Annotated in this window: 48 protein-coding genes and 1 tRNA gene; 18 read left to right on the forward strand and 31 right to left on the reverse strand. The window is 65.5% G+C overall.

Annotated elements, in window-relative coordinates:
• From GAK28_RS22355 to GAK28_RS22375, 5 genes are all read right to left on the reverse strand, one after another.
• The coding region (locus GAK28_RS22355; RefSeq protein ID WP_291781585.1) for a transposase at positions 1 to 252 on the reverse strand (252 nt) is incomplete at its 3' end.
• Positions 253 to 313: 61 nt separating this feature from the next.
• Complete coding sequence (locus GAK28_RS22360; protein ID WP_291784581.1) at positions 314 to 643, reverse strand: hypothetical protein; 330 nt, start codon at positions 641 to 643, stop codon at positions 314 to 316.
• A complete protein-coding gene (locus GAK28_RS22365; protein WP_291784583.1) occupies positions 640 to 1,800 on the reverse strand; it encodes an SAVED domain-containing protein in 1,161 nt (386 codons plus the stop codon). Before GAK28_RS22365 ends, GAK28_RS22360 begins: the two co-directional genes overlap by 4 nt.
• A 500-nt stretch (positions 1,801 to 2,300) precedes the next feature.
• Positions 2,301 to 3,104, reverse strand: coding sequence for a DUF6538 domain-containing protein (locus tag GAK28_RS22370; protein WP_291784585.1), 804 nt, complete (start codon positions 3,102 to 3,104; stop codon positions 2,301 to 2,303).
• Between the two features lie 106 nt (positions 3,105 to 3,210).
• A tRNA-Gly gene (locus GAK28_RS22375) sits at positions 3,211 to 3,284 on the reverse strand.
• 134 nt (positions 3,285 to 3,418) lie between these two features.
• Between GAK28_RS22375 and GAK28_RS22380 the strand changes: the two genes are divergently transcribed.
• The 6 genes from GAK28_RS22380 (at position 3,419) to GAK28_RS22405 (ending at position 9,754) form a co-directional block, all read left to right on the forward strand.
• Complete coding sequence (locus GAK28_RS22380; protein WP_291784587.1) at positions 3,419 to 4,084, forward strand: hypothetical protein; 666 nt, start codon at positions 3,419 to 3,421, stop codon at positions 4,082 to 4,084.
• 42 nt (positions 4,085 to 4,126) lie between these two features.
• A complete protein-coding gene (gene thiS, locus GAK28_RS22385) occupies positions 4,127 to 4,327 on the forward strand; it encodes a sulfur carrier protein ThiS (RefSeq protein WP_291784589.1) in 201 nt (66 codons plus the stop codon).
• Positions 4,328 to 4,358: 31 nt separating this feature from the next.
• A complete protein-coding gene (locus tag GAK28_RS22390; protein ID WP_291784591.1) occupies positions 4,359 to 5,159 on the forward strand; it encodes a thiazole synthase in 801 nt (266 codons plus the stop codon).
• Between the two features lie 2 nt (positions 5,160 to 5,161).
• The gene (trmB, locus tag GAK28_RS22395) at positions 5,162 to 5,875 is read left to right on the forward strand and encodes a tRNA (guanosine(46)-N7)-methyltransferase TrmB (protein WP_291784593.1); all 714 of its coding nucleotides are present in this window, start codon (positions 5,162 to 5,164) and stop codon (positions 5,873 to 5,875) included.
• A gap of 63 nt (positions 5,876 to 5,938) precedes the next feature.
• Positions 5,939 to 7,657 (forward strand): ubiquinone-dependent pyruvate dehydrogenase, encoded by a 1,719-nt coding sequence (gene poxB, locus GAK28_RS22400; RefSeq protein ID WP_291784670.1) that lies wholly within the window; start codon positions 5,939 to 5,941, stop codon positions 7,655 to 7,657.
• Between the two features lie 279 nt (positions 7,658 to 7,936).
• Positions 7,937 to 9,754, forward strand: a complete 1,818-nt coding sequence (locus GAK28_RS22405) for an SLC13 family permease (protein ID WP_291784672.1) — start codon at positions 7,937 to 7,939, stop codon at positions 9,752 to 9,754.
• Positions 9,755 to 9,797: 43 nt separating this feature from the next.
• On the opposite strand, the gene GAK28_RS22410 is transcribed toward GAK28_RS22405, so the two are convergent.
• The gene (locus tag GAK28_RS22410) at positions 9,798 to 10,139 is read right to left on the reverse strand and encodes a Rieske 2Fe-2S domain-containing protein (protein WP_291784595.1); all 342 of its coding nucleotides are present in this window, start codon (positions 10,137 to 10,139) and stop codon (positions 9,798 to 9,800) included.
• Positions 10,140 to 10,218: 79 nt separating this feature from the next.
• On the opposite strand from GAK28_RS22410, the gene GAK28_RS22415 reads away from it, so the two are divergent.
• From GAK28_RS22415 to yedA, 3 genes are all read left to right on the forward strand, one after another.
• A complete protein-coding gene (locus tag GAK28_RS22415) occupies positions 10,219 to 10,509 on the forward strand; it encodes a hypothetical protein (protein WP_291784597.1) in 291 nt (96 codons plus the stop codon).
• A gap of 67 nt (positions 10,510 to 10,576) precedes the next feature.
• Positions 10,577 to 11,455, forward strand: a complete 879-nt coding sequence (locus tag GAK28_RS22420; protein ID WP_291784599.1) for a methylated-DNA--[protein]-cysteine S-methyltransferase — start codon at positions 10,577 to 10,579, stop codon at positions 11,453 to 11,455.
• Between the two features lie 93 nt (positions 11,456 to 11,548).
• Positions 11,549 to 12,463 carry a drug/metabolite exporter YedA gene (yedA, locus tag GAK28_RS22425; RefSeq protein WP_291784601.1) on the forward strand — a complete coding sequence of 305 codons (915 nt, stop codon included), beginning with the start codon at positions 11,549 to 11,551 and terminating at the stop codon, positions 12,461 to 12,463.
• Between the two features lie 482 nt (positions 12,464 to 12,945).
• On the opposite strand, the gene GAK28_RS22430 is transcribed toward yedA, so the two are convergent.
• The 4 genes from GAK28_RS22430 to GAK28_RS22445 are packed head-to-tail and all read right to left on the reverse strand — an operon-like array spanning position 12,946 to position 17,416.
• Positions 12,946 to 14,259: an ABC transporter permease gene (locus tag GAK28_RS22430; protein ID WP_291784603.1), complete on the reverse strand. Its 1,314-nt coding sequence runs from the start codon at positions 14,257 to 14,259 to the stop codon at positions 12,946 to 12,948.
• Between the two features lie 16 nt (positions 14,260 to 14,275).
• Entirely contained in the window at positions 14,276 to 15,442 is a 1,167-nt protein-coding gene (locus tag GAK28_RS22435; RefSeq protein WP_291784605.1) for an FtsX-like permease family protein, read from the reverse strand.
• Positions 15,443 to 15,458: 16 nt separating this feature from the next.
• Positions 15,459 to 16,145 carry an ABC transporter ATP-binding protein gene (locus tag GAK28_RS22440; protein WP_291784607.1) on the reverse strand — a complete coding sequence of 229 codons (687 nt, stop codon included), beginning with the start codon at positions 16,143 to 16,145 and terminating at the stop codon, positions 15,459 to 15,461.
• Between the two features lie 20 nt (positions 16,146 to 16,165).
• Positions 16,166 to 17,416, reverse strand: a complete 1,251-nt coding sequence (locus tag GAK28_RS22445; protein WP_291784609.1) for an efflux RND transporter periplasmic adaptor subunit — start codon at positions 17,414 to 17,416, stop codon at positions 16,166 to 16,168.
• Between the two features lie 124 nt (positions 17,417 to 17,540).
• Here GAK28_RS22445 and GAK28_RS22450 point away from each other — a divergent pair, with 124 nt between their 5' ends.
• From GAK28_RS22450 to GAK28_RS22460, 3 genes are all read left to right on the forward strand, one after another.
• Positions 17,541 to 18,227 carry a fumarylacetoacetate hydrolase family protein gene (locus GAK28_RS22450; RefSeq protein ID WP_291784611.1) on the forward strand — a complete coding sequence of 229 codons (687 nt, stop codon included), beginning with the start codon at positions 17,541 to 17,543 and terminating at the stop codon, positions 18,225 to 18,227.
• Between the two features lie 74 nt (positions 18,228 to 18,301).
• Entirely contained in the window at positions 18,302 to 18,712 is a 411-nt protein-coding gene (mscL, locus tag GAK28_RS22455; protein ID WP_291784613.1) for a large-conductance mechanosensitive channel protein MscL, read from the forward strand.
• 111 nt (positions 18,713 to 18,823) lie between these two features.
• Positions 18,824 to 20,266: a M20/M25/M40 family metallo-hydrolase gene (locus tag GAK28_RS22460; protein WP_291784616.1), complete on the forward strand. Its 1,443-nt coding sequence runs from the start codon at positions 18,824 to 18,826 to the stop codon at positions 20,264 to 20,266.
• A 100-nt stretch (positions 20,267 to 20,366) separates the two neighbouring features.
• Here the strand turns inward: GAK28_RS22460 and GAK28_RS22465 are convergent, their stop codons facing one another.
• From GAK28_RS22465 to GAK28_RS22475, 3 genes are all read right to left on the reverse strand, one after another.
• Positions 20,367 to 23,471 carry an efflux RND transporter permease subunit gene (locus GAK28_RS22465; protein ID WP_291784618.1) on the reverse strand — a complete coding sequence of 1,035 codons (3,105 nt, stop codon included), beginning with the start codon at positions 23,469 to 23,471 and terminating at the stop codon, positions 20,367 to 20,369.
• 10 nt (positions 23,472 to 23,481) lie between these two features.
• Complete coding sequence (locus GAK28_RS22470) at positions 23,482 to 24,621, reverse strand: efflux RND transporter periplasmic adaptor subunit (RefSeq protein ID WP_291784620.1); 1,140 nt, start codon at positions 24,619 to 24,621, stop codon at positions 23,482 to 23,484.
• 113 nt (positions 24,622 to 24,734) lie between these two features.
• The gene (locus GAK28_RS22475) at positions 24,735 to 25,196 is read right to left on the reverse strand and encodes a MarR family transcriptional regulator (RefSeq protein WP_291784621.1); all 462 of its coding nucleotides are present in this window, start codon (positions 25,194 to 25,196) and stop codon (positions 24,735 to 24,737) included.
• A gap of 80 nt (positions 25,197 to 25,276) precedes the next feature.
• On the opposite strand from GAK28_RS22475, the gene GAK28_RS22480 reads away from it, so the two are divergent.
• On the forward strand, positions 25,277 to 25,801 hold the full coding sequence (locus GAK28_RS22480) for an O-acetyl-ADP-ribose deacetylase (RefSeq protein ID WP_291784623.1): 525 nt from the start codon (positions 25,277 to 25,279) through the stop codon (positions 25,799 to 25,801).
• Here GAK28_RS22480 and GAK28_RS22485 read toward each other — a convergent pair.
• The 12 genes from GAK28_RS22485 to GAK28_RS22540 all read right to left on the reverse strand — a co-directional run bounded on the left by GAK28_RS22485 (position 25,789) and on the right by GAK28_RS22540 (position 38,777).
• Positions 25,789 to 27,474 carry a BatD family protein gene (locus tag GAK28_RS22485; RefSeq protein ID WP_291784625.1) on the reverse strand — a complete coding sequence of 562 codons (1,686 nt, stop codon included), beginning with the start codon at positions 27,472 to 27,474 and terminating at the stop codon, positions 25,789 to 25,791. The two genes, GAK28_RS22480 and GAK28_RS22485, sit on opposite strands and share 13 nt — an antisense overlap.
• Positions 27,475 to 27,476: 2 nt before the next feature.
• On the reverse strand, positions 27,477 to 29,402 hold the full coding sequence (locus GAK28_RS22490; RefSeq protein ID WP_291784628.1) for a tetratricopeptide repeat protein: 1,926 nt from the start codon (positions 29,400 to 29,402) through the stop codon (positions 27,477 to 27,479).
• A complete protein-coding gene (locus GAK28_RS22495; RefSeq protein WP_291784674.1) occupies positions 29,399 to 30,379 on the reverse strand; it encodes a VWA domain-containing protein in 981 nt (326 codons plus the stop codon). The genes GAK28_RS22490 and GAK28_RS22495 overlap by 4 nt, the downstream gene beginning before the upstream one ends.
• Positions 30,372 to 30,872, reverse strand: a complete 501-nt coding sequence (locus GAK28_RS22500) for a DUF4381 domain-containing protein (RefSeq protein ID WP_291784630.1) — start codon at positions 30,870 to 30,872, stop codon at positions 30,372 to 30,374. Before GAK28_RS22500 ends, GAK28_RS22495 begins: the two co-directional genes overlap by 8 nt.
• Positions 30,872 to 31,792 carry a DUF58 domain-containing protein gene (locus GAK28_RS22505; RefSeq protein WP_291784632.1) on the reverse strand — a complete coding sequence of 307 codons (921 nt, stop codon included), beginning with the start codon at positions 31,790 to 31,792 and terminating at the stop codon, positions 30,872 to 30,874. Before GAK28_RS22505 ends, GAK28_RS22500 begins: the two co-directional genes overlap by 1 nt.
• Positions 31,789 to 32,781 (reverse strand): MoxR family ATPase, encoded by a 993-nt coding sequence (locus tag GAK28_RS22510; RefSeq protein WP_291784634.1) that lies wholly within the window; start codon positions 32,779 to 32,781, stop codon positions 31,789 to 31,791. Before GAK28_RS22510 ends, GAK28_RS22505 begins: the two co-directional genes overlap by 4 nt.
• Positions 32,782 to 32,913: 132 nt before the next feature.
• Positions 32,914 to 33,318 (reverse strand): hypothetical protein, encoded by a 405-nt coding sequence (locus tag GAK28_RS22515; RefSeq protein ID WP_291784636.1) that lies wholly within the window; start codon positions 33,316 to 33,318, stop codon positions 32,914 to 32,916.
• A gap of 186 nt (positions 33,319 to 33,504) precedes the next feature.
• On the reverse strand, positions 33,505 to 35,775 hold the full coding sequence (locus tag GAK28_RS22520; protein WP_291784638.1) for a type IV pilus secretin PilQ: 2,271 nt from the start codon (positions 35,773 to 35,775) through the stop codon (positions 33,505 to 33,507).
• Positions 35,776 to 35,795: 20 nt separating this feature from the next.
• Entirely contained in the window at positions 35,796 to 36,320 is a 525-nt protein-coding gene (locus GAK28_RS22525) for a pilus assembly protein PilP (protein WP_291784640.1), read from the reverse strand.
• Positions 36,317 to 36,967, reverse strand: a complete 651-nt coding sequence (pilO, locus tag GAK28_RS22530) for a type 4a pilus biogenesis protein PilO (RefSeq protein ID WP_291784642.1) — start codon at positions 36,965 to 36,967, stop codon at positions 36,317 to 36,319. The genes GAK28_RS22525 and pilO overlap by 4 nt, the downstream gene beginning before the upstream one ends.
• Entirely contained in the window at positions 36,964 to 37,719 is a 756-nt protein-coding gene (locus GAK28_RS22535) for a PilN domain-containing protein (protein WP_291784644.1), read from the reverse strand. The genes pilO and GAK28_RS22535 overlap by 4 nt, the downstream gene beginning before the upstream one ends.
• Entirely contained in the window at positions 37,719 to 38,777 is a 1,059-nt protein-coding gene (locus tag GAK28_RS22540) for a pilus assembly protein PilM (protein ID WP_291784646.1), read from the reverse strand. Before GAK28_RS22540 ends, GAK28_RS22535 begins: the two co-directional genes overlap by 1 nt.
• Before the next feature lie 242 nt (positions 38,778 to 39,019).
• Here GAK28_RS22540 and GAK28_RS22545 point away from each other — a divergent pair, with 242 nt between their 5' ends.
• Together GAK28_RS22545 and GAK28_RS22550 are read left to right on the forward strand one after the other, a co-directional pair.
• Positions 39,020 to 41,596 carry a penicillin-binding protein 1A gene (locus GAK28_RS22545; RefSeq protein ID WP_291784648.1) on the forward strand — a complete coding sequence of 859 codons (2,577 nt, stop codon included), beginning with the start codon at positions 39,020 to 39,022 and terminating at the stop codon, positions 41,594 to 41,596.
• Positions 41,597 to 41,653: 57 nt separating this feature from the next.
• Positions 41,654 to 42,310, forward strand: coding sequence for a hypothetical protein (locus GAK28_RS22550; RefSeq protein WP_291784650.1), 657 nt, complete (start codon positions 41,654 to 41,656; stop codon positions 42,308 to 42,310).
• 235 nt (positions 42,311 to 42,545) lie between these two features.
• Here the strand turns inward: GAK28_RS22550 and GAK28_RS22555 are convergent, their stop codons facing one another.
• The 4 genes from GAK28_RS22555 to glnE form a co-directional block, all read right to left on the reverse strand.
• The gene (locus GAK28_RS22555) at positions 42,546 to 43,841 is read right to left on the reverse strand and encodes a citrate synthase (protein ID WP_291784652.1); all 1,296 of its coding nucleotides are present in this window, start codon (positions 43,839 to 43,841) and stop codon (positions 42,546 to 42,548) included.
• A 265-nt stretch (positions 43,842 to 44,106) separates the two neighbouring features.
• Entirely contained in the window at positions 44,107 to 44,352 is a 246-nt protein-coding gene (locus GAK28_RS22560; RefSeq protein WP_090056306.1) for a type B 50S ribosomal protein L31, read from the reverse strand.
• Between the two features lie 136 nt (positions 44,353 to 44,488).
• Complete coding sequence (locus GAK28_RS22565; RefSeq protein ID WP_291784658.1) at positions 44,489 to 45,424, reverse strand: nucleoside hydrolase; 936 nt, start codon at positions 45,422 to 45,424, stop codon at positions 44,489 to 44,491.
• Positions 45,425 to 45,472: 48 nt separating this feature from the next.
• The gene (gene glnE / locus GAK28_RS22570) at positions 45,473 to 48,361 is read right to left on the reverse strand and encodes a bifunctional [glutamate--ammonia ligase]-adenylyl-L-tyrosine phosphorylase/[glutamate--ammonia-ligase] adenylyltransferase (RefSeq protein WP_291784660.1); all 2,889 of its coding nucleotides are present in this window, start codon (positions 48,359 to 48,361) and stop codon (positions 45,473 to 45,475) included.
• Between the two features lie 219 nt (positions 48,362 to 48,580).
• On the opposite strand from glnE, the gene GAK28_RS22575 reads away from it, so the two are divergent.
• The gene (locus tag GAK28_RS22575) at positions 48,581 to 50,431 is read left to right on the forward strand and encodes an LTA synthase family protein (RefSeq protein ID WP_291784662.1); all 1,851 of its coding nucleotides are present in this window, start codon (positions 48,581 to 48,583) and stop codon (positions 50,429 to 50,431) included.
• 157 nt (positions 50,432 to 50,588) lie between these two features.
• Positions 50,589 to 51,590, forward strand: coding sequence for a hypothetical protein (locus GAK28_RS22580; RefSeq protein ID WP_291784664.1), 1,002 nt, complete (start codon positions 50,589 to 50,591; stop codon positions 51,588 to 51,590).
• 48 nt (positions 51,591 to 51,638) lie between these two features.
• Here GAK28_RS22580 and GAK28_RS22585 read toward each other — a convergent pair whose 3' ends face one another.
• A complete protein-coding gene (locus GAK28_RS22585; RefSeq protein ID WP_291784666.1) occupies positions 51,639 to 52,619 on the reverse strand; it encodes a hypothetical protein in 981 nt (326 codons plus the stop codon).
• Positions 52,620 to 52,987: 368 nt separating this feature from the next.
• On the opposite strand from GAK28_RS22585, the gene GAK28_RS22590 reads away from it, so the two are divergent.
• Positions 52,988 to 53,620 carry a hypothetical protein gene (locus GAK28_RS22590; protein ID WP_291784668.1) on the forward strand — a complete coding sequence of 211 codons (633 nt, stop codon included), beginning with the start codon at positions 52,988 to 52,990 and terminating at the stop codon, positions 53,618 to 53,620.
• 27 nt (positions 53,621 to 53,647) lie between these two features.
• Here GAK28_RS22590 and GAK28_RS22595 read toward each other — a convergent pair.
• Positions 53,648 to 53,909 (reverse strand): IS3 family transposase (locus tag GAK28_RS22595; protein WP_291774508.1); only part of this gene is annotated, 262 nt, incomplete at its 5' end.

The following is a 53,909-nucleotide window of genomic DNA, read 5'->3' on the forward strand; positions in this document are numbered from 1 at the left end:
GAAAGCGTTCTCCTCCTCCAGCCGCGCCACTTCACGTTTGAGCCGTGCATGTTCGGCCAACTCCAAGCGTTGTGCCTGATCGTCCTGGTCGTGCCGCCGCGCCTGGGCGCGCCAACTGTACAGCTGGGCAGGCTGCAACCCCAGATCACGAGCCACCGTGGTTACCCCTTCTGTGGCCGCTCGCAACAGTGCCTGCTGCCTGAACTCCAGGCTGAACTCCTGCCCCTTTCTGCCTGCCTTGCTCTTGGTCATCGTCCACCTCCTATTGCGATAGTTAATCGCTTATAGGGGTGTCCGTGAAACGGGGGCAAGATCACCGCTCGGTTATCGCTTTGAGGACATGGTCGTGGTCTGCGTCATTCGCATGTTCCAGCCAGACCACTGCATCTGCATCTACCGTTCCCAAATCACCCGTTGCTCCCGGCGCCGGCTTGATAGCCGTGCGCAGCCGTATCGACCCTTGCGGAAACACATGCGCTCGCCGAAGAATCGGGTCATCGGCAGCCTGCAATATCCCTTCCAGAGTGCCATAGCGTTCAGAAATAGTGTTGTAAAGGCTTTCTGGCAGCGAAATGGCGTGAGCGGCCTCAAACAACGTGGCCTCCCAACTCTTCAACTGAGTTTCATCGAACCGAAGATTCATGCAGCATATTCCTTAGAAAGGTGATCAAGGGACACATGACGTCGAAAGGCATCGGTTGGGCCATCGCGGTCGTAGATCCAATAACAATGCTGATGATTGGTCGAGAGCACTGCTCCAAACTCGATGGCGAGCGCGGCCGGAATGGCCGGGAGCACATGGATAGGGAGCGGCGAATATGCCTCCAACTCGCTCAATCGCCGTTGTATTTGGTCACGAAAATGGCCGATAAAATCGGCGTTTTGCACATAATCATAAGAAGGTGCAGCAGCAGTGAAGCGTGCGACGCTGGCGTTGGGGAGGACCGCGTGAACGTCGCGCTCTGGGATGAACGCCGAGATGGATATCACGAGGGCGATGGGACGTGTCTCATCCCCATCCCCATTAAAATCAAACGTGAATGGCGAAGCGACGGCACTACCATCCCTCCACACAAGCCCGGTCGTTCGGTCAGAGGAGTATATTTTTCGCCGCCGCCTGTCTCCCAGCATCTTGCCCAGAATGACCAAACTCGGAATGTCAGCGATAGCGGCCACCCCAAGCCAGGGCTCGTCGCCAAGCACACTGCGTGCGGGGCTAAGATCACGGCGAATATTTTTGTCTAATCGGCTTCGCACGGCACGGTAATAACGGTCATCCCTGCCCTCCTGGTCAGGTTCTGGCAGTTCGACAATAAGAGGAGCACCCACAGGCCTGATGCAATCTCGCCACATTGCAGCTTGTAGCTGGCTGGGATCGATCCTCACCTTCGTCTGAAAATGCTGCCCCAGCACGATCATCCCAGTGCCAGGGTTTGAATGCGCACTGTTTGCTGCAAATTTCACCGCATCCAAGAACGCTTCATGCTGGTAAGTCAGATCTTGGGCCGGATACCCTTCCGGCGTCTTGTCAATGTCGACATGACACGACGCGCACAGCAACATCAAATTGCCAGGATCGTTCGTCAACGCTTCCGCTGCGTCAACGGTGTGGCCGTCGGTCGATCGAGGGCCATCAGGACTCGCCGGAAGAATGTGTGCCACCTGCCCCAATTTGGCGGGGGTCAGCGTGATCCGGTCCCGCGTGAGGTCTTTGCTGCACAATTCACAGTGCCCAGCGGCACGGATCCAGACCGCATCCAGTGCCTTTTTTCCAGTGTTCGATCGGTTCGATCCTGCCATGCCTCTCCCCATTTCCATCCGCTGGCGAAAAAGGACCGCATCCCAAGCGATTCCGATGTTGACAGCCCCTTTCTTGGCAAATAAGGACTAATCGCAAGAAATCAAGGGCACAGTTCTCAAATGCACAATACGGGTTACCGGTCGCGTCGTCTGAGACCGTTCCGGGCGGTCACAGGCATTCCAGCGTCGGCGCGCCACGTCCGGGTTTGCAGCCAGGATGCTTTGAGGAGTGCCGAATTGATCGGAAAAGTGAAGCAGCGGGGCAGCCCGCCACCATTCCAGCAGAAGAAGCACATGCACGACCGCGTTGTAGAGGCGGCACGTCAGCCCATTCTCCGCACGGGCGCATCGGCTCGCATCCGGAGAGCTCGTTGCGCGGGGTTGCGGTCCTCGTTCGCTGGAGTTGGGCCAGGAACCAAGACGTCCAGCACGTGGTCCAGCTATAGTCGCCATCGTTTCATTCACGGTCGCCGCCGCCGGGTTCCTGACCTTGAACTGGGTCAGGAAGAGATCGCGGGCTTCGCCCAGCGATCGAAAAGCCTTGGACGAATATCCACGCGGCGCCGACCGACTGCCAGGTCGTGCAATTCCATGACACGGCGGTGGTCCGCTTCAGTGTCCACATGCACATCGAGAGAACCGTCCGCGCGCCAGATGTAGGAATAAGCCGCACCCAAGATCCTTTCCGTTAAACCTTCGGGTGCCTTCAACCCCGCGCGTGCGCCGATCCAGCGGTCAAATGCCTGGATGAAATCCGGATCCAATTCAGCCTTTTCGATCAACGCCGTCACGAAGACGCGCACCGTAGCAACGGATCGGCGCCAAGTTTCCGGGACAATCGGATCCGCCCGGGAGCGCTTGGCTCGGGCCAGTATTTCTTGCGGGGAAGCGTCTTTGAAAAGTGCGCTGCGGCCAGCGTCGCGGGGCCAGTCGAACATCTGCGTCGCGAACCGATCCACATCCTCGCCGCACGGCGCAGCGACAGGCTTGTATTCCACCAGCGCCAAGAACAGCTCCAACGGCCGGCGCGCGGCAGCATGCGTCTTCACGTAAGCGTCTATGCGCTCACTGAGCTGCGCAGAAGGCGGGGTGGGCATCCGTGCTGACCTCTGGCTTTTCATCTCGGCAAGCCGATGAGTCAGAGCATACCCAAGCCGAGCCGCTTCCAGGCGCGCGGCATCGCCGCGCAAGCTGCCCAGCGATCGCACAATGGTCTTGGACCCGACTACTTCTCGCAGCGCCAGGGGCACCCAATAGCGCGCATACAACCCGCTCGGGCGACGCAGCAAAAAGGGCTTCGGCATCAAAACAGCCCCTCAAACAATCCCTTGGAAAGGTCGGTTTGAGGTGGCCTTCGCGTCCCAAAAAATCCTTTGACAGCACGCAGTTGCAGCGGCCTGACAAAAGGATTGGAGCGGGTGAAGGGAATCGAACCCTCGTCAGTAGCTTGGGAAGCTACAGCTCTACCATTGAGCTACACCCGCGTCGGACCCGGATGGTAATACGACATCGCCGGGCGGGGAAAGGTGGCGGCCGGCTGAACCTGTGAGCGGGCCCTCATGCCGGCCTGGGGTGCCCGGCGCATAATCGGGCCGGGGAATCCTTCCGAGGGCCGGTCATGCTGCGGGCAACGTCGTTTTCCATCGTCGCGGGGCTGCTGGTGCTGGGCGTCAACGCCTCGGCTGCCGCCCAGTCGCGCACCGTGTCCACGGCGGACATGCCCAAGCCGGGCGTGAGCTATATCTCGGGGCCGTCGGCGCCGGTGCGGCGGGAGACCGTGAGCACCCTGCCCGAGGTGCCTCATTTCTATGCAGGCAATCCGCCACCCCAGCCTCCGCCGCCGGGGCCTGATCCGCGCGCGGGCGGCAATGTGGCGGACGATGGTTATTACTACGGTGGCGGCTATCCGCCGGGTTACGGCTGGAACGACGACCGTGACGGGCGGGACCGGGGTCGGCACGACCATGGGCGTCCTGGCGATGGGCAGGATCGGCCGCCGCCGCGTGGCAATTCGACCTCATTGGCTGCTGGCAGTGGCGGCCAACGCGGTGCCTCGGGGGCTGGCGTGAACCTCGCTCCCGCCCCTCCTCCGCCTCCCCGGCACGACCACGACCGCTGGAACAACGGCGGCTGGAACGGCGGCACCAACCAGCCGCCGCCGCGGCCGGGTAGCGGCATCTCCAACCAGCGCGGTCCGCAGCCCGGTACGGGCATGGGCACCGGCAACCAGCCGGGTACCGGCGTGCCCCTGCGCCAGGGCGGCTGGCAGGGTTACAGCCACTAGAGGTCGGCCCCGGCCGGCAGGTCGGTCCGCTACAATCGGCGGATGCATATCACCCTCAACGGCGAAGCGCGCGAGTGCGCGTCCGGCACCTCCGTGTCGTCCCTGCTCGAATCTTCCGGCTATGCCGGCAAGCGGGTGGCGGTGGAGGTGAATCTCGACATCGTGCCGCGCAGCGAGCACGGAACCCACGTGCTCGCCGAGGGCGACCGCGTGGAAATCGTCCATGCCATCGGCGGCGGCTGACGCCTCCGCTCCCCCGACGGAAGATCCCCGCATGAACCACTTCTCCCCCGCTGGCGACGATCTGCTTACGATCGGCAGCCGCACCTTCCATTCCCGCCTGATCACCGGCACCGGCAAGTACAAAGATTTCGACGAAACCCGCCGCGCCACCGACGCCGCCGGTGCGCAGATGGTTACCCTGGCCATCCGTCGCGTGAACGTTGGCCAGGATGCCAGCCAGCCGAACCTGCTCGACGCGCTGCCGCCGGATATTTTCACGCTGCTGCCGAACACCGCCGGTTGCTACACCGCCGAAGATGCCTTGCGCACCTGCCGCCTCGCGCGCGAACTGCTCGACGGCCACAACCTGGTGAAGCTGGAAGTGCTCGGCGACGAGCGCACGCTCTACCCCGACGTGGTGCAGACGCTTTCCGCCGCCGAGAAGTTGGTGGCCGACGGTTTCGAGGTAATGGTGTACACCTCCGACGACCCGATCCTCGCCCGTCGCCTGGAAGAGATCGGCTGCGTCGCGATCATGCCGCTGGCCGCACCGATCGGCTCGGGCCTGGGCATCCAGAATCGCTACAACCTGCTCGAGATCATCGAGAATGCGAAGGTGCCGGTCATCATCGATGCCGGCGTGGGCACGGCTTCGGATGCGGCCATCGCCATGGAGCTGGGCTGCGACGGCGTGCTGATGAACACCGCCATCGCGGGCGCGAAGAACCCCGTGCTGATGGCGCACGCGATGAAGCTGGCCATTCAAGCGGGCCGCGCCGCGTTTCATGCCGGTCGCATTCCGCGCAAGCGCTTCGCCTCGGCGTCGAGCCCGGTGGACGGGTTGGTCGGTTGAACATGACGCACGACGAAAGCCAGCCCTTCCAGCGTCGCATTCGTAGCTTCGTGCTGCGCGAGGGCCGCATGACGCCCGCGCAGCAGCGCGCGTTCGACGACCATTGGGCGCGATTCGGGCTCGATTACACGGGCAACGCCCGCGATCTCGACGCCACCTTCGCCCGCCAGGCGCCGCGCGTGCTGGAGATTGGCTTCGGCAACGGCGAGGCACTGGCCTGGGCCTCGGAGCACGATCTTGCGCGCGACTACATCGGCGTGGAGGTGCACGGCCCCGGTGTCGGTCGCTTGATGAACGCACTGGCCGAGCGCGACGCCACCAACGTGCGCATCTACAAGCACGATGCCGTGGAAGTTCTGGAGAACGAGATCACGCCGGGCAGCCTGTCCGAGGTGCGCATCTGGTTCCCCGATCCGTGGCACAAGAAGCGCCACAACAAGCGCCGCCTCGTGCAGCCGGCCTTCGTGGCGCTACTGGCCTCGCGGATGGCGCCGGGTGGCCTGCTCCATCTGGCCACCGACTGGGAGCCCTACGCCGAGCACATGCGCGAGGTGATGGAGGCGGCCGAGGGCTGGCGTAACCGCGTGGGGCCGGGCGAAGCCGTCGAGCGGCCGGACTGGCGCATCGAGACGCACTTCGAGCGTCGCGGCATGCGCCTGGGCCATGGCGTGTGGGACTTTCTCTACGAGTGGCACGGGGCGACGACGGCTTCTTGACCGCCGAATAGGCATAAAGGGGGCTTCGCGCCTACGGAGCCCCCGCCGATGTCCATTTCCACCCTGGCCGACCTGATCGCCGAAACCCTCGAAGAGGCTGGCGTCCGCCGTATCTACGGCGTGGTCGGCGACAGCCTCAACGCGATCACCGAATCGCTGCGCCAGCGCCAGCATATCGACTGGATCCACGTGCGCCACGAAGAGGCCGCGGCCTTCGCGGCCGGCGGCGAAGCGCAGCTTACGGGTCAGCTCGCCGTCTGCGCGGGCAGTTGTGGCCCCGGCAACCTGCATCTCATCAATGGCCTGTTCGACTGCCAGCGCACGCGCACGCCTGTGCTCGCCATCGCGGCGCATATTCCCAGCGCGGAAATCGGCACGGGCTACTTTCAGGAAACCCATCCCACCGAGCTGTTTCGCGAGTGCAGTGTGTATTGCGAGATGATCTCGGATGCCTCGCAGATGCCGCACGTGTTCGAGGCGGCGATCCGCGCGGCCGTGGGCCAGCGCGGCGTGGCCGTGGTGGTGATCCCGGGCGATGTCGCCATGCGCAAGTCGCCGGTGAAGACGGTGACGCCCGCCGCCGGCCTGTTGCCGCCGTCGCCGAAGGTGGTGCCGGCCGAGCGCGAGCTCGACGCCCTCGCCAGCCTGCTCAACGCGGGTAAGCGCATCACCCTGCTCTGCGGTCGCGGTACGGCCGGCGCCCATGCGGACCTGATCGCCCTGGCCGACGCGCTGAAGTCGCCGATCGTGCATGCGCTGGGCGGCAAGGAATTCGTGGAATACGACAATCCCTTCGACGTGGGCATGACCGGCTTGATCGGTTTCAGCTCGGGCTATTACGCGATGGAGGACTGCGACACGCTGCTGATGCTGGGCACGGATTTCCCGTATCGCCAGTTCTATCCGGAAGACGCGCGCATCGCGCAGGTGGATATCCGCCCCGGCAATATCGGCCGGCGCTGTCGGGTGGACCTGGGCGTGGTCGGCGATGTCGGCGAGACCTTGCGCGCCCTCTTGCCGCGTATCGAACCCAAGCGGGTCAGCGGCCATCTTGATCGCTGCCTCGCGCATTACCAGCGCGCCCGTGCCGATCTCGACGAACTGGCGCGGATCGAACCGGGTCGTGAGCTGATCCATCCGCAGCAGGTCACCCGGCTGGTGAGCGAGCTGGCCGAGGACGATGCGATCTTCACCTGCGATGTCGGCACCCCGACGGTGTGGGCGGCACGCTATCTGGCGATGAACGGCAAGCGCCGCCTGCTCGGCTCCTTCGTGCATGGGTCCATGGCCAATGCGCTGCCACAGGCGCTGGGCGCGCAGGCGGCGTTTCCCGAGCGGCAGGTGGTGTCGCTGTCGGGCGACGGCGGCTTCTCGATGCTGATGGGCGACTTCATCACGCTGGCCCAGGAAAAGTTGCCGGTGAAAGTAATCGTGCTCAACAACGGCACGCTGGGCTTCGTGGAGCTGGAGATGAAGGCCGCTGGCCTTATCGAAACCGGCGTGGAGCTGAAAAATCCCGACTTCGCGGCGATGGCCAACGCCATGGGCATCCATGGCCGCCGTGTCACGCAGGCCTCGGAGCTGCCGTCGGCTATCGCGGAGATCCTGGCCCATGAGGGGCCGGCGCTGCTCGACGTGGTGAGCAATCGCCTGGAGCTGTCGATGCCGCCGAAGATCAGTGCCAGCCAGGTGAAGGGGTTCAGCCTTTATGCGTTGAAGGCGGTGATGAGTGGGCGGGGGGATTCGATCGTGGATCTGGCGTTGAGCAACCTCAGTCGCTAAGTGTCTTCGGGCTGGGGTTTGTAGGAGCGCGCTTGCGCGCGATCCCGCGGCAGCGGCCATCTGGCCCGCATTCGCGGGATCGCGCGCAAGCGCGCTCCTACAAGGAGTAATCGCGGCGAACGCCCATCGTGGAAACGGCAGGCTTTCCTTCAGCCCGGAGCCACCCCTATTGCGTATACTCCTTCGATCACCTTCGCAGCCCGGGTTTTTCATGCCGAGGCACGCTCCAACCGACCGGATTCGGGCAGCCGGCTAGTGGCACTCACCCTCACTCCTGAAATGATCCTCGTGCTGGGCCTGGTGGGCTTCACCATGCTCATGCTCGTTCTGGAGTGGATCCGGGCCGACATGGTGGCCCTGCTCGTCGTGGTCACGATCGGCCTTACCGGCCTGATCCCCGGCGACCAGGTCTTCAACGGCTTCGCGGGTAACGCCGTCATCGCGATCATCGCGATCATGATCATGGGCGCCGGCCTCGACCGCGCCGGCGTACTCAACCTCACCGCCTCCTTCGTGATGCGCATGGCGCGCGGCATGGAATCGCGCCTGGGCGTGGTGGTGAACAGCGTCACCAGCTTGTTCAGCGCGGTGATTCCCAGCCAGGCCCTGGCGGCGCTGATGATCCCGGTCACCAGCCGCCTTTCGGCGCGCACGGGCGTGCCGCTGTCGCGCCTGCTGCTGCCCATGGCCTTCTGCATCCTCACGGCCACCAACACCACGCTGATCGCGAACTCGCCGCTGATCGTGCTGAACGACCTGATCGCCAGCGCCAACAGCAACCTGCCGCCGGGCGCGCATACGATCCCGAAGTTCGGCCTGTTCAGCGTGACGCCCGTGGGCCTGATCCTGGCCCTGGTCGGCATCCTTTTCTTCTGGATTTTCACCCGCAAGCTGCTGCCCGAGCGCGAGGACGAGCGCCTGAAGGTGACCCCGGGCCGCACGGAAAGCTACTTTGCCGACACCTACGGCATCGCGGGCGAAACGGCCGAGCTGACCGTCACCGCCGAGAGCCCGCTGGTGGGCATGAGCATCGGCGAGGTCGAGCAACTGCATGGCGCGCCGCTGATCCTGGCACTGAAAAACGGCAACGAAAGCCGCGTGGCCCCGCCTTCCGACCAGATGATCTGGGTCGGCACGGTGCTGGGCGTGCTGGCCCCGCGCGATGCGATCAACGCCTTCGCCAACAACCAGCTGTGCCGCGTGTCCATGCGCATGCGCCAGCTGGGCGACCAGTTCAACCCGACCCGCGCGGGCATTTCCGAGGCGGTGATCCCGCCCACCTCGCGCTTCATCAAGCAGACGGTCGGCGAGCTGCGCCTGTGCAAGCGCTTTGGCATCTCGGTGCTGGCGGTGAACCGCGGCGAGGAAGTGTTCCGTGAAGACGTGCGCGCGGTGAGCCTGCGCGCGGGCGATACCGTGGTGCTGCACAGCAAGTGGCGCGACCTCATGCTGGCCGAGGAAGATCGCGACATCGTCGTGGTCACCGACATCCCCAAGGAAGAACAGCGGCCCGGCAAGATCTGGCAGGCCGTGGGCTTCTTCGTGCTGGCCAAGTGCCTGGCCCTGTTCACCCACCTCGACCTGTCGGTGGCGATGATGACCGGCGCCGTGGGCATGCTGCTGACCGGCGTGCTGAACATGGACGAGGCCTACAAGGCCATCAACTGGAAGACGATCTTCGTCACCGCCTGCCTGATTCCCCTAGGCTGGTCGATGGACTCCACCGGTACGGCCTCGTGGCTGGCGCAGGAGGTACTGGCGGTTCTCGGCGGCGCGCCGCAGTGGACGCTGCAGCTGTCCATCGCCGTGCTGACGCTGCTCTTCTCGCAGGTCATGTCCAACGTGGGCGCCACCGTGATGATGGTGCCCATCGCGATCAGCGTCGCGGTGAGTACGGGCGGCAACCCGTCGGCTTATGCGCTGATCGTGGCGGTATCGTCTTCGAATACCTTCCTGCTGCCCTCGGGGCACCCGGCCTTGATGATGGTGGCCGGCCCGGGCGGTTATCGCACGAAGGATTTTCTGCGGGTGGGGTTGCCGCTGACGATTCTGGTGTTGGCTATCACCTTGGTGGCCATCAACCTGATGTATCGGTGAGGTGGCCTGGGGTCGCGAGCAAGCGCGCTCCTACAGGAATTTCTCAGGATAGGCGGACGGCGCCATCGATGACGGAGACCGGCACGGCGCGCAGGCGGTCGCCCTTGCACGGGCCGGTCTGGCAGTGGCCGTCGCCGGCCGCGAAGGTCGCGCCGTGGGCGGCGCAGATGATCAGGCCGTTGCGGACGAGGAAGCGCCCGGGGGCGTAGTCGAGCCGGCGGCCCGCATGCGGGCACACGTTGAGGTAGGCACGGGCGTCGCCGCCGTCCCGGTAAACGAGGAGGGACTCGGGCTCGCCGCCGACGATGGCCTCCACTTCGATGGCGTTGCCATCGGGGATGTCGTCGAGCTGGCAGAGGGTGGCGGTATCGGCGGTAGCGGTCATGGCACTTGTCTATGGGGTGGGGATGCCCCAAGGTAAAGGGGCCGCACGCATGTCATTGTGCCATACGGATTTTTAACCAATGCGCTTCGTCTTCCCGCCCATCCGCCGCTCCCGCAACCCGCTGGTGCGCGCCCTGTCCGTGATCGCCGGGCTGGCCGTGGTCGGCGTGTTGCTGGTTTTCGGCACCATCGTGATCGGCCTGCTCGTGGTCGGTAGCGTGGTGTTCTTTGCCTGGCGCCAGTGGAAGATCGCCCGTGGCGGTCAGGTCGGCCCGCAGGCCGCTCCGGCGGCCGAGTCGCGCGCGCGGGATCCGAACGTCCTGAAAGGCGAGTTCACCGTGATCCAGCAGGGTCGTCCGGTCCACCACTGACCGCGCAAGAAGCGGATGGCGGCACCCTGCCCCTCCGCCTACGCTGGCCTCCCATGAAGGAGGCCCCATGAATTCTCAGGTCCTGGCCATGCGCTCCCCCGCTGACGATGCTCTTGAGCGTGTCCGCGTCGCTCTCGACGAGGGCGACGGTCCAGGCGACCTCGCCAGCCTCGCCGAGATCGCCGGCCTCAGCCCCACCCACCTGCAACGTGTCTTCCGCCGCCGTTATGGCGTCAGCCCGGCGGAGTACGCGCGCGCCCGCCGCTTCGGCCAGCTTCGCGAGGCCCTGCGCGAGGGCTCGGCGGTGACGGATGCCGTCTACGAGGCCGGTTTCGGGTCCGGCAGCCGCGTGTACGAGGAAAGCGACCGTCGCCTGGGCATGACGCCCGCGAGCTACCGCGCGGGCGGCGCCGGGGCGTCGATTCGCTACACCACCACCGATACGCCACTGGGTCGCCTGCTGGTGGCGACCACGGCGCGTGGCATCTGCTCGGTAACGCTGGGCCACGACGATGACGAACTCGAAACCCGTCTCGCCGAGGAATTTCCGCTGGCCGAACGCGAGCGCGTGGATGCCGGTCGCGAGGAATGGCTCGACGCCGTGATCGCACGCGTTACCCACGAACTCGGCTGGAACGTCGGCGACGCGCCGGCGATGCCGCCGCTGGATGTCGCCGCCACGGCCTTTCAGTGGCGCGTGTGGGATGCCCTCATCCGCATCCCGCGCGGTGAGACGCTCAGCTATGGCGAACTGGCCGACACGCTCGGCATGCCGAAGGCCGCGCGCGCCGTCGGTCGAGCATGCGGCAGCAATAAGCTGGCCTTACTGGTGCCTTGCCATCGGATCATCCGCGAAGACGGCAGCTTGGGCGGTTGGCGTTGGGGCATCGACATCAAGCGGCAGTTGCTCGCCACCGAGCGTGGCATGAACGCCGCTCAAGGCTGACCCTCGCACGTTTCGCTACCGAAGTATCACCGGCAACGATATCGTTCTGGATTCACGCCGCATGATGCGGCGCGTGCACCCCTGGATGTCCCCATGTCCGACGCCGCCAGTCCCTCGACCCAAGCGCCCACGACCACGCTCGGCGATCCGCGCTGGCTCGTGCCGTTGTCCCTGCTCGCGATGTATGTGATCTGGGGTTCTACGTACCTGGGCATCCGCTATGCGTTGGTGAGCTACCCGCCGTTCCTGTTGGCTGCGCTGCGTTTCGCTATCGCCGGTACGTTGCTTTTCACCATCCTGCGCGTGCGCGGCGTGGCGTTGCCGACGCGTCGACAGTGGCGCAATGCCGCCGTCGTCGGCACCTTGCTGCTGGCCGGTGGCAATGGGCTGGTCTGCTTTGCCGAGCAGTCGGTCAGTTCCGGTATCGCGGCGGTAGCCGTCGCCAGCATGCCGTTGTTCGCCGCCGTGTTTTCCAGCCTGTATGGCGAGCGTCCGTCACGCGGTGAAACCATCGGCCTGGCGCTCGGCTTCGTCGGCGTCGTGGTGCTCAACCTCGGCGCCGGTTTGTCGGGTTCGCCGCTGGGTGCGGCGGCACTGATCGTGGCCGCCATCGCCTGGGCGTTCGGCTCGGTCTGGTCGAAGGGTCAGGACATGCCGAAGGGCCCGATGAACACCGCTGCGCAGATGCTTTGCGCCGCCGTGGCGCTGATCATCATCGCGCTGCTGCACGGCGAGCGCCTGCCGGAGCATCCGCAGTGGAGCGCCACGTTCGCGCTGGGCTACCTGGTCGTGTTCGGCTCGATCGTCGCCTTCAGCGCCTACCTATACGTGCTGAAGACGGTGCGCCCCGCGCTCGCCACCAGCTACGCCTACGTCAATCCGCCGGTAGCGGTGCTGTTCGGCGTCGCCCTGGGCGGCGAGCACGTAGGCCCGTTCGACCTGGCCGGCATGGCGATCATCCTGGTCGGCGTGGGCATCATCACCATGATGCGCACGCGCAAGGCCTGACGTAGGCCCTGCCAACCTGCGTCATTGCCACGGCCCGACGCTGCCCCTGTAGGAGCGCGCTTGCGCGCGATCACACGCTACCGCGAGCCCCATCGCGCGCAAGCGCGCTCCTACAGTGTGATGCGCATCTCGTTTTTGGCGGACCTCGGCGATTTTGAGAATTATTCGATACCGCGCCTCAGGAGCGCTTCCTAGCGTCGCCCCACTGATGAGTGGAGGCTGTCGTGAAGCGATCGATGGTTTGTGGTGGGTATGGGAAACCGGCCTGTGCCGGGCGATTGGCCACGGTGTTCGGCGTGGCGGTCGCGGCGTTGGCGTCGTGCCAGACGTATGAGCGCGATGGCGGTGCGCTGCGGCAAACGCCGGCACGGGAACTCAACGAGTGGGCTCTGTGCGAAGGCGACGGTGGGCGCTGGGTGACGCGATCGAAGGTATGCATCGAGGGCGCCCCGCTCCGGATGGAGGAGGCGCCCTGAGGTCGATCAGAGTTCGCGCAGGGCCGTGGTGACCGGCAGGCGTGCCGCGCGCACGGCGGGGAACAGGCCGCCGATGAAACCGATGGCGAGGGCCCACTTCACGCCGGTCCAGAGCAGTTCCGTGCTGACGTGGAAGCGGAACACCACCTGGCTGAAGTTCGCACCGATGGTGGAGGCGGAATAGCCGTTGAAGACGATCCACACGAGACCTGCGCCGATCACGCCGCCTAGCAAGGCCAGCAGCATCGTTTCCAGCATCACCGACACCACGACGGGCACGCCACGGAAGCCGATCGCACGCAGTGTCGCGATTTCGCGGGCACGGGCCTGGATGGCGGCGAACATCGTATTGAGCGCGCCGAACACCGCACCGATCGCCATGATGATGCCGACAACGATGCCCACTGTACGCAACACCTTGGTGAGGCCTTCGGACTGCTTGCTGAAGTAGGCCTGCGTCGTCGACACATCCACCTTCAGGCGCGGGTCGGCCATGAGGTTGGCCTTGAACGCGTCGAACGCGGCAGGCGAATCGAGCAGCACGGTGACCGACTGCACACTGCTGCCACGGCGATAAGCCGAGGCGACGGTCTGCGTGTCGCTCCACAGCTCCGACGACAGGGCGTCGTTGGATTCGAAGGTGCCGACGATGGTCCACTCCTGCCCGGCAAGGCGGATCGACTTGCCAAGATCGAGGCCGGCGAACTGCGCCTTCGCGCCCGAGCCGACGATCAGCTCGCGCATGCCCGGCTGGAACTTGCGTCCCTCAACGATCTTCACCTGGTCGCGCAACGACCAGACATCGTCGCTGACACCACGGATGGGCACGTTCGCATCACTGGTCGGATCGCTCTTGCGCGTCAGGTTGGCCACCACCACGAGCTCGCCCGACGCAATGGGCTTACCCTGCGCCGACTTCTTCACGCCGGGTGCCTGCATCACCACGTTGGCGCTGTCGCGATCGAGCACCGAGTTCAACTCGGCTTGCGAGCCACCGCGCAGCACGATGGCCGTGCGATCGTTGCCGGTGGCGCGCAACGTTTCCGAGAAGCCCTCGCCCATGGCGAGCATCGCGACGAGCACGCCGACGACACCCGCGATGCCGACGACCACCACCGACGAGGAGCCCAGGCGCTGGGTGACCGTCGCCAAGCCCACACGGGTCACCTGCCAGGTCTGCCGGCCGCGACGGGTCAGCCCCATCCACAGCGCAAGCACGAGGGCGATGGCGAGCACGCCTTGCCAAGGCAACGCGATCCACACGACGAGGAAGACCGCGACCACCAGCAACATCAATACACCGATACCGAAACGTTTCATGGGAGTGGTGTCCTTGTCAGCGACCGGCGAGCGCGTCGACGATATTCAGGCGCATGGCGCGGAGGGCGGGAAGCGCGCCGACCACGGCGCCGATCACCACCATGAGTACGAGGCCGAGCATCCAGGTCTGCGTGCCGATGGGCGGCAGGTTGAGCATGCCGCCGCTGCCCTTGGCGACGATGGGCACCAGCACGGCGGCAAGCGCCAGTCCGATGACGCCACCGAGCACGAGCAACAAGATGCCTTCGGCCAGCACCATGCCCAGCACGCTACCGCTGGAGAAGCCGATGGTCTTCAGCACCGCGAGTTCGCTGGTGCGTTCGCGCACAGCCTGGGCCATCGTGTTGCCGGTGAGCAGGATCAAGGTAAAGAACACCGCGCCCATGATCGCCGACACGATCAGGCCGATGTCGCCGAGCTGCTTGGCGAACGATGCGTTGAAGGCCTGCTCGGTCTGCGTCTTGGTTTCGTGGTCGGAGTTGGCCGAGAGTGCGTCGATGGCCTTCGCCACGCGATCCGCCTGATCGGGCGAGGTGAGCTTCATGACATACCAGCCCACCGTGCTGCCGAGGCTGCGATATGCATTGGCGTCCTCGAAATACTTGTGGTGGAAAAGGAACTGCTGGTCGGTGCCGTTGGCGGCACCCTTTGCCGGCGTGTAGATGCCCACGATGTCGAAGGGCCAGGTCTTGTCGCCATTGCGCTGCGGGAAGATCGTCGACTGCAGCGGGATCTTGTCGCCCACCTTCCAGCCGAAGCGCTTCGCCAAGGCCGCGCCCACGATGGCGCCGGTGCGCGTGGTTTCGAAGGTCTTGCGCTGGTCGGCCGGCAGCTCGATCTCCTTGTAGATGTCGAGGTAGTTGTCGCTTACCGCGAAGCTCAGTACGAAGTTCTTCGGGTCTTGGTACACACCACCGAACCAGTTCGCATGCCCCACCGACTTCACGCCGGGAATGGCTTCCATGCGCGTCTGGAGGCTCACCGGCAATGACTGGATGATCGAGTAGCGCGAGGTCGTGACCAGCCGGTCCACGCCCGCCACGCTGTCGCCCGCGGAGAACGCCGCGCGGGTGGCGTCGAGCATGCCGAACAGTAGGAAGGCAGCGAAGATCGACACCAGCGTGAGGAAGGTGCGCGATTTGCGGCGGAACAGCGCCGCCCATATGAGGTGCAGGTATTTCATGCCGGCATCCTCCGCGTCAGGCCGTCGCTTGCTCGACGAGGGTGCCCTTGTCGAGGTGCAGCGTGTGATTGGCGTATTCGGCGGCCTTCGGATCGTGGGTGACCATCACGATGGTCTTGCCGTGTTCGCGGTTGAGTTCGCGCAGCAGGCCCAGGATGTCCTCGGCGGACTGGCGATCGAGATCGCCGGTCGGTTCGTCGCAGACCAGCAGCGTGGGGTCGGAGACGATGGCACGCGCGATGGCGACACGCTGCTGCTGTCCGCCGGAGAGTTCCGACGGCTTGTGCGACGCGCGCTCGGCCAGGCCGACCAACTGCAAGGCGATGGAGGCGTTCTGCTTGCGCTGCGAAGCCGAGAGCTTAGTCAGCAGCAGCGGCAGTTCGACGTTGCGCTGCGCGCTGAGCATCGGCATGAGGTTGTAGAACTGGAAGACGAAGCCGACGTGCGCGGCGCGCCATTTGGCCAGCGCACCGCTGCCCAGCCGGTCGATGCGCTCGCCAGCCACGCTCAGGCTACCGCCGGTCGGCGTGTCGAGGCCGCCGATAAGGTTGAGCAAGGTGGTCTTGCCGGAGCCTGAGGGGCCCATCAACGCGAGGAAGTCGCCTTCCTCGATCTTGAGGTCCACGCCGTGCAGTACTTCGACTTTCTGCCGGCCGCGTTCGTAGGTCTTGGAAAGATCCTGGATGTCGATCAAGGTGGCCATCGGTGCTGTCTCCGTACGTGTCAGGGCGAAGAAGAAGAGGCGACGCGAACGGCGGCGCCATCGGTCAGGGAATCGGGCGGCGAGACGATCACGGTGTCGCCGGCGGCGAGGCCTTGCGAGACCAGGCGCGGATCGCCATCGGCGCGGGCGATGACGGCGTGACGCTTCGCGTGGTCCGCATCCACGGTGAACACTGTGTCGTGGCCGTCGCGATGAACCACGGCACCCGCAGGTACGAACACGCCCTTCGGCGTTTCGCTGGCGGTGGGCGCGCGCTTTTCCAGGAAGGACACACGCACGCCCATGTCGGGCACGATGCGCGCGTCGCGGCTTTCCAGCGCCACGCGCACCTTCACCGTGGCCTTGCCGCGATCGGCGGCGGGCACGATGGCGATCACGTGTGCGGGGATCTTCCAGTCCGGATAGGCGTCGAGCACGGCTTCCGCCGCCATGTCGGGTTGTACGCGGCCGATATAGGCCTCGTTGACGTCGACGTCGATTTCCAGCGAGCCCATGTCGACGATGGTGCCGACACCGGTACGCGTGAAGCCGCCACCCGCGGACAGCGGTGAAACGATCTCGCCGACCTGCGCGGCCTTGTCGGTGATGACGCCATCGAACGGCGCACGGACGATGGTGTAGTCGAGGTTGACCTGTGCGACACCCACCTGGGCGTCGGCGGCCGCGGCCTGGCGGCGGGAGGTCTGCACTTGCGCGCGATAGGTATCGGCCTGCGTGCGGCTCTGCTCGGCAAGCTGTTTCGAGACCAACCCTCGGGTCACCAGCGCCTCCTGGCGGTCGGCGTCGCGCAGCGCCTGGTTGAGCTGGGCTTCGCTCTGGGCCACCGTGGCGTGGGCGGCGGCGGCATTGGCCTGGGCGGATTGCAGGCTGGCCCGCAACGCGTTGTCCTCCAGGCGGGCCAGCACCTGGCCCTTGCTCACCTTGTCACCTTCCTCGATCAGCACCTCGGTCAGGGTGCCGGTGATCTGCGCGGAGACGGTGGCCTGGCGGCGCGCCGTGACATAGCCCGTGGCCTGCAGCACCGCGCCAGCCTCGGCGGCGGCCGCGGGGGCCACGGCGGTGGCGGTATGGACTTCCACGGGGCGGTTCGCCAGGAAGGTCCAGGCGGCGCCACCCACGAGCAGCACCGCGACGACCACGCCGACCACCACCAGGGCGGTGCGGCCTCCACGGCCGCCGCCTCCCCCCTGCGTTTTCCTGTGCGATTTGTCGATCTTCAGCTGCTTCAGCAGCTCGGCGTTCGCATTCATGACCCCTCGTCCCCATACGCTCCCGATTCGGTGAAATCATGCGATCCGGGGGTATCGCGAACCATTTCCGGCCATCAGCCATCGCTCGTGACAGGTGTCATGCGGTGCCTGCTACCCTAGCCGCATGAATACCGTCATCCCTTCGCCGGCCCAGCCGAGCCTTCCCGTCGCCGGGCGTTCCGAGCGCTTTCCCGTCCGCCGCATCTTCTGCATCGGCCGCAACTACGCCGACCACGCGAAGGAGATGGGCGCCACGGTCGACATGTCGAATCCGATGTTCTTCACCAAGCCGGCCGACGCCGTGGTGACCGATGGGGCCGACGTGCCCTACCCGTCCGCCACGAACGATCTGCACCACGAGGTGGAGATGGTGGTGGCGCTGGGAGCCGGCGGTTCCGATCTCTCCGAGGACGAGGCGGCTACCCTGGTCTGGGGCTACGGCGTGGGCCTGGACCTCACCCGTCGCGACCTCCAGGCGCAGGCCAAGGCCAAGGGTGCCCCCTGGGATGTCGCCAAGGGCTTCGACCATTCCGCCCCGGTCTCGGCCCTCGTGCCGGCCAGCGAGGTCACGCCGACGAAGGCAACCCGCATCACCCTGGAAGTGAACGGCGTCGTCCGCCAGGACGCCACCCTGGGCGACATGCTGCTGGACGTGCCGGCCATCCTTTCCCATTTGTCGCGCCTGTTCGAACTGAAGGCGGGCGACCTCGTCTTCACCGGCACCCCGGCAGGCGTATCGGCCATCGTGCGCGGCGACCACTTTCGTGCGACGCTGGAAGGCGTCACCACGTTCGAGGGGCGCGTGAGCTGACATTCGCGGACCACTGACATCCGGGTGGGTAGTTTCCACCTACGACGCAACATCAAGATAAGGAGAAGAAACCGATGAGTTTCGTCGCGGAATTCAAGAAGTTCGCCCTACGTGGCAACGTCATCGACCTGGCGGTCGGTGTGGTGATCGGTGCCGCCTTCGGCAAAATCGTCACCTCCCTGGTGGACAACATCATCATGCCGCCCATCGGCTGGCTGATCGGCGGCATCGACTTCTCGCAGTGGAAGTGGGTGCTCAAGCCGGCCGATGCCGCCACCAAGACGGCCGAAGTGGCGATCCAGTACGGCACCTTCATCAACGTGCTCGTGCAGTTCATCATCGTGGCCTTCGCGATCTTCCTGGTGGTCAAGGCCATCAACCGCGTGACCCGTCGCGAGGCCGAGAAGCCGGCACCGCCGGCCGCCGACGTGGTGCTGTTGCAGGAGATCCGCGATCTGCTCAAGCAGCAGAACCGCACGCCGTAAGCAGGCATCTGTAGGAGCGCGCTTGCGCGCGATCGCGCGCAAGCGCGCTCCTACATGACAAGGTCGTTTCCCCGGCGCAATAATCGGGTCTTTCCGTCCCCGGGGGTCATCATGCGTCATACCTTCCGCCTGCACGCGCTTGCCGCGTGCCTTGCGTTCGCCTTTTCCGCCCATGCCGCCGGCAAGGACACCACCATCCCGGAAAAGGCCGTCGCCGCCGCGACCACGCTGCGCGACAAGGCCATGGACGACAACACGGGCTACGAGTTCGTCTCGGGCCTTACCACCGAAGTAGGTGCGCGCCTGGCCGGCAGCGCCGCCGACAAGCGTGGCGTCGAGTGGACCATCGCGAAGTTCAAGGCGATGGGCTTCGACAAGGTCTACACCGAAAAGGTGAGCTACCCGCTGTGGGAACGCCACAGTGAACACGGTGCCATCGTCGCGCCGTTCCCGCAGCCGCTTGCGCTGACCGCACTGGGTTACTCCGCCGGTACGCCGCAGGGTGGTCTCACTGCCGAGGTGGTGGGCTTCGACACGCTCGACGCGCTGAAGGCGGCCGATCCGGCCACCGTGAAGGGCAAGATCGTCTACGTCAGCACGCATATGACGCAGCAGAAGGACGGCCACGACTACGGCATGGGCTCGGCGACGCGTACGCGCGGTCCGGTGCTGGCCGCGAAGATGGGCGCCGCCGCGTACCTGCTGCGTTCGGCCGGTACCGATGCGCATAGCCGTACGCCGCATACCGGCGTCACGGGCTTTACCGATCCGAAGGACGCCATCCCGGCCGCCGCGTTGTCGCTGCCCGATGCCGACCAGTTGGAGCGCGTGCTGAAGGAAGGCAAGCCGGTCACGCTGAAGCTTGATCTCGATGTCGGCTTCAAGGGCACCTATGAAGGTTCCAACGTCATCGCCGAGGTCACCGGCCGCAAGTACCCGAACGAAGTCGTCGCCATCGGCGGCCATCTGGATTCGTGGGACCTGGGCACGGGTGCCATCGATGACGGCGCCGGTGTGGCGATCGCCGCCGCCGCGGCCAAGCTCATCAAGGACATGCCGCAGCGTCCGGATCGCACCATTCGCGTGATCGCGTTCGCGAACGAAGAGATGGGCCTGTGGGGCGGTCGCGCCTATGCGGATGCGCATGGCAAGGATGTCGCCAAGTTCCAGCTGGGTACCGAGTCGGATTTCGGCGCGGGTCGCATCTGGCGCATGACGGCGTCGGTGAAGCCGGAAGCGCGCAAGGCCATCGAGCAGATCGCGAAGGTGCTTGAGCCGATCGGTGTCGCCTACGACGCGAGCAAGCCGGGCGGTGGCGGTTCGGACCTGTCGCAGATGCATGCCAAGGGCATGGCCGCACTGTCGCTCACCCAGGACGACACGGATTACTTCGACTACCACCACAACGTCAACGACACGCTCGACAAGATCGATCCGAAGGCGCTGGCGCAGAACGTGGCGGTGTATGCCACGTTCGCGTACCTGGCGGCACAGGCCGATGGCAACTTCGGCTCGGCGCCGGGTGCGTTCGCCAACGACGGCGCACACGACTGACGCTTGCCGCTTGTTGTAGGAGCGCGCTTGCGCGCTCCTACAATGCAAAGCCCGGTCACTCGCGACTCACCGCCTGCGGCCATCGCGCGCAAGCGCGCTCCTACAGTGCGGAGCTTGGCTCGCCTTCGAGTAGCTTGGGGGCCAGGCGTTCCTGCAGGCGGTTCATGTAGAGGTAGATCACGGGCGTGAGGTAGAGCGTCAGGATCTGCGACACCACCAGACCGCCGACCACGGCAAGGCCCAGCGGGCGGCGCGTTTCGGCGCCTGCGCCGATGCCCAGCGCGATCGGCAACGTGCCGGCGAAAGCCGCCATCGTGGTCATCATGATGGGGCGGAAACGCACGCGGCACGCCTCGTAGATCGCATCGAACGGCGACACCGTGCCATCGCGCTGATGCTCCAGCGCGAAGTCAATCATCATGATCGCGTTCTTCTTCACGATACCGACCAGCATCACGATGCCGACGAAGGCGAACAGGTCGAGCGATGCGTTGAAGATCACCAGCGTAAGCAACGCACCGACCGCCGCCGCCGGCAGGCCGGAAAGAATCGTGAGCGGGTGGATGAAGCTCTCGTACAGGATGCCCAGCACGAGGTAGATCACGAACACCGCGAGCAGGAGCAGCAGGCCCATGCCCTTCACCGAATCCTGGAAGGCCTGTGCCGTGCCCTGGATGCTGCCACTCAACGTGGCGGGCAGCTTCAACGACAGTGTTGCGCCGTCGATGCTATGCACGGCGTCGCTGAGCGACACGCCCGGCGCCAGGTTGAACGACACCGTCACCGCCGGCAACTGGCCCTGGTGGTTCACGGTAAGCACCTGCGGCTTGCGCTCGAAGCGCGCTACCGTGTTCAACGGCACGAGCTTGCCCGTATCCGAGGTCACGTAGAGCTTCGACAGCACGGCGGGGTCGTCCTGCATGCGACGCTCCACCTGCAGGATCACCCAGTACTGCGTGGCCGAACCGTAGATGGTCGAAATCTGGTTTTCGCCGAAGGCCGTGCCGAGCGCCGTCTGCACCTGCTCCATCGTGAGGCCTAGCGGCGCCAGCTTGTCGCGGTTGACCGTGACGACCATCGACGGGCTGTTGAGATCGAGGTCGGTGGTGACGTCCTGGAAGCCCGGCAGTTTCTGGAACGCGTTAACGAGCTTGCCCGACCAGTCATACAAGGCATGCAGGTCCGTGGACTGCACGGTGTACTGGTACTGCGCCTTCGACTGGCGACCGCCCACCTGGATCGCCGGCGGATTCTGGATATAGGTGCGAATGCCCGGCACCTCGGCGAACTTGTGCCGAAGCTCCTGGATGATCTCGTCCGGCGTGGTGTGTCCGCGCTCGGCGGGGGGCTTCAACCGCAGCAGGATCGAGCCGGAGTTGACCGTGGCGCGCGCGCCACCGGCACCCACGCTGGACATATAGCCTTCGATGTTCGGGTCCTGTCCGGCGATCTCCGCCAGCATCTGCTGGCGCGCCGACATGGCGGCGAAGGAGATGTCCGTGGGGCCTTCCGTCGTGACGCGAAGCTGCCCGCTGTCGCCGGCGGGGATGAAGTCCTTCGGCGTCACGATGAACAGCACCGCCGTGGCGGCAAGGCTCAGCACGAACACGCCCACCACGGTGCGCGGATGCCGCATGCACCAGCCCAGCGAACGGGTGTAGCCGTTGGTGACGGCACTGAAGCCCTTGTCGAACCACACCACGACGAAGCTGCGCTTGTCGTGGTCGTGCGCCTTGACGAAGCGGCTGCACAGCATCGGCGTCAGCGTGATCGAGACGAAGCCCGAGATGAGGATCGACACGCTGATGACCACGGCGAACTCGTGGAACAACCGGCCGACGATGCCACCCATGAACATCACGGGGATGAACACCGCGACCAGCGACAGCGTCATCGAGAAGATGGTGAAGCCGATCTCGCTCGCGCCCTTCACCGCCGCGTCGAACGGCTTCTCGCCCATCTCGATGTGCCGCATGATGTTTTCGAGCATCACGATCGCATCGTCGACCACGAAGCCCACGGCGAGCGTCAACGCCAGCAACGAGAGGTTGTCGAGGCTGTAGCCCAACGCGAACATCGCGCCGAACGTGCCCAGCACCGAGATCGGCAGAGCGACGGCGGGAATCAGCGTGGCCGAGGCGTTGCCGAGAAACAGGTAGATCACCGCCACCACGAGGATGCCCGCGAGCACCAGCGTGAACTGCACGTCCTCCACCGATTCGCGGATGGAGACGGAGCGGTCGTACATCACGTCGAGCTTCACCGACGGCGGCAACGTCTCCGAGAACCCAGGTACCAGGGCGAGGATGCGGTCGACCGTTTCCACCGTGTTCGCGCCGGGCTGGCGCTGGATGGCGAGCGTGATGGCGCGATGGCCGTTGAACCAGCTGGCCTTCTGGTCGTCCTGCACGCTGTCACGCGGCACGGCGATATCCGAAAGACGGATCGGCGCGCCATTGCGATAGGCCACCACCACCTGGTTGTAGTCGGCCGCGCGCATGAGCTGGCCGTCGGAACGGATGGAAAGCAGCTGACGCTGGCCGTTCAGCGACCCGGTCGCCTTGTTGACGTTGGCAGCCGCGATGGCCTGGCGCATCTGGTCGACACCGATGCCGTTGGCGGCGAGGCGATCCGGATTCACCGCGATACGCACGGCGTATTTCTGCGAACCGTAGACGTTGACCTGGGCGACGCCGTCGACCATCGACAGACGCTGCGCCAGCTCGGTCTCCGCGTAATCGTCGACGGTGGACAGCGGCAGCGTGGACGACTGCATGGTGAGGAACAGGATCGGCGCGTCGGCCGGGTTCACCTTGCGATAGGTCGGCGGCGTGGGCATGTCCTGCGGCAACTGGCGTTGCGCGGCGGAGATCGCCGCCTGCACGTCCTGCGCCGCGCCGTCGATGCTGCGATCCAACGCGAAGGTGACGGTGATCGTGGTGGAGCCCAGCGAACTGGACGAAGTCATCGAATCGATGCCCGCGATCGTGGACAGCTGCGCCTCCAGCGGCGTGGCGACGGACGAGGCCATCGTCTCCGGTGACGCGCCGGGCAAGCTTGCGCTGATGTTGATCGTCGGGAAGTCGACGTTCGGCAGCTCGTTGACCGGCAGTTTCGGATAGGCGGCGAGACCGAAGATCACCAGCGCCGCCATCAGCAGCGTGGTCATCACGGGCCGGCGGATGCAGAGTTCCGGCAGGTTCATGCGTGCGGCCTCAGGCCTTGTCGAGGCGCACGCGGGCGCCGTCGACGAGCAGCATCTGGCCTTCGGTGACCACGCGCTCGCCGCCTTGCAGGCCCTTGTCGATGACGACGCGGTTGCCCGAGGTGGCGCCGGTGGTGACCGTGCGCTGTTCCACGGTGTTGTCGGCCTTCACCACGAAGACGAAGCTGCCTGCCGTGGAACTTTGCAAGGCCACGACCGGCACGCTCACGACATCGGCCAGGCGCGTGGTCGGTAGCGTCACCTCGGCGAACTGGCCTGGCGTGAGGCGACCGTCCGCGTTGACGAAGCGGCCCTTCAGCACGATGGTGCCCGTGGTGACGTCCACGGCGTTGTCGATGAATTCCAGCTCGCCCTGCAAGGGGCCTCCGGTATCGCCAGGCACGTGCGCCTCCACCGGCAGCGTGCCGCGTCGCGCACTGGTGCGTACGGCGGCGAGGCTGTCCTCGGGAATGGCGAAGGCGACACGGATCGGATCGACCTCGTTGAGCACCACGATATCGGTGGTGTCGGCGCTCAGCGTCGCGCCCGGATAGGCGAGCGGCGCGCCAGTGATGCCGTCGAACGGCGCGACGATGGTGGTGAAGTCGAGCTGCACCTGCGCGGCGCGCACCGCGGCACGGTCGCTTTCGATATTGGCACGCGCCACACCGAAGTTGGCCTTGTACAGATCGTAGTCCGCACGGCTGACGAAGCCCTTGCCGAGCATGTTCTCGTAGCGCTGCAGATCCGCCTCGGCCTTCGTCAGCGAGGCCTCGTCACGGGCGACCGTGCCCTTCGCGGCATCGAGCGTCGCCTTCAGCGGACGCGGATCGACCTGCGCGAGCAGGTCGCCCTTCTTCACATGCGAGCCGGGCGTGAACGCGAGGCGTTCGAGCTGCCCGTTCACACGCGAACGCACATTGACCGTGGAATAGGCCTCCGCGCGACCGATGACCTTCAGCGAGAGATCGATTTCCCCCCGCGTGGCCTGCGCCGTGGTGACCGGCACCCCTGCCTGGGCCTGGGCCTGCTTGCTCTTGGTCGCTGGCATTTTCCCACCGGCCTCGTGGCGCCAGATACCGGCGGCTACCGCGGCCACGACGACGAGGCCTACGACGAGGACGAGTTTCTTCCCTGGGGATCGCTGCATGAGGACTCCGGCCGACTCCACCTGGATCGGTCGCCGCGCGGGGACGCGGACATGTTTTTGGGTCGGACAACCTTATAGGGAACGGTCGCCCGGCGATTCGGTTGACCCTTGGCTCAGCCTTCCTCGGCCGGACCGTCGAGACCCTGCAGATTCTCCTTCATGCGGTTCAAGACCGCGAGTGTCGTCTGCAGATCGTCGAGCACGATGCCTTCGACGGCATCCCTGCGCAGTCCCTTGGCGATGTCTTCCATGTCGTCGATGACGCCGCGGGCCTGCTCGGTGTCGTGCAGGCGCCAGGCGCGGCGATCCTTCGGGTCGGCGCGGCGCTCGACGAAGCCCGCGGCCTGGAGGCGATCGATCACGCGGCCCACGGCGATGGGCTCCATGTCGAGGCTTTCGGCCAGCTCGTTCTGGCGCATGCCCGGCGTGCGATGCAGCGCCTTGAGTGCACGCCACTGGGCGCGCGTCAGCCCGAATTTCACCGCACGACGGTCAAAATGCTTGCGGAAAAGCAAGGTGACATCGTTGATGAGATAGGCGAACGAGATATCTTCAACTTTGAGCTGGTCGACCATAAACCTTCTGACGGGCGGCGCGGCGGGATTCAGGCCCCATCCTAGCGGTTTGAAACGCAGCCGTCACAGCGAAAACAGCCATGACCATCATTGTCCGGGAAGCCGACATCACAACCCTGAACGTGGACGCCATCGTCAACGCGGCCAACGCCTCCCTGCTCGGCGGCGGCGGGGTCGACGGGGCCATCCACCGGGCCGCCGGAAAAGGCCTGCTGGCGGCCTGCGCAGCGATGCCGGAGGTGCGGACCGGCGTACGCTGCCCGACCGGCGAAGCCCGGATCACCGGGGGATTCGGGCTACCCGCGCGCCAAGTGATCCACACCGTCGGTCCGGTCTGGCATGGCGGTTCACACGGGGAGGCGGCGCTTCTGGCCGCCTGTTATCGGAATAGTCTCAAACTGGCGCGCGAACACGGCATCGCCTCGCTCGCCTTCCCCGCGATCAGTACGGGGGTGTATGGCTATCCGCTGGACGAGGCCACCGACATCGCCGTGAAGGCCGTCCAGACGGCCGAATGGCAGCCGGCCGAGGTGCTGTTCTGCACCTTCGGCGCCGCCGCCACCCAGGCCTATGCCTCGCGAGGCATCGCGATTCAGCGCGGATAGAGGGGCGGCAGGGGCTCGTCCGGACCGCCGCCGACCGGCGGGAGCCAGTCGAACCCCTTCGCGAAGGCGTCGCCGAGCACGTCGCCGCGCAGTTCACCACCAGCGAACCGGGCTTTTTGCAGCGCCGCGATGGCCTCGCGCTGCGCACCGTCGCGCAGCGCCGCCGACAGGGTGCCCACGGAACGGATGCTTGGGCGAATGGTCCTTGCCCAGGCCACGAGCGCCTGCTCCATGGCAAGCGCATCGCCGGATGCGACGGCCTTGCGGAACGCCTCGCGGGCCGGCCCCTCGCGTACCGGCTCGACGCGAACCACGGTCGCATCCTTTACCGTTGTTTGCCGGCGACCACGCCGGAGCCACCAGGCCAGCAGGGTCAGCACCCACAGCGCCGCCACGGCGAAGAACGCCCAGCGCCAGTAGCCTGGCGCCGTCGTGTCGCTCGATGACGCAGGCGCGGAAGCTTCCTGCGTCGGCGTCGTCGCCGCGGGCTGAGGCGCCGCAGCTGTCGGCGTCGCGGCAGATGCACCGGAGCCCGGTGCCACGACGATGTCCCGAGCCGGCAGGGTTGCCACTTCGGGCTTGTCCGTCACCACGTTCCACCAGTGCAGCGTGGTTTCGGGGATGTGCAGTGTTCCCGCGCGCGTCGGCACCACGGCGAAGCTCTGCTGGCGCCGCCCCGTGATCCACGGACCGCTGCTGGCGCCGCCGGTGACGGGCTTGTCCGGATAGACATCCGCGCCATCGAGCGTCGGCAGCGACAACGCGGGCAGCGCCTCGAACGGCATGCCGACCGCATCCAGATGCATCGTCAGCGTCACCGGTTGACCCACCGTGGCCTTGCCGTCGGCGGGCAAGCCCTCGATCGATAGCTTGAGCGAGCGCGCGGGAATCCACGCGCCATCGGTCGCTCCCGCGGGGCGCCCCTTCACGTCGACGTGGACCTTCTCCGCCACCGCGTTCACCGGGTCGCCCGCGCCGAAGAACGAACCTGCGTCGTTGGGATCCACCGCCGTGCCCTGGAATGTCGGGGGCTGGATGTCCAGGCCACCGGCATGCTGCGGGAAGATCGCGTAGTGGCGTTCCACGACGTTGAAGCGGCGACTGCCGCGCGTGGTCTGGTAATTCGCGTCCTGGCCGACGCGACGAATCTCCGCGCCTTCCACCGCAGGATCGCCGAGTTGGCCGTCCGCGAGGTTCACAGCGAAATACAGGCGCAGGGTGTAGTCGATCTGCTGCCCGACATAGGCCTGCGACGGATCGGCCTTGCCTTCCAGCACCACCGGGCGATCGGCGGATGCGGCACCGCCCTGGCTGCCAGCCTGGACATCGAGGTCAAGCGGCTGCGTCTTCTGCGCACCGATGGTGAGCGCAGGCACGGTGAGGTGACCTTCATGCCGCGGACGCAAGGCAACGCCGAGGATCGTATGCGCCTCGCGGCGGCCGTTGACGATGCTCAGCGAATGATTCGTGGACGTGCCAAGCACGACGAAATCCGTCATCAAGGGCGAAAGATCGGGCGAGCCGGCGTCTTCGTCACCGACTTCGATGTTCAGCGTCACCGTTTCGCCCAGGCCCACCTTGCTGCGATCGAGCGAGGCCGTCGGCGCGGTGGCCTGCGCCAGCGCCAACATCGGCCACAGGGCAAGCAAGGTCAGGTACCGCACACCACGCATCGTCATTCCTCCGGCTCCGCAACGCCCTGGCGACGCTGGTACTCGAGCATGAATTTCCTGCGCAGCAGGCCGCCGGGATCGTCCGGCACGCGCATCAGCGCGCGACGTACATCGGCGGGCAGGCGCTGCGATCCGTCGTCCTTCGACAGCGTGCCGAGATCGTGACCCTGCTGCGCGGACTTGTCTTCTTTACCGTCCTTGCCATCCTTGCCGGCGAGGGCCTGGTCCATCTTTTCCTTCAGGGCGGACTGCGCCTGGTCGGCCTTCGCCTGTTCGGCATCGGACTTGGCGGCGGGATCGCCCTGCGGCGCCTGCCCCTTGCCCTGATCCTTGCTGCGATCACCGCCCTCGCCTTCACCCGCCTTGTCCGGCGAACCCTTGCCGGCCTTGTCTTCGTCGGATTTGTCGCCCTTGTCGCCCGAGGGCTGGCCGCCCTGCGAGCCCTGGTCGCCCTGCTGCGAATCCTGTCCGGGATTCTTGTCCTGGCCCTTGTTGTTCTGATCCTTCTGGTCCGGGCTGCCACCGCCGCCCTTCTTGTCGTTCTTGGGATCCTTGCCGTCCTGCGACTTCTGTTGCTTCAGGAAATCCTCGACGGCTTTCTTGTTCGCCGCCGCATCCGCGTTGCCAGGGTTGGTTTTCAGCGCGCGATCGTAGGCGGCGATGGCATCCTCGTAGCGCTGCTGCTTCGCCAGCGCGTTGCCGAGGTTGTATTGCGAGTCGCTGTCCGCGCCGTGGGCAAGCGAGGCTTCGGCCGTCGCGAAGTCGCCCGCGCGATATGCCGCGGCGCCCTTCAGCGAAGCGTTTTCCGCCAGCGCCTGGGCACGCTTGGCGTCGCCCGTCACGAGGGCCTGCTGTGCCTGCTGGTCGCGAGTGCGGAACAGATCGGTCAGGCCATCCGCGCGTGCAGGAGACCAAGGCAGGATCGCCAGGGCGAGCAGGAGCAACCAGCCACGGCGGAATGCGAGCGCCACCAGCGGTAACAGGGGAATCAGCAACCACGGGCCACGATCCTGCCACTGCCCCGATGTGGCTCCATCCACCGCCTTGCCATCATCGTCGCCGTGCAGGAAAGCCGACAAGGCGGACACGTCCGATCCGTCGACGGCCACGGGCACGTAACGACCACCACCCGCCGTGGCCAGCGAGGTAAGCGACGCGTCGTCGCGGGGCGCCATCACCACCGCGCCCTGCGCGTCCTTCAGGAAGCCGCCGTCGCTGCTGGCGATCGGACCGCCACGCTCGGTACCGATGCCGAGCACCGACACGCGATCGCCAGCGGCACGCGCACGGCGCGCGGCGGCGATCGCCGCGTCGTCGACGCGATCCGTCACCAGCACGATGGAACCGCCACGGATATCGGCCCGGCGGATGAGCGACGCGGCCATGTCGATCGCCTTGGCGGGATCGTCGCCACCGACGGGCATCGTGTCCGGCGCGAGTGCCGACAGGAGGTCGTCGACACTGTGCGCGTCCGTGGTCAGCGGTGCCACCATGAAGGCCTCGCCCGTATAGGCGATGAGCGCGTTCATGCCGTCGCGGTTGGCGGTGTACAGCTCGCGCACCTTGTAGCGCGCGCGGCTCAGGCGATCGGGCACCACGTCGTGCGAGAGCATGTGCGGCGACATCGAAACGACGACGACCTGCGCCGCGCGTTCCGCGAAGAGCTGTTGCGTCTGCCGGTTCCAGGTGGGGCCGGCCAGGGCCAGCACCGCGAGGATGGACGCGGCGATGAACGCGGCGACCGGGCCTTTCGACGACGCCGGGCTGCCATCGAGCAGGTGCGGCAGCAACGCCGGATCGGCGAGGCGCGCCAGCACGTGGGTACCGCCGGAGCGGCGCAAGACCAGCCAGGCGAGAACCGGTACGGCCAGCAGCAGCCACAACCAGCGAGGTTCGATGAAATGGAAATGGGTGAACACCTCGCTCATGCCAACGCCCTCCGTCCGAGGTAGCGCGGCAAGGTCGCGATGGCGAACAACAGCAGCGAAGCGAGTAACGGCCAGCGGAACAGTTCGTAACGCGGACGTAGCGCCGCGCCCTGCTGCGGCACGGGTTCGAGGGAATCGATCTCGCGATAGGCCTGGGCCAGCTGGTTCGTATCGGTGGCGCGGAAGAAGCGGCCGCCGGTCTCGTTGGCGATATCGGTCAGCATACCCACGTCGAGATCGGCCGATGGATTGACGACCCGCGAACCGAAGAAGTCCGGCACGCGCATCGCGTTGGCACCGATGCCGATGGTGTAGATCCGCACGCCGGCCGCCTTGGCGGCGCGCGCCGCCTCGCGAGGAGCGATCGATCCGGCATTGTTGACGCCGTCGGTGAGCAACACCACGACGCGGGCTTGTTCGGGCATGTCGGCCAGTCGCTTCACCGCCACCGCGAGCGCGTCACCGATCGCGGTTTCCCGCCCTGGCAGGCCGACGACCGCTTCGTGCAACTGCGAGCGCACGGCGTCGAGATCGTAGGTGAGCGGCGTGACGAGATACGCCTGCGTGCCGAACAGGATCAGGCCCAGTTCGTCACCGACGCGGCGATCGATGAAGTCACCCGCAATCGCTTCCACCGCCGTGAAACGGGAGACCTGACGGCCGGCCAGTTCCATGTCGTCCAGTTCCATACTGCCGGAGAGGTCCACCGCGAGCATCGTGGCGCGACCGCTGCGTTGCTGCGGCTCCGGAGGGCCCAGGTGCTGCGGACGCGCGGCGGCCACGACAAGACAGATCCACGCCAGCACGAGCAACGCCGTGGCGGCGAAGGGCGCACGGGTGAGCGCACCCTGGGTAAGTGCGAGGCCGGGATGCGGCAGGTTGAGCGCCTGTGCCGGCTTCAGCGGACGCAGGACATGCCGCAGCAACCACGGTAACGGTAGGGCGGCAAACAGCCAGGGCCACGCGAAATCAGGCAACGTCATGCGATGCCCTCCCCATGGCTGGCGGCCGGCGCCGCAATGCGGCGCGAATCCATGCCTCCGCGTCACGGGCCGTGGCCGTCACGTCGAGATCGGTGCGCGGCTGGTACATGGCGGTGTCCAGGTCGGCCAGGCGATCCAGGGGCACCCGCGGTGCGCAACGCGCCAGCAGGTCGCGCCACGCAGTACCCGTCATCGTGACGCTCTTCGCGTCACGCATGCGGGCAACGCGGCGCAGGAGCTGGCTCGCCACCGCGGCGAACGCGGCCACGTCACCATGACGCGCATGATGTTCACGGGCGTCATTCAACTCGACAAGCACCCTGTCGACGCGGCGCTGCCACGCGCGACGCCGACGCCAGAACCACACGGCAGCGACGATCGCGATAACGGCCACGGCGAACAGCACCCACCATCCGGGGGCCAGGGGCCACCACAGGGAAACGTGGGGCACATGGATGTCACGCAGTTCGGGTTCTTTCGGCGGCATCACGCGGCCCTCGTGGTGCCGAGCAACGCGATCACCGCGTCGAGCGGATCCGCCGTGGTGTCGATCGTGCGATGTCGCAAGCCGAGAGACGAGGCGAGCGTGTCGATGCGATGGCGACCTTCGCCCAGTGAGCGAAGAAATTCCGCGCGCTGGCGATCGCCGTGCAGCGCGACATCGTAGTGCACGCCGCGGTGGGCAAAGGGATAGCGGCCGGCGGGGGGCTCAGCCATCTCCAGGGGATCGGCGACGACCAGCACGGACACTTCGGCCTTGCCTACCAGACCGAGCATGCGCCCCCGCGAGGCCTCGTCGACGCAGAATCCGTCGCTGACCAGCAGTACGCGCGACGCGCCGTGCATCAGACGCCCCGCCCGTTGCAGCGCCGCGGAAAGCGATTCGTCGTCACCCGGGGGCAGCGCATCCCATGCGGCGATGGCACCCGCCACGGCGAGCGCGCCACGCGACCCGCCTTGCGGCCGGATCAATTGCCGCTGGCCGCCGTAGGACAACACGCCCACGCGATCGCCGCCGCGTATCGCGTACCACGCGGCCATGGCAGCCGAACGGGCAGCCTGCACGGACTTGAAGCGGGTTCGCGTACCGAAGCGCATGCTGGTGTTGGTGTCGAGCATCACCAGCAGTCGCCCTTCCCGTTCCTCCTGGAAAAGCTTGGTATGCGCCACGCCGCTACGCGCGGTGAGGCGCCAGTCCATGCGGCGCACGTCGTCGCCCGCCTGGTAGACGCGCGATTCGGCGTAGTCCATGCCACGTCCATGCAGGCGACCGGGACGCTGTCCGCTGCGCGGCGCGCGCGAGACCACGGGAGGTGCGGGCGCACGCGCCACGCGGGCGCGCAGGGCAATCAGTTCGGGCAGCGAAACGCGTACGCGCCCATCGGCGACGGGGGCGGCGGCGTTCACGGCAGCGGCACGAGGTCCAGCAGGCGATCGATGATCGTATCGACCCGCACGCCTTCGGCTTCCGCCTCGTAGCTCGGAAGCACGCGGTGGCGCAGTACGTCGTGGGCGACGGCGTGGACATCCTCGGGCAATGCGTAATCGCGACCGGCGAGCCATGCATGGGCACGCGCGCAGCGGTCGAGCGCGATGCTCGCACGCGGGCTGGCGCCCCAGGCGATCCAGCGCGCCAGCTCGGGGCCGTACTTGCCGGCCTCACGGGAAGCCACGACGAGTTGCGTGATGTAGCGTTCCAGCGGCTCGGCCATATGCACGTCCAGCACCGCATCGCGGGCGGCGAAGACGTCGCCCGGGCGCAGCAGGTGCGCCACCGGCGCGGCCGGGTGCATGGCTTCACGGGCCTGGTCGCGCGCCAAGCGGAGAATCGCCAGTTCGGCGTCCGCATCGGGATAGCCGATGGTCACGTGCATCAGGAAGCGATCGAGCTGGGCTTCGGGCAGCGCGAAGGTACCTTCCTGCTCGATCGGGTTCTGCGTGGCCATGACCATGAACAGCTCGGGCAGCGGCCAGGTACGCCGGCCGATGGTGATCTGTCGCTCCGCCATGGCCTCCAGCAGCGCGGACTGCACCTTGGCCGGCGCGCGGTTGATCTCGTCGGCCAGCACGATGTTATGGAACAGGGGACCACGCTCGAATTCGAACGTACCGGTCTGCGGTCGGAAGATGTCCGTGCCGGTGAGATCGGCAGGCAGCAGGTCCGGGGTGAACTGGATACGGTGGAAATCGGCTTCCACGCGGGTCGCCAGCGCCTTGATCGCCGTGGTTTTCGCCAGACCCGGCGCGCCCTCGACCAACAGATGGCCGTCGGCCAGCAGGGCGACAAGGAGGCATTCGACCAGATGGGGCTGGCCGATGATGCCGCGAGCCAGTTCCTCGCGCAGGTGGACGAAGGCCTCCTGGAGCGAAGGCTTGGCGGTCGACAGATCGGACATCGAGGGGGATCCCGAAGTAAGGCAGAGGTCCGATCAGACCACAGCGAGCCGCAGAAGTTTAGGGCCGGAGGTCAGGGACACGCGTCGGAAGCCCGTAAGCCACCACCGCGAGCGCGGTGGTGGCGGGCGATATCACTGGTCGCGACGGATGGTCACGACGTTGTTGGAGAACACCTGGCCCTGGAAGTAACCGCAGCGGCTGGCGTCCTTGCGCTGGTTGATGACGGTCCATCCCGCCGGATAGCCGAACGACACGCAGATGTCGAGCGTGGTGCCGACCGGCAGGTTGTTGAATTCGGTCACCTCCTGCCAGTTCACCCCCGGAATGCCGCCCGGTGGAGCGCACTGGATGCGGAAACCCTGGTTGGTCTGGATCCAGCCGGAGGTCTGGTTGGGCATCGCGTCGGACAGGCAGCCGGAGAGCGTGGGCGCATTGTGCTGGCCGGTGCCCGAGACGACGGTGGCGGAGGCGGACCCGACGAAAGCCAGGCCGGCGACGAACAGTCCGAGAAGCAGGTTCTTTCCGTTGAACGACATGTCGAACCTCACATTTGAGGGAGTCGCCAGGACGACGACTCCGTGGATTCACCCCGAGAATCCGTATTCCCTCATGACTGTTCGACGATAGCGCGTCTCTGCGGCGGCGGGCTTGCGGCCGATCACGAAACCGGCAAAAAAAACGCCCGCGACAAGCGCGGGCGTGCGGAACGAAGTGGACACCTTTTACTGCAAGGTATCGCTCAGAATACGAGGCGTGACGAAGATGAGCAGTTCGGCCTTGTCGTTCTGGCGATTGGTGCGACGGAACAGCACACCGATACCGGGAATGTCGCCCAAGCCAGGAACCTTGTCGGTGGTATTGCCCTTGGTGATTTCATAGATACCACCGAGCACGACGGTCTGTCCGTTGTCGACCAGTACAGAGGTGTTGATCTCGCGGGTATCGATCGACGGCACGAAGCCACCGCCCGGCGCGGCCACGTTGCTCGCCAGCGCATCCTTCTTCACGTTGATCTTGAGGTAGACGCGACTGTCGGCCGTGATCGTCGGCGTCACGCGCAGTTCGAGCACGGCATCCTTGAACTGCACCGTGGCGTTCTGCGCGCCACCACCGCTGCCCGATGCCTGGTAGGTGACGTAGCCGATCTGGGTACCCTGCTTGATCACCGCCTCCTGCTGGTTGGCGGTAATGACGCGCGGGCTGGAGATCACCTCGCTGCGGCCTTCGGTCTGCGCCGCCGACAGCTCCAAATCGACCAGGTAGTTCGCGCCGAGGATCGCCAGGCCGATGCTGCCGGACGGATTGGACACCGGCAGGTTGACGTTGTAGCCGCCCGGCAAGTTGTACGGATTGCGGGAGGCCACCGTGGTGTTCGGCGTGCCATTCTGCGTGTTGAGGGCCTGCTGGGCCAAGGCGTTCTGGTAGGCCACGTCGCTGTTGCGGACGCTCGTGACCAGGTCGGCCGTACCGGTGCCATTGGTACCCGAGTTGAGGTCGGGCGAGGTGCCGATGATCTGGTTGCGATTGTTGTGGTTGAACGCCTGCGCACCCCAGCGCACACCCAGCTGACGGGTGAACTTATCGGTGGCGACCACGATGCGCGATTCGATCAGCACCTGCTGTACCGGGCGATCCAGGGTGCCGATCAGCTCGCGTAGATCACGGATCTTGTCCGGCGTGTCGTTGATGAGCAGCGTATTGGTGCGCTCGTCGAACGATACGCTGCCTCGGGAGGAGAGGAATCCACGCGACGTGTTGTTGCTCGACGCGCCGCCGGAGCCCTGCAGGCTGCCCTGGGTCAGCAGCTTGGCAATGTCTTCCGCCTTGCCGTAGCTGATCGGGATGTAGTCGGACACCAGCTCTGCAGTGTCCTCGGCCTTCTGACGCGCATCGGCGAGGCTCTGCTCGTAGCTGGCGAGCTCGGCCTGCGGAGCGATCCAGATCACGTTGCCACTACGACGCTTGTCCAGGCCCTTGGCACGAAGGATCACGTCCAGCGCCTGGTCCCACGGCGTATTCACCAGACGGAGGGTGACGCTGCCACCCACGCTATCGGATGCGACCAGGTTGAGCTTGGCTTCGTCGGCGATCAGCTGGAGCGCCGAGCGGACAGGGATATCCTGGAAATTGAAGGTGAGGCGCGAACCCGAGTACGTCGGATCCTGGCCCTTGGCGGTCTTGCCCGCGACCGGCGTCACCTTCTTCGCGGCCACTTCCACTACATAGTCGGAACCGCTCTGGTAGGACGAGACTTCCACCTCGCCCTTCGTGCGGATCTCCATGCGCGGACCACCCGGCGCGGACTTGGTTTCGATCGACTGGACCGGCGTGGCGAAATCGAGCACGTCGAGACGCTGCGCGAGCTTCGGCGGCAGGCTCGAACCCGGCATGCTCACGATGATGCGATCGCCTTCACGGTGCATCTCGGGCGTCGTCGCGCTGTTACCCAGGCTGATCATCACGCGGCCTTCGCCGTTCGTGCCTCGACGGAAATCGATGTTCGACAGCGGTACGCCCGCGCTCGACGGCAACGCCTTGGTCGGATCGGAGACGATCGCGGTGGTCGTCGTGGCACCGGTCGGGCCGTTGTTGACGGTGATGATCAGATTGTTGCCGTCGACGCGGGTCTTGTACGCGGATTCGCGGAACAGTTCGATCGTGACGCGGGTACGCCCCCCCGCCGAAACAATGGACACGCCCGATGTCGAGCCTTTGCCTACGTCGAGATGACGCGAGCTATAGGCGTTGGTGGTATCGGCCAGGTCGATCGCGATGCGCGGCGGATTGTTGGTGGTGAACACCTTCGGATCGGGCGCTTTTTCGCTGAAGGCCAGGGTCAGCTCCACGCGGCCACCCGGCTGCGCGTCGTAGCTGACGTTGCGCAGGGCGTTGGCGGCGGCCGCCTGACCGGCGAATCCCGCCGACACGGCCAGTGCCGCGCAGAGGATCCAGCGACGCGCGCGTCCCGGCAGGTGGTGGAAGTTGGTGGTCATGTGCGTCATCCCCGAGATACTCATTTGTCGCCGACCGAAATGCTTGCCGGGCGTTCCATCCAACCACCGGTGCCGTTGGGGACCAGCTCGACCAGGTCGATCCGATCCTCGCTCACGGTGGTGACGCGGCCGTAGGCCTGCCCCATGTATTCGTTACGGTGAATCTTGTGGATCACCCCGCCCGGGTCCTTCACCAACGCTTCCAGCGACGCACCCGCACCGATCGTACCGACCATCCGGAGCGTATCCAGCGAGTACATCTCCAGGGGCTCCTTGGGCCGGTTCTCGTCCGGTCGCGGACCCGAGGTCGCCGACGTATCCACCTCGGCCGTGCTGGGGCTGAACGGGTCGCGCGCGTTCTGGTCCTGGTAGGCGAAGGTTTCGAAGGTGCGGATGACCGGCAGGGCAGGAATCGGCTCGCCCGGCTTGTGCTTCTGCGCATCGACCCATTCGTGCAGATCGGAACCGCTGCCGCAGCCCGCCAGCGACACCACGATGCCGAACAGGGGCAGGACAAGGCCGCCACGTGCGAACGAGACTTTCATCGCTTGGCTCCTGCTGCCTGCTTGGACTGCGCGGCGGCCTCGTCGTCGTCAAGGTAACGATAGGTCTTCACCGTACCCTGCAGGATCAGCAGGCCGGACGAAGCGCCCTTCTTGTCGGGGTCCTTGGGGCTGAGCGAAACATCGTGCAACGTCAGGATCACCACGCGCGGCAACGAAGCCACGCCGCTGATGAAGCTACCGAACTGGTGATAGGAACCCACCATGCGCAGCGTGATCGGCTTTTCGGCGTAGAACTCGCGGGGCGTCTCGGGACCGGGCTGGAACAATTCGGTCTCGATGCCCGCGGCGAGCGCCGTCTGCGAGATATCGACGAGCAGTTCGGGCATTTCGGTCTTGCTGGGCAGCTGGCGCAGTAACTGGCGCAGCATGTCCTGCATTTCCGTGAGCTGCTGTTCCAGCGCCTCGAGATTGGCCGACTTGGACTGCTTCTGCGAGAACTCGGTCTTCAGCGTCTCTTCGCGCTGCTCCTGCGTCTCCAGTTCGTCCTGCTGGTCGCTGACGTGCAGGTACCAGCCGAAGAACGTGACCACCACGAAGATCAGGCCGGCGAAGAACATCTTCACCGCCTTCGGCCAGCCACCGATGTTGTTGCGATCGAGGTTACGCAGGTCGTCGATGAACTTCATGGCTTCGCTCCTGCCGTGCCGGCGGCAGCGGGCCGGGCGGCCGTCGCCGGCTTGGCCGCGACGGTCGACGCCGGCGCAGGCGCTACGGGTGCGGCCGGGGCTCCGGAAACGGCCGTCGCCGCGCGTGCCAACGGTGCAGGCACCGCCGGCGGCGGGGTCGCGGCGGTGGACGAGGCCGCGGGCGCACCGTTGTCGGACGACGAGTTATCGCCAGGATGGTTCAGGTGCACGTCGAGGCCAAAGGCATAAGGCATGCGCGACGCATCATGGGTGTTCTCGGTCTTGCGCAGGTCGACATGCCCCATCCACTGCGATGCCTCGATATTGCGCATGTACTCGGCAACGCTGGAATTGGACTGCGACACGCCATCGAGCGACATCGAGTCGCCCGACTGCTTCATGCCGGTCAGGCGCGCACTCGCGGGAATCGTCCTCACCAGTTCGTCGAACAGATGGACCATCTGCGAACGGTTGGCCTGGAGCTGTTCGATGATCTGCTTGCGCTGGAGGAGATCGCTGCGGACCTTCTCGAGGTCCTTGATCTTGGCGATCCGGTCGTCGAGCTGCTTGATCTCGCCCTGGAGGTAGGTGTTGCGGTCGTTCTGGTTGTCGATGCGCGCATCCATCCACATGGACCAGATGATCAGCACCACCAGCGCGGCACCGAAGGCCAGGCCGAGCTGGATGAAGAATTCACGCTCGCGGACCTTGCGTCGCTCGGCTCGCCAGGGAAGGAGGTTAATGCGTGCCATCAGTCGAAGCTCCTCATGGCCAGGCCCACCGCGATCATCAACGCGGGGGCGTCCTGGGCCAGGGTCTGGGCCTGCACGCGATTGGACAGGGCCATCCGGGCGAGCGGATTGGCCACGACACAGGGCACGCCGATCTGCTGTTCGAGCAGCTCGGTGATGCCCTCGATGGATGCGCAGCCTCCCGCCAGCACCACCTGGTCGACCCGGCTGTACTCGCTGCCGGCGAAGAAGAATTGGAGCAGGCGGCTCACCTGCTGCACCAGGGACTCCTTGAACGGCTCCAGGGCCTCCATCTCGTAGGACTCCGGCAAGCCGCCCTTGCGCTTGGCGCGGCCCGCCTCCTCGTAGGAGAGTCCGTAGCGGCGCATGATCTCGTCGGTAAGCTGCTTGCCGCCGAAGACCTGCTCGCGGGAGTAGATGGTGCGCTGGTTCTTGAGCACGGCCAGGGTGGTCATGGTGGCGCCGATGTCCACCATGGCGACCAGGGCGTCGCGGGGCACGGCCAGCTGGTCGGCGACCATGCCGAAGGCGTTCTCCATGGCGAAGGCCTCGACGTCGATCACCTTGGCGGTCAGGCCGCCCAGATCGAGCGCGGCGATGCGCATGTCCACGTTCTCGGTGCGCGAGGCGGCCAGCAGCACGTTGTTCATCTCGGGGTTGTCACGCACCGGCCCCAGCACCTCGAAATCGAGACTGACTTCCTCGATCGGGTAAGGGATGTACTGGTTGGCCTCCACGAGGATCTGGCCCTCGAGGTCGTCCTCGGACAGGTCGGCCGACATCGGGATGACGCGGGTGATCACGGCCGAGCCGGCCACGGCGGCCGAGGCGTGCTTCAGCTTCGAGCCCGAGCGGGCCAGGGCGCGGCGGATCGCCTCGCCCACCGCCTCGACCTCGACGATGTTCTTTTCGACCACGGCGTTGGGCGGCAGGGGCTCCACCGCGTAGTGCTCGACCCGATAGCGGCCGCCGGCTTGACTCAATTGCAGCAGCTTGACCGCGGTCGAACTGATGTCGACGCCGATCAAAGGCGTCGATTTGGGTGTAAAGAGCCCCACTGTGTCCCCCTTTCCCCGGCGCCTTTGTCGGAATAGGTGTGTACGGCGCGAAGGCATTAGATCGAAAACTTAACGGATTGGCAACGGCCGTCCAGGGCCACTTATAGGCACTATTTCACAAATCCCATCACTGGGTTAGCGAATGCCGTTGAGCTCTGGTCGAGCACCCTCCCCCCGTTTCTGGAGGCGGCGAGGCTCTATACTCCGCCACGACCCAAAAGGCGGTGACGAAGTCCCCATCCATGCGAATCCTGAAGCGTCTGCTGCGCTACGCGCTGTACCTCGCCCTGGCCGGCATCCTTTTCGTTGCCGGAGCCATTGGCGTAGCCTACTGGCTCCTGGCGCCACGCCTGCCATCCGTCGCGGTCCTGCGCGATTACCACATGCAGGTTCCCCTACGGGTGCTCAGCTCCGACGGCCGGCTGATCGCATCCTTCGGTGAGACCCGACGCATTCCCGTGCACATCGCCGACGTGCCCGCGCGCCTGAAGAACGCCGTCCTGTCGGCCGAGGACGGCGATTTCTACAGCCATCCCGGCGTGGACTGGCACGGTATCGCCCGCGCCGGCATCCACGTGATCCTCTCCGGCGGCGACAAGGGCCCCGGCGGCTCCACGATCACCCAGCAGGTGGCCCGTAACTTCTTCCTCAGCCCCGAGAAACTCTACTCGCGCAAGTTGACGGAAATGTTCATCGCGCTGCGGATGGAGAACGAGCTCTCCAAGGACCAGATCCTGGAGCTGTACCTCAACAAGATGTTCCTGGGCCACCGCTCCTACGGCGTGGCCGCCGCGGCCTCCTACTACTACGGCAAGACACTGGACCAGCTCACGGTGGCCGAGAGCGCCACCCTGGCCTCCACCTTCCAGCTGCCCTCGGTGGTCAACCCGCTGAACAACCCCAAGCGGATGATCGCCCGCCGCGACTGGGTCCTGGGCCAGATGCTCTCCAACCGATTCATCACGCAGGCGGAATACGACGAGGCCATCAAGGAACCCAACGACGCCTATCCGCACGAGCAGCAGATCGAGGTCGACGCCCCCTACCTGGCCGAAATGGTTCGCCAGCAGGTCCTGGAGAAGCTCGGCAACGACGCGCTCACCGAGGGCTACGTGGTGCACACCACGGTGTCCAGCGAGACCCAGACCGCCGCCAACGAAGCGCTGCGCGGCCGCCTGTCCGCCTACGACCGTCGCCACGGCTACCACGGGCCGGAAGGCCACGAGGAACTGCCGGCCAACGCTGGTCCCGAGGACTTCGACCGCGTTCTCGCCGGCTACACGAGCGTCGCGGGCATGATGCCCGGCATCGTCACGGAGACCGGCCCGAAGGAGGCGAAGGTGTACCTGTCCGCGAAGGAGACGGCCACGCTGAGCCTCGAATCCGTCGTCTGGGCACGCCCCTACGTCAACGAGGGTCGCGCCGGTGCCGCGCCGACCAAGGTCGATGCCGTGCTCAAGCGCGGCGACGTGGTCCGCCTGATCCGTAGCGAGAAGGACGACATCTCCGAGGACGCCAAGGCCGCCGACGTGACCGCCGGCACCGAGACCGGCAAGGCGGAGCCGCAGAAAGGTCCGTGGCGCCTGACCCAGATCCCTGCTGCGCAGGCCGCCCTGGTGTCGCTCGACCCCGAGGACGGCGCCGTCCGCGCACTCGTGGGCGGCTTCAGCTTCGTCCGCTCGAAGTTCAACCGCGCCGTGATGGCGGCCCGCCAGCCGGGCTCGAGCTTCAAGCCCTACCTTTATTCGGCGGCCTTCGAGCGCGGCTTCACCCCTGCCTCGATCGTCAACGACGCCCCGGTCGCCTTCCCCGACCCGTCCCGCCCGGACGGCATGTGGACGCCGGCCAACGACGACAACAAGTTCGACGGTCCCATGCGCCTGCGCGAGGCGCTGGTGAAGTCGAAGAACCTGGTCTCGGTGCGATTGCTCGACGCCATCGGCGTGCGCTACGCCCGCGACTACATGACCCGCTTCGGCTTCACGCCGGATGCCCTGCCACAGAACCTCTCCCTCGCCCTCGGCACCGCCTCCGTCTCGCCGATGGCCATGGCCCGCGGCTACGCCGTGTTCGCCAACGGCGGCTACCTCGTCACGCCGTACTTCATCGCGAAAATCGACGACCGCGACGGCAAGCCGGTCTACACCGCGAATCCGGAACGCGCCTGCGCGGACTGCCAGGAGCGCCTGCTCAACCCGGCCCCGCCGGGTCCGCCGACCCAGGCGTCCACGGCGCTGATCCCGGCACGTCCGGCCAGTTCGGGTAGCGCTAGCGGCAACGGCACCGGCGACGCCGTGCTTCCCGCCGACTCGCACGACAACGCGTCGCAGGCGCCCAAGCTGGCACCCCACGTGATCGACGTGCGCAACGATTACCTCATCACCTCGCTGATGCTGGACGTGATCAAGCGCGGCACGGGCTCCGCCGCCCGCGCCCTGGGTCGTGACGACCTGGCCGGCAAGACCGGCTCCACGAACGACCATCGCGACGCCTGGTTCGTCGGCTTCAATGGCGACTACTCCACCGCCGTATGGGTCGGCTTCGACGACTTCAGCTCCCTGGGGCGCGGCGAATTCGGCGCGAAGGCCGCGCTGCCGATCTGGATGGACTACATGGGCGGCGTGCTGAAGGACAAGCCGTCGCACACCCTGGGCATGCCGCCCGGCATCGCCACCGTGCAGATCGATCCGGGCTCGGGACTGCCATCTCCCGGTGGCATGAATGAAATCATGAAGGTCGAGGATGTCGACCGACTCCGTGAACAGGCGCAGCAGAAGCAGCAGGAGGAACAGCAGGACCACGCCTACGACATCTTCTGAGCGCCGGCCAATGGGTCGTGCGCCCGGCACACGAACACACCACCATGGGGGTGAGTCATGGCACGAGGCGAACACCACAGGATCCATGCCCAGGACAGGACGCAGCGCAATCGCGTCCTGGTCGCCCAGGAGGCGGCACGCCTGATGAGCGAGCATGGCATCCGTGACTTCCACCATGCGAAGCTGAAAGCCGCCGAACGGCTCGGCATCGCCGATACACAGGCCCTGCCCCGCAACAACGAGATCGAGCAGGCGCTACGCGAACACCAGCGCATCTTCCACGCCGACACCCAGCCCCAGGCCCTGCGCCATCGCCGCGAGGCGGCCGTGGAGGCCATGCGATTCCTCCGGGGCTTCGACGCCCGCCTGGTGGGCGCGGTACTGGAAGGCACGGCCGACGAGCATTCCGCTGTCTGCCTTCACATCTTCAGCGACGACCCCGAAGCCCCCGGCCTGTTCCTCCAGGAACAGGGCATCCCCCTGGAAACCCAGACCCGCCGGCTACGCTGGTCCGATCGCGAGCAAAGCGAGCACACCGTGCTGCTGTTCGGTGCCGACGGCATCCCCTTCGATATCACGGTGCTGCCGCTGGACGCGATCCGCCAGGCTCCGCTGGACCGCGTGGACGAGCGCCCGATGCGCCGCGCCAGCGCGGCGATGGTGCAGCAGTTGCTGGCGGAGGAAGATATCGAAGCGTTCAACGCCACCAGCTGACCCACCCCGTCGTTCCTGTGCACACAGGAACGACAAGCTGAAGGCCGCGACACGCCACCTACCGTCGTTCCAGCGAACGCTGGAACCCAGCGCGAGGCGATCGGTTGTCGCGTCGCGGCCTCCTACGCAAAAGCCGATGCGACGCGCTCGCCATGCTGGTGAATCGGGGCGCTGGGTTCCTGTTTTCACAGGAACGACGAGCAAAAAAAAGCCCCGCTTTCGCGGGGCTTCTTTTTTAGCGCTTTTCGTTCGGGACGTAGTCGCGAACGTCGGCGCCGGTGTAGATCTGGCGCGGACGACCGATGCGCGATCCCGGGGTTTCGTGCTGCTCGATCCAGTGGGAGATCCAGCCGGAGGTGCGCGCGATGGCGAACATCACGGTGAACATCTCGGTCGGGATACCCAGGGCCTTGTAGATGATGCCCGAGTAGAAGTCGACGTTCGGGTAGAGCTTGCGCTCGACGAAGTACTCGTCCTTCAGCGCGGCTTCTTCCAGCTTCATGGCGACTTCGAGAAGCGGATCGTTCACGCCCAGCTCGTTCAGCACGTTGTGGCATGCCTCGCGAATGATCTTGGCGCGCGGGTCGAAGTTCTTGTACACGCGGTGGCCGAAGCCCATGAGACGGAACGAATCGTTCTTGTCCTTCGCGCGCTTGACGGCGGTCTCGACCTTGTCGGCCGTACCGATTTCTTCAAGCTGCAGGAGCACGGCTTCGTTCGCGCCGCCGTGGGCCGGGCCCCAGAGCGCGGTGATGCCGGCGGCGACCGACGCGTACGGGTTGGCACCGGTGGAGCCCACCAGGCGAACCGTCGACGTGGAGGCGTTCTGCTCGTGGTCGGCGTGCAGGATGAACAGCAGGTCGAGCGCCTTGGCCACCACCGGGTTCACGTGGTACGACTCGCTCGGCACCTCGAACATGGTGTGCAGGAAGCGGGTGACGTACTCGAGGTTGTTACGCGGGTAGCGGTTCGGCCAGCCGATGGAGTGGCGATAGATGGCCGAAGCGATGGTCGGCATCTTCGCGATGAGGCGGATGGCGGCCAGCTTGCGGTCGTCCGGGTTCTCGACGTTGAGATCGTCGTGGTAGAACGCCGAGAGCGACGCCACCGACGCGGCCAGCATGGCCATCGGATGTGCGTTGTGGTGGAAGCCCTTCAGGAAGTCCTTGAGGTTCTCATGCATCATCGAGTGATGCGTGATGTCGTTCGAGAACTTCTCGAACTGCGGCTTCGTCGGCAGCTCGCCGTTGAGCAGCAGATAGGAGGTTTCGAGAAAGGTGGACTTCTCGGCCAGCTGCTCGATGGGGTAGCCGCGATAAAGCAGGACACCCTTGTCGCCATCGATGTAGGTGATGGCGCTCTTGGTGCTGGCGGTGCTGCCGTAGCCCGGATCGTAGGTGAAGTAACCGGTGTCCTTGTACAGGGTGCCGATATCGACGCACTCGGCGCCGAGCGTGCCGCCGATGACCGGCAGTTCGCTCACGGGCTTGTTGGATTCATCGACCAATTTGACGGTTTTGGCGTCGGACACGGCGAGCTCCTCTTCTCTTTGCTCCACCGTCCCGGGAGGGCCGGAACGGCGTCGATAGTTGGGAAAACGACACCGGGGGGAAGGTGTCGTACCGGCCGCGTTCGCGACCGAAGTTCCCCATTATCGCACAGTGCCGATTCAAACGTCCGTTAGATGAACGTCTAATCGCAGACGCAAAAAGACACGGGGCAGGCGGTTGGCCTGCCCCGTGTCGTGCGATCCTCGCGAAACGCCACCCCGCAGGCGGCGCGCGGATATCGCGGGATTACTTCTTGCCGTAGCGCTGGCGGAACTTGTCCACGCGGCCGCCGACGTCGAGCGTCTTCTGCTTGCCGGTGTAGAACGGGTGCGAGTGGCTGGTGATATCCAGCTTGATGACCGGGTACTCGTTGCCGTCTTCCCACTTGACGGTTTCCTTGCTGGACATCGTCGAACGGGTCAGGAAGGCGAAGTCCGACGAGAGGTCCTGGAAGACCACCGGCTGGTAATTCGGATGGATGTTCTCTTTCATGGGTCGTGACTCAAGAATGGCGGGGTGAAAAGAGCGGCATTGTATCGAGCGAGCCGCCCCTGGTCAAGGAACGACCAAGGGCGTGAGCCGGCGGCCCTTCGGGCACGCCTTACAAGCCGACCGGAGGCCTACTGACTTATTCGGCGACGCCCAGAGCCCGGGCGATCATCGCGCCGAAGCGATCCTGGTCCACGTCCAGCACGATGCGCGCGTTGGGCGTGCCGCCCAGGCGCTGCTGCCAGTCGACCACGGTGGCGCCCCGGGTCAGGCGGCCGTCGAGTTCGATGGCCACGTGACGGGTCTCGGCACGGGTGACGATGTCAGGATCCAGTGCCACGGCCATGGCCAGCGCGTCGGCGGCGATGAAGCCCGTGCGTTCGTGCTCGGCGTTGAAGCGCTGCGCGGTTGCGAAGATCTTCCCGAAGAACGCGGCACGCTTGTCGCCTGTCTTCAGCCAGTGATCGTACGTGGCATCGGGGAAGGCGTGGCGGACCGTGGCTTCCCAATCCACGAGATCGAACATCGGGAAGGCCTCGAACACGACCTTGGCGGCCTCGGGATCAAAACCGATGTTGAATTCGGCCGGGATCTTGCCCGTGTTGCCGTGACCGGTGACGGCGCCGCCCATGATCACCAGGCGCTTCACGCGCTCCGGCAGCGCCGGATCGAGGCGTACTGCCAGGGCGAGGTTGGTGAGGGGGCCGAGGGCCACCAGGGTCAGCTCACCCGGACGCTCCTGGGTCAGGCGGATGAGCGCCAGCGCGGCATGCTCGGCCTGCGCCGGGTGCTTCGGCTCCGGAAAACCGACATCGCCGAAACCGTCCTCGCCGTGCACGAAGGCCGCATCCTCTTCCGGGGCGCGTACCCGCGGCGACGGGCACCCGGCAAACACGGGCGTCGTCGCGTCGATCAGGTCGACCAGAGTGCGGGCGTTGCGAACGGTATGACCCAAGCCGACGTTGCCGGCCGCGACAGTGAGGGCGGCCACGTCCGTATGCGCGTGGGCCATGAGGATGGCGAGGGCGTCGTCCACGCCCGGGTCGGTGTCGATCAACAGCGGCAGTCGGTTCATCGCGCTTTGTCTCTGTACGGCCGGACAGCATACCGCCGCCCGCGCCGTTCAGACAGCCTGCCGCGCCTCGCCACCCGCCCCCTCGAAATCGAAACCCAGCTCGACGGCCACCCGGCTGACGCCCTGGCAAAGGGCATCCAGTGCGGGCGTGCGCGCCGCCACGCGTGAGCGCAGGTCCAGCGTGCAGGCCAGCCCCATCTGCAGGAGGTCTGCATGGGCCACATGCAAGGTATCCGCCTGCAGCCCCGTCAGCAGGCCCACGTCGCGCAGCACGTCGATCAGCGCGCTGCTCGCCGTGGTGTCGAGGATGGTGGGATGCGTGGACGCATGCGCGAGCACCATGCCCTGCAGGATGAACTCGATATCGATCAGGCCGCCCCTGCCCTGCTTGAGATCGAACTGCACCGCGTCCGAGCGATCGCGCTCGGCGCGCCAGCGCGTGCGCATGGCGCCCACTTCGCTGCGCACGCGCGCACCGTCGCGCGGCACGGCGAGGATATCGCGACGGATATGCGCGAGCGTGCCCCCCAAGCGCTCGTCACCGGCGACGTGGCGTGCGCGCTGCAGCGCCTGGTGCTCCCACGTCCACGCACGGTCGCGTTGGTAGGCCTCAAAAGCATCCACGCTCGCCACGAGCAGGCCTTTCGAGCCATCCGGACGCAGACGCGTATCCACCTCATAAAGCCTGCCCGCATGGGTCTGCGCATCCAGCCAGTGCATCACGCGTTGCGCGAGCCGCTGGTACCAGCGCGTGCCGTCCACGGGGCGCGGACCGTCGCTGGTGAGGTTGGCGCGCTTGCCGTCGTAGACGAAGACCAGGTCCAGATCCGAGGCGAAGCCGAGTTCCTCGCCGCCGAGGCTGCCGTAACCCAGCACGGCAAAACCGCTGCCTTCGCCAGGCAAGCGTCCGTGCTGCGCCGTCAGTTCGCGGGTCGCCAGGGTGAGCACCGCACCGACCACGGCCTCGGCGAGGCCGGCGAGGCGGCGTGCGGTCGCCGTGGCATCGGCACGCGCATCATTGAAGGCAAGACCCAGGCGGAACGCGATGCTCGAGCGAAATTCATTGATGCGCTCCAATTCCCGCTCAGGATCGCGCTCATCGAGCGCGCCGAGCGTGCGCGCGATCTCCGCGGCGATGTCGACGCGCTTGAGCGGCAACTGATCGATGCGCGGGTCGAGCACATCGTCCAGCAACAGGGGCTGAGCGATCACCCGCTCGGCGAGAAACGCGCTGTCGGCGAACACGCTGGCGACGCGGCGCCGCGCGTTCGGCTGTTCGTCGAGCAAGGCCAGGTAAGACGAACGACGAGCGACCGCCTGCATGAGACGGATCAGTCGCAACAGGCTGGGCGACGGCGACGCGCAGGCACGCGCGGCGCCGATCAGCTGCGGCATCAGGCGCTCCAGCCGCTCCGAGGAACGCGCGGACATCGAACGCACCGACGCGGCGTTGGGTAGCTTGGTCAGTTCCTCCGCGACACCGGTACCCGGCACGAACCCCGACGCCTCCATCGTGGCGGCGTCCAGCGAGCCGTCGCGCGCCTTCGTCCAAAGGTCCACGTCCGCGGCCGGTGGTGTCGCCGTACCACCCGCCTGTGGCACCAGCACGGCGGCGAACTCGGAAGAGACCGCCTCGCGATGCGCGGCGAGTTCGCGTTCGAGGTCGTGCCAGGAGGCGTAGTCGAGGCCGAGCGCCAAGCGCTCGCGAGTGAGGTCATCGTCGGGAATATCGTGCGTCTGCGCGTCGCGCAGCATCTGCACGCGGTTCTCCAGCCGGCGCAGGAACACGTACGCCGACCGCAACAGCTTCGCCCTTGCGGCGGGAATGTAGCCACGCGCCTCGCAGGCCTTCAGCGCCGGCAGCAGGCCACGCACGCGCAACGCGGGATCGCGGCCGCCGCGAATCATCTGGGTAAGCTGCACCACGAATTCGATTTCGCGAATACCGCCCGGACCGAGCTTCAGGTTGCCGGCCAGATCCTTGCGCGCGACTTCGGCATCGATCAGCGCCTTCATCTCGCGCAGGCCGGCGAACGCGGTGTAGTCGAGGTAACGGCGATACACGAATGGCCGGAGCATGTCCTGCAATTCACGACCCGCCGTGCGATCGCCCGCCACCGGGCGCGCCTTGATCCACGCGTAGCGCTCCCAGTCGCGACCTTCGCGCTGGTAGTACTGCTCCATCGCCACGAACGGCAGCGCCAGGCGCCCGGCATTGCCGAACGGTCGCAGGCGCAAATCGACACGCGCGCAGATACCGTCGACGGTCGGTTCCGCCAGCAGGCGCACCAGTTGACGACCCTCGCGGATGAAGTACTCGCCGTTGTCGAGCGGTCGCGTGCCGTCTGTCTCGCCGCCGGAAGCGTAGGCCAGCACGAGGTCGATATCAGAGGAGAAATTGAGTTCGTTGCCACCCAGCTTGCCGAAGCCGACGACGACCATTCGCTGCTCGACACCCGCAGGGTCGCGCGGCCGGCCGTAACGCGCATGCATCGCCGTTTCCGACCAGCGCAACGCGGAGCCGAGCAAGGTCTCGTAGAGCGTGCTCGTGGAGGACAGCGTCTCGTCGATGTCGTCCAGCCCGTTGACGTCGCGGAACACGATGCGCACCGCTTCCGCGTGGCGAAAGCGGCGCAGCGTCGACATACAGGCTGTTTCGTCGGCCGACAATTCCAGCGATGCGCCACGCGCGGCCGCGTCGGCGCTGGCCCGCAGGCGCTCGAGACCGGCCGGCGCCAGGAGATCCGGCTGCCGACGGAATACCTCGAAGGCGAAATCCGACGCCAGCAGGGTGCGACGGATGCGTTCGGCCACCCCCGCGTCGTCGTAAAGCGGAATCCGGGCCGCGCGGCACGCCGCCATCACGTCGGCGTAACGCTGGTCGATGAGCGCGCGAAGCTCCGGGCTCTCGCGCGAGGGCGGGGTGGGGGCATTCATAAGAGGGGCATTGTGCAGCAAGCCGGGCGATTCGCCACAGGCCTCTCGTACCAAGGATCTCGACGCCATTGGCAGGAAATCCTTACGCCAGGGCAGGAATTTGCCTGACAACCGGTTCATGTCCATTGCGTTACAGTCCCTACCCCCTCGCTGACAGGGGCGTGACAAGAGGGCGATATGGCTTTCCAATCAACACATTGGCGAACCCTTGCTTCCCACGTGGCACTTCCGGTGCTGCTGGCCGTGGCGTTCGTCCTGTATACGGGCTTCCTCGACGGCAACCCGGGCGTCGCCAGCGAGCGGTGGGCCGACCGTCCGGGCCACATGCTGGTCAATGCCATCCCCGGCCTGCTGCTCGCCTCACTCCTGCTGGTGCTGACACGGCGCGCATGGCTGTCGTTCGGCCTGGCCTTCATGGCCCAGGGCGCCGTGCTCGCCGTCAGCGCCATCAAGATGAAGAACCTGGGCTCGCCGTTGCTGCCTGCGGATTTTCGCATGGTCGGTCAGCTGAAGAACGGCGGCTTCCACCTGCTCGGCGGCTATCTGCCTGCCGATCCGCGGCCCTACCTCGCCATCCTGGCCGTCATCGCGCTGATCGCCCTCGTCGCACGCTACGAGCCACCGCTGTTCGCACGCCGTACGCGCGGCCGCCGTCTCGTGACCGGCGTAACCCTGTTCGCCCTCATAGCCACCCTCATGGCCGGCGTACCGGGCTGGGCCAAGGTGTACAACAAGCAGCGTCTGGGCATGCAGCCCTGGTCCGCCGCCGCCAACGCCACCTACAACGGCGTGGTCACCACCATCATGCAGTTTCGCCTGCAGGATGCCGGCAAGAAGCAGAAAGCCAATCCGGACGAGGCGGCGCAATTCATCGCCAGCACGGATGCCCCGCTACGCGAGCACATGGCCGCCGCCGCGACCAACCGCCGGCAGACACCCGACATCGTGGTGATCCAGAGCGAATCGTTCTTCGATCCTTCGGTGATCCGCGGCATGGAAGGCGAGACCTACGCGCCCAACCTGCACCGGCTTGCGGCGCATGCCAGCTCCGGGCAGCTGCACGTGCCGACCTTCGGCGGCGGTACCATCCGCACCGAATTCGAGGTGCTGACAGGCCTTTCGCTGCGCTACTTCCCCAGCATGCAGTTCCCGTATCTCCAGATGCATACGGGTGTCATGCCCGGGATGGTGCGTACGCTTCGCTCGCATGGCTACGAGACCATCGCCGTGCATGGCAACGATGCCGGCTTCTGGAACCACACTGCCGCCTTCAAGGCGCTGGGCTTCGATCGCTTCGTCTCGCAGCCGAACTTCCCGAAGGACGCGCCGAAGAACGGCGAATACATGGCCGACAGTGCCATGACCGACGAAATCATGAGCCAGCTGAAGGACGACGGTCCGCCGCGCTTCGTCTTTGCGATCAGCATGGAAGCCCATGGCCCCTACGACAAGTCGCCCAATATCGATACCGACGAGCGCGACGCCATTGTCGTGCCGGACGAGCTCAGCGACAACGCGAAGCTCCAGTTGCGCAACTACATCTATCACATGCGTCATGCCGACGAGGAGCTTGGCCGCCTCGCGGATCTGCTGAAGAAGCGCGAGCGTCCAACGTTGCTTCTGTTCTACGGGGATCACCTCCCCGCGCTCGTCGAGACCTATGACAAGGCCGGCTTCACCAATGGCGCGAACATGCTGACGCAGACCGTGCCGTACATCCTCATCGATGCACACGGCGACGGCCCGGCTTCGCAGAACGGCGACCTCGCCGCGTGGATGCTGCCTGGCCGCCTGCTCGAACGCGCGGGCATCCATGACGATCCGTACTTCGCCCTTACACAGGTGGTCGGACCGCAGCTCGCGGCGCTGACGCATGCGCCGGACGCACCCGGCCCTACCGAAGATGCGTCGATGAAGTACACCGACACGTCGATGGCCAACGTCGCGTTGCTGCGCATGAAGCGCAAGCTCGATCCCTTCGTCGCGCAGTACACCGTGCCGGATATGTCTACGATCGCGCGTCAAACAGGCAAGACCGAAGAAGAAGCCGCCGCGGGCGCCCATCAGTAAGACGCGAACGCCACGCAGGTCACAGTTCGGCCATCCACTCATCGCTAGCCTCAAGCCTCCACGTCGCCCCCGGCGTGGAGGAACAGGGGTGCGTGTTCGCCGGGTCCGGCGGCACGCCAGGGACGCTCTTCCCACATAGAAGGCAGGAGTCCTACGCATGAAGATGTTCGCTTCACTCGGAAGGGTCGTGGCGCGTGCGGGTGTCGTCGCGGCCGTGTTCTCCCTTTCCCTCGCGGCCTACGCCGCCGATTCGCAAGAACTTGCACAACCCTTGCAGCTCACGCGCGTCGCCAGTCTTCCCGACTCGGCGAAGCCCGCCGGCATCCCCGACGATTACGTCGTCACCCCCAACGGCTATTTCGCACCGGACTGCGTGGCGACAGTGCACGAAGGCGAACAGTTGCAGGCCAACGACCTCATCCGTCGCGCATCGGGCGTCACCGAGAAGGTCGCCACTTGCGGCAAGGCCAACTTCACACTCGAAGGCCAGCGTATCGAAGCCGATGGCCGACGCGCGCTGCAGCGCACACCCCCGCCCGTGCAGAGTGGCTGGGTGCAGGCTGCCAACTACGCCAGCAACACGCCGATCGGTCGCATCGTCGCGACCTGGACCGTACCGACGGCACCCGCCAACAAGAGCAACCAGGTGATCTACTTCTTCCCTGGCCTCGAGCAACTTCCGAACGTGCAGTCGATCCTCCAGCCCGTGCTCGGCTGGAACGGCTACAACGACAAGCTGTGGACGCTCGCGAGCTGGAACTGCTGCGTCAACGGCACCACGTTCCATAGCGACCCCATCGCCGCCAAAGCCGGCGACGTGGTGGTAGGCGACACCTACTCCACCTGCGCGGCAGGCCAGGCCTGCTCGACGTGGAAGATCGATTCGCGCAACACCACCACGGGCAAGACCAGCACGCTGAGCACCAATCCGTACGCCGACCTCACCTGGGTCTTCGGCGGCGTGCTCGAGGTCTACAGCGTGGCGACCTGCAATCAATACCCAAGCGGCCCGATTACCTTCAGCAATATCCAGGTATACGACCGCAACAACAATCGCGTTTCCAACCCGCCGTGGCAAGGCAGCGACACCTCGGGCATCAACCCACAGTGCGGTTATGGCCTGAGCACGACAGCGACATCGGCGACGATTTCGTATTGATCTACAGAGGGCCTCGTCAACGAGGCCCTCTTTCGCGACCTGAAAGGGTCAATGAAACGATGCAGGCCCGGCGCCTTTGGGAATCACCCCTGGCGGTCGAATGAAATGCTTGTCGCCCGGCATCCCCTGATCGTCATCGGCAAAGCTGAAAGGCATCGATGCTTGCGAGGCATGCCATCTCAGGATAGGCATACTACGGCCCGTGGCATCGAAGTAATCTTTCTGAAGCCCCCGAGCCTCGTTGAGCGCCGTATTTCGATCTTTCGCATCGTCATCGTAGTAAAACGCTTCGATGGGAACCGCATCCGGTCGATCAAGAGGCCAGCTCCTGAGTACCTGTTCGGAATATCGGTCGGCGGTAGGTTCCAGCGCACCACTTTGTCGCGCGAGCAAACTGGTAAGAAACGATTTCCAGTCAACGCCGAAGGAACATTGCCCAAACCATCGATCATACGTATCTCGATATTCTCCATGCCGAAGATAGTGTTTCGCAAAAGAGGAAACGCCATCGATACCCATCTCTGAGCATGGTTGATTGTCATCGACATCGGCACTCTTACCGCATCCCGTTCGACCACGTGGGAATCCAGTCATGCCATCGAACGCAAACGAGCAAAACATGACGATTCGGTCGTCGACACCGTGCCCCCAAGGCTTCCATTCGGAAGCTGGTGCAATAATGAAACCTTGCGATCGGTAGCTGGAACGCACGCCAATCAGTTTTTGAAGATAGCTGAACGATACGCCGTCATATCGCCCACCCTGATTCGAATTGTTCCAGAAATAGTAATCCGGCGACCAACTGACCGCGCGGTAAAGCACGCCTGCACAGGCGTAAAGCGGCTTGTCGCCCGGACACTTCTCCCGAGGATCCTTGTAGCGCGCATTGAGTGCTTCGGCCACCGCACGCCCCCTCGCCGCCTCCGCCACGGATACGCCGCCTGAGGATGGCACCGACACGTATCGGCAACCCGTCATCACGACCAGAAAAATGACGAGGCAAATCCAGAAAAACTGACGATATTTCATGATTCACTCCCTGATGCGCCGGCTTCGCTATCCCTGATGCGAAACCCCGTTCTCATCGATACAGGACGATGCCACTGCCGGCAGCAATTCATCCGCACGGCATGCAGACCTCGTTGATACCACGTATCCCATCGAACCGATTCCGCCATCGCGACGTCATTTCGGCCCAATTCAAAGCAAATCACTGAACAAACGAAGCATTTTCCGAAGGAACTACTTCAGCGGCGCCACCCTTTAGCTCAAGAAATCAAAAAACCCGTTTACTTCATAAACATAACTTATCGAATCCGGAATTCACCTAACGATTTATATTGATTTTCGCAAAGCCGAATCCTCAACATCACTTCACCACGGAAGGAGGAGAGAACATGATTCGGTCGACGCACCTGCTGGCCCTACTTGCTTCGTTCGCATTATTCGCATGCCATCACACTACACAACGAACCCACGATGCGACCAGGAATGGCGAAGAAGTCGCGCAGGCAATGAACGCCCGGTTCTACGATACGGTTGCCGCCTGCAGCGATAACAAGCCAGCGTACTATTGCAGTGGCGTTTTCGTGAGGACCGGTCCCGAAACCGATGGCTTCTGGAATCCTCGGCAAGGGAATGATCGCTATGTCGTATCCTTCAGCTACCTGAGGAATGACGTTGGTCTTCGTGCGATTTTTACCGGTCAGGCGGGCTACTCCCTGAAGCCGGCAAGCGCATGGGGCACCGATGGCCTGCATGAACTCACTGTCCGCTGCGCCTTCGCGTTCAATGCGTTCACCGAGGATCGTGGACCCTACGGCTGTGGCGCCACGAAAAGCGACCCCATAGAGAGCGGCCCATGCCTCGACCAAGGCATTGTGACCAAGGAAGCTTTCGCGAAGCACTACACCTCGGTAGGCGAGCCGAGCAATCCGGGCGACTTCGCAAAACGCGGTGCCCATCAATGTTCGTTCGGGGTGGATCCGTTTTCTTTTGAACTCAGCATTCTTGGTCGCATGGAAGGGTGATCTTGCCCCTGATTTACGGACACCTATCTAAGCGACATTGGCCAGCTCGTACTGCTCTGGGCTGAGGTAGCCCAGGGTCGAGTGCAGCCGGATCCGATTGTAGTCAACCTCAATGTAGTCAAACACATGAGCCTTGGCCTGCTCCCGTGTGGCGAGGTGTTCACCATGGATGGCCTCGACCTTCAGACTGTGGTTCCAACTCTCCATTGCTGCGTTGTCGTAGCAGTTGCCTCTGGCACTCATGCTGGCGATCAAAGCGTATTGCTCCAACAGGGCGCGGTGCTCGCGC

Source organism: Luteibacter sp., assembly GCF_009912395.1.
Classification (GTDB): domain Bacteria; phylum Pseudomonadota; class Gammaproteobacteria; order Xanthomonadales; family Rhodanobacteraceae; genus Luteibacter.

Excerpts from the sequence above, each read along its gene's own strand:
- GAK28_RS22360 (WP_291784581.1), bottom strand. The coding sequence starts at position 643 with ATGAATCTTCGGTTCGATGAAACTCAGTTGAAGAGTTGGGAGGCCACG.
- GAK28_RS22365 (WP_291784583.1), bottom strand. The coding sequence starts at position 1,800 with ATGGCAGGATCGAACCGATCGAACACTGGAAAAAAGGCACTGGATGCG.
- GAK28_RS22370 (WP_291784585.1), bottom strand. The coding sequence starts at position 3,104 with ATGCCGAAGCCCTTTTTGCTGCGTCGCCCGAGCGGGTTGTATGCGCGC.
- GAK28_RS22380 (WP_291784587.1), top strand. The coding sequence starts at position 3,419 with ATGCTGCGGGCAACGTCGTTTTCCATCGTCGCGGGGCTGCTGGTGCTG.
- thiS (WP_291784589.1), top strand. The coding sequence starts at position 4,127 with ATGCATATCACCCTCAACGGCGAAGCGCGCGAGTGCGCGTCCGGCACC.
- GAK28_RS22390 (WP_291784591.1), top strand. The coding sequence starts at position 4,359 with ATGAACCACTTCTCCCCCGCTGGCGACGATCTGCTTACGATCGGCAGC.
- trmB (WP_291784593.1), top strand. The coding sequence starts at position 5,162 with ATGACGCACGACGAAAGCCAGCCCTTCCAGCGTCGCATTCGTAGCTTC.
- GAK28_RS22405 (WP_291784672.1), top strand. The coding sequence starts at position 7,937 with ATGATCCTCGTGCTGGGCCTGGTGGGCTTCACCATGCTCATGCTCGTT.
- GAK28_RS22410 (WP_291784595.1), bottom strand. The coding sequence starts at position 10,139 with ATGACCGCTACCGCCGATACCGCCACCCTCTGCCAGCTCGACGACATC.
- GAK28_RS22415 (WP_291784597.1), top strand. The coding sequence starts at position 10,219 with ATGCGCTTCGTCTTCCCGCCCATCCGCCGCTCCCGCAACCCGCTGGTG.
- GAK28_RS22420 (WP_291784599.1), top strand. The coding sequence starts at position 10,577 with ATGAATTCTCAGGTCCTGGCCATGCGCTCCCCCGCTGACGATGCTCTT.
- yedA (WP_291784601.1), top strand. The coding sequence starts at position 11,549 with ATGTCCGACGCCGCCAGTCCCTCGACCCAAGCGCCCACGACCACGCTC.
- GAK28_RS22430 (WP_291784603.1), bottom strand. The coding sequence starts at position 14,259 with ATGAAACGTTTCGGTATCGGTGTATTGATGTTGCTGGTGGTCGCGGTC.
- GAK28_RS22435 (WP_291784605.1), bottom strand. The coding sequence starts at position 15,442 with ATGAAATACCTGCACCTCATATGGGCGGCGCTGTTCCGCCGCAAATCG.
- GAK28_RS22440 (WP_291784607.1), bottom strand. The coding sequence starts at position 16,145 with ATGGCCACCTTGATCGACATCCAGGATCTTTCCAAGACCTACGAACGC.
- GAK28_RS22445 (WP_291784609.1), bottom strand. The coding sequence starts at position 17,416 with ATGAATGCGAACGCCGAGCTGCTGAAGCAGCTGAAGATCGACAAATCG.
- GAK28_RS22450 (WP_291784611.1), top strand. The coding sequence starts at position 17,541 with ATGAATACCGTCATCCCTTCGCCGGCCCAGCCGAGCCTTCCCGTCGCC.
- mscL (WP_291784613.1), top strand. The coding sequence starts at position 18,302 with ATGAGTTTCGTCGCGGAATTCAAGAAGTTCGCCCTACGTGGCAACGTC.
- GAK28_RS22460 (WP_291784616.1), top strand. The coding sequence starts at position 18,824 with ATGCGTCATACCTTCCGCCTGCACGCGCTTGCCGCGTGCCTTGCGTTC.
- GAK28_RS22465 (WP_291784618.1), bottom strand. The coding sequence starts at position 23,471 with ATGAACCTGCCGGAACTCTGCATCCGCCGGCCCGTGATGACCACGCTG.
- GAK28_RS22470 (WP_291784620.1), bottom strand. The coding sequence starts at position 24,621 with ATGCAGCGATCCCCAGGGAAGAAACTCGTCCTCGTCGTAGGCCTCGTC.
- GAK28_RS22475 (WP_291784621.1), bottom strand. The coding sequence starts at position 25,196 with ATGGTCGACCAGCTCAAAGTTGAAGATATCTCGTTCGCCTATCTCATC.
- GAK28_RS22480 (WP_291784623.1), top strand. The coding sequence starts at position 25,277 with ATGACCATCATTGTCCGGGAAGCCGACATCACAACCCTGAACGTGGAC.
- GAK28_RS22485 (WP_291784625.1), bottom strand. The coding sequence starts at position 27,474 with ATGCGTGGTGTGCGGTACCTGACCTTGCTTGCCCTGTGGCCGATGTTG.
- GAK28_RS22490 (WP_291784628.1), bottom strand. The coding sequence starts at position 29,402 with ATGAGCGAGGTGTTCACCCATTTCCATTTCATCGAACCTCGCTGGTTG.
- GAK28_RS22500 (WP_291784630.1), bottom strand. The coding sequence starts at position 30,872 with ATGCCGCCGAAAGAACCCGAACTGCGTGACATCCATGTGCCCCACGTT.
- GAK28_RS22510 (WP_291784634.1), bottom strand. The coding sequence starts at position 32,781 with ATGTCCGATCTGTCGACCGCCAAGCCTTCGCTCCAGGAGGCCTTCGTC.
- GAK28_RS22515 (WP_291784636.1), bottom strand. The coding sequence starts at position 33,318 with ATGTCGTTCAACGGAAAGAACCTGCTTCTCGGACTGTTCGTCGCCGGC.
- GAK28_RS22520 (WP_291784638.1), bottom strand. The coding sequence starts at position 35,775 with ATGACCACCAACTTCCACCACCTGCCGGGACGCGCGCGTCGCTGGATC.
- GAK28_RS22525 (WP_291784640.1), bottom strand. The coding sequence starts at position 36,320 with ATGAAAGTCTCGTTCGCACGTGGCGGCCTTGTCCTGCCCCTGTTCGGC.
- pilO (WP_291784642.1), bottom strand. The coding sequence starts at position 36,967 with ATGAAGTTCATCGACGACCTGCGTAACCTCGATCGCAACAACATCGGT.
- GAK28_RS22535 (WP_291784644.1), bottom strand. The coding sequence starts at position 37,719 with ATGGCACGCATTAACCTCCTTCCCTGGCGAGCCGAGCGACGCAAGGTC.
- GAK28_RS22545 (WP_291784648.1), top strand. The coding sequence starts at position 39,020 with ATGCGAATCCTGAAGCGTCTGCTGCGCTACGCGCTGTACCTCGCCCTG.
- GAK28_RS22550 (WP_291784650.1), top strand. The coding sequence starts at position 41,654 with ATGGCACGAGGCGAACACCACAGGATCCATGCCCAGGACAGGACGCAG.
- GAK28_RS22560 (WP_090056306.1), bottom strand. The coding sequence starts at position 44,352 with ATGAAAGAGAACATCCATCCGAATTACCAGCCGGTGGTCTTCCAGGAC.
- GAK28_RS22565 (WP_291784658.1), bottom strand. The coding sequence starts at position 45,424 with ATGAACCGACTGCCGCTGTTGATCGACACCGACCCGGGCGTGGACGAC.
- glnE (WP_291784660.1), bottom strand. The coding sequence starts at position 48,361 with ATGAATGCCCCCACCCCGCCCTCGCGCGAGAGCCCGGAGCTTCGCGCG.
- GAK28_RS22580 (WP_291784664.1), top strand. The coding sequence starts at position 50,589 with ATGAAGATGTTCGCTTCACTCGGAAGGGTCGTGGCGCGTGCGGGTGTC.
- GAK28_RS22585 (WP_291784666.1), bottom strand. The coding sequence starts at position 52,619 with ATGAAATATCGTCAGTTTTTCTGGATTTGCCTCGTCATTTTTCTGGTC.
- GAK28_RS22590 (WP_291784668.1), top strand. The coding sequence starts at position 52,988 with ATGATTCGGTCGACGCACCTGCTGGCCCTACTTGCTTCGTTCGCATTA.